Source organism: Terriglobales bacterium (genome assembly GCA_035691485.1).
GTDB lineage: Bacteria > Acidobacteriota > Terriglobia > Terriglobales > Acidobacteriaceae > JAIQGF01.
The window spans coordinates 1-48,217 of record DASSIZ010000097.1 but is presented as its reverse complement, the minus strand read 5'-3'; the positions used below and the strand labels follow the sequence as shown (position 1 = coordinate 48,217).

The window sequence follows — 48,217 nt, the reverse complement described above, 5'->3', positions numbered from 1 at the left end:
GCCAACGCTATCAGGTAATCGGCCTGGGGCGAGGTGAGAGCTTTTCCTCGCTGCGCGTTCACGTGGTTGATGAACGCCTGCAGCTGGCCCGCCTTCGCTTCCTGGGTGGGCGCCGAGCTGATGCCCGTGGCTTGCGATAGGAATGCGTTCGCCTGAGGACCGGTCCCAAGATATTCGCTGATGCCCTCGGCCAGCGCCTGTGCCGGCGTCTCCGGGTAATAGAGCATGACGTACAAATTGTTGCCGACGACGTCGGTGCCCTGGAAGCCGTTGCCGAACGAGAAGCTCCATGCGAAGCCATCGGCCGGCGGAGTGTCCTGGCAGAGGTTGAGGCTGTTGTCGGCCAGGGTGCATCCCCAGTACAGGTATGGCTGAAGGTTGTTGAACCCGTGAATGTTGATGTTGGGCGCTGTGACGATCGGCGTTCCGGCAGCCAGCTTCAGGCGGTCGTAGTACAGCGTTCCCAGAGGACTGCCGTCACAGTTGAAGCCGAAGTCATCTTCTACAGGAGTGGTGTGCTGCACGCTGCAGTTGGGATCATCGTTCCCGATCGGCGGCAATACCCAGCCATTTTGACCGGCGTAAGCCTCGAGGGCCATGTTGGAAACCCAGGCCTCGGCGATGGTGTGAGGCATGGATCCGTCTTCATTGATACAAAACGTCTCGCCCTTCAAATCGGCGCATAAAGGCGTGTGGAATTTCTTGCTCTTCGCGAGATTGGCGTCGGCGGGCCAAGTGATGTCGGCGATTTTGTCATAGACCAGCAGGGCATCATCGCTGACTTCCAGCCCCGGGATCCCGCTCGCGTGAAAGGTTGTGCCCGCCGCTTTGCCCCACATCATGGGCAGCGCATACATCTGGTGTTTATCGACGTTCGCACCCTCGAATCCATTATTGAAGGAGAAGGTGTGGTACCCGGAGGTTGGGCCGGGAGCATCGGAATCGGACCAGTAGATATATGGCTGGAAGTTGTGAAATGGCCCGTATGGGACTTCGGGCATGGGAACCGCCGTGTCGGGGAAAGTCATATGGAACTTATCCGGGCTGTTGTACAAGGCTCCCATGGCGCTGCCGGTGCAACCGTATCCGAAGTTGCTCTGTTGCGGCTTCGGCCCGGTGGAGTCGCAGGACGAGTCCTTAAAAGGAAAGGCCGGAAGCTGCCACGTGTTGTGATTCAGATATCCGATCTGTCCGTTCTGCGGGCTGTTAAGAAAACCGACGAAATTTTTTGCGGTAGAAAAATCCATGGAGCCGGAGAGATTCACATTCTTGATCTGAAAAGCTGGGTCGTGCGCGAGATTCGCGTTTGCGGCCCAGTTCACCTGGAAGCCAGGGTCATAGACGGTGAAGCCGTCGGGATTCGGGATCAGTTGGGCGAACGCGGGCGCCGCGAGTGCTAACAGAACGAGCCAGGCAGATAGCGCTGAACTCGCTTTCATGAGTGTCCTCCGTTGTTCTTCGTTCATCTCAGGCCGCGTGGAAGCGTCCGGAATCGAGTGCGGACAAAAGTGCGCGGCAGCGCTGAAGCACCAGCGATGCTTTGTAAGATTCTTCGCAAAAGCCTGGCCCTACACGGACGAAAGAGCGCGATCCCACCCTGAGAAGCGCCCGAGGTTCACCTGAACAGGTATTTCCGCAATCCAGCATCCAAATTCTTCATCGGGAAGTCAAGAGTTTACGGGCATAGTAACGAATGTCAGATGCAAAAGTTTGCAGCGTGAACGATAGGAAGTTATCCGACGAGCGGGATCACTTGGTGATGCGACGCCGCAACTTCGCTCAAGTTTTATCGCCTTGCTTGGGCGGGCGCGAGTGCTTGACCGCGATATAGGTAACCGTGTCCCAGGCATTGTGGATGCCGACGAAGAGCAGCAGGAGCGCGCTCGCGGCGACGATGAACAAGGCCGGCGAAGGGCGCCAGGCGAGAAGCGCGGCGGCTGCGAGCAGCGCCAGATACGCCACCAGCGGAAGCACGACATACCAGAGCCAGTCTTCTCCGTCGGGGACATACCCGGTCTGGCGCCGCGCGTGGCGGATGATCATGACCGCGTAAGCAGCTCCGCCGATCCCGCAGACGCCGAGTGCGAGCCCCGCGCTGGAGAGAAAGTGCCAGGGGGCAGTCCCGATGGCGGAGATCAGCAGGGCGGCGCAGAAATGAACCACCGTCGGGGTGCCGAAGGCGCGGATTTCCAACATGCTGTTCGCGGCCCGCGCCTGGGCGACGAGCGCGATGACCACAAATTGCAGACCGGTCAACGCCCCGGCAGAAGAACCGACAATGACATAGAAATTTTGCCATTCCGAGAGCGCCGTGGGAGCAGCTGGTTGCAGCATCAGCATGACCTCGTTGCAGCCGCACGAAATGATATGCGAAAGGCGCCTCCAGGGACATCTTGCGAACGAGGCGCTTCAGCCTGTCCGTTTCGGCTCCCAGCGACACTGGCACTGCCGTAACCGGACGAGCCACTAAGCGCATACGCAGCGAAGCCACGCAAACAAAAGCCGCTCACGGAGGAGCGGCCTTGGCATGCAGATTGAAGCGATATTAGCCGACGCGGCGGATATCGTCGTCGTGACGCTCAATTCGTTCCACTCGCTCGACCCGGTCAGAGCCGCGGGTGGCAAGCGCGATCAGGATCACGACCGCCACGATGCCAATGATGATCCAGCCCCAGGGCAGCCCGCCACCACGGTTGTCGGCGCGCATGGGCTGCTGCGGAGACTGCGGGTTCGGGTTATTAACGCCGGTCTGGCTGGAGTTCTGGCCAGAAGGAGAATTGGCAGGCGAAGTCTGGGCCGAACCTGAAGCCGAGCCGGAAACCGAGCCGGAAACCGAGGTGTCGCCGCTCTTCGGGGTTGCCGGTTGCGACGGCGACTGGGAAGCATTCGGCGACTGGGTTGCCGAAGGCGAAGTCTGGGCCGGCGATGGTGAAGATGACGAGGCTTGTGCCACCGCAAGCGCCGAGGCCAATAAGCACACGGCAACGACGAATACGAACTTGCGCATAGAGATACCTCCCGAGGACCTAGGTGGGATTTCGGTTCCGCGAACGAGGTTGCCATCAAAGCGGTGCTGGCCGGGGATGCGGGGCGGGGATGCTGCTGTCCGTCAACAACGTCCCTGAACCGCTTATACTCAGGTGAGAACGGCGGGAGAAAAGCCGGAATATGCCGCAATTTTTCACAAATTTCTTGCGCAGCCTGCGGGGCGCCCGCGGCAGCGACATGCGCCTGCTCTGCCAGCAACTCCTGTCGCAGCGCGGCGAGGCTTCGCAAATCGTGTTGTCGCAACGCATTCTCGATCAGTACAAGGAAATGGACCCGGAGAAGCAGCTGGCGTTCTTTCAGATGCTGGCCTTTGACTTCTGCCCTGACCGCGACACAATCCAGCGCGCCATCGAGGAATACCGGCGCAGTCCGGGCGCGGCCAGCATGGCGACCTTGGCCAAGGCGGCCGAGCCGCCTCGGCAGGAGTTGTTTCGACGTCTCAATACGGCGCCGGCTGGAACCGAGTCGCTGGTGGCGATGCGGAGCGACCTGCTGCGCGACCTCCGTGCGCACCCGCAGCTCAGCGTCGTGGACGCCGACATGAAGCACCTGTTCCGCTCCTGGTTTAACCGCGGCTTCCTGCGCCTGGAGCGCATCGGGTGGCACACCTCGGCGCTGACGCTGGAAAAGCTGATCGATTACGAGTCGGTGCACGAGATCAACGGCTGGCCCGATTTGCGCCGGCGGCTGGAGGCGGACCGGCGTTGCTTCGCCTTCTTCCAACCGGCATTGGCGGGCGAGCCGGTGATCTTCGTCGAGGTGGCGCTCACCAAGGGGCTGGCGCGACACCTGGAGCCGCTGCTCGACATCACCGCGCCGGTGCTGCCGCCGGAGCAGGCGGATACGGCAATTTTCTATTCCATCAACAACTGCATGGACGGCCTGCGCGGCATTCCGTTTGGCAATTTCCTGATCAAGCAAGTGGTGGACGAGCTGGGAGGGGAGCTGCCCAAGATCGATAACTACAGCACCTTGTCCCCGGTGCTTCACCTGGCGCGGGCGCTGCATTCGCGCGATGAAAAACACGGCTTCACTCACCAGCGGCTGGCGCGATTGCTGGAAGATTTTGCCCCTGAGTTGAAGCGGGAGTCGGGACACACCGACGTGGTCGAGGCTGTATTTCATCTGCTCAACAGCCCGGCCGACCATCAGAAAGTGCTGGCATCACCGCTGCGGCGCCTGGCCCTCGCCTACATCACTCAAGCGCGGAGTGGAGACCGGCCGCTGGACCCGGTCGCGCAGTTTCATTTCTCCAACGGCGCGCGGCTGGAGGCGATTGATCCCTTTGCCAACATGCGTCCCTACGGCTTGCGTGACTCCTTTGGCGTGATGGTGAACTACCGTTACCTCCCGCAGGAACTGGAAGAGAATCACGAGCGCTTTGTCGTGAGCGGAGAGATGAGCGTGTCATCGTCGCTTTCGCATGAATATCGCGTGGTCAGCGACTTGTGGCGCGGCGCGAGTGGCAAAGCGAGCAAGCGCAGTCAAGCTGCGAACTGACGGCGTCTGAGCTAGACCGTCAGGATGACGCACTTCAAGTACGCGGTTTCCGGCACGGCGAGCAGCACGGGATGATCCCTGGACTGGCCGCGTTTGGCGATTACTTTAGGCGACTGGCGCGCGTCAAAGGCGGCGGCGCGCAGCATTTCAAGGAAGTCGTCCTCGCCCACATGGAACGAGCATGAGCATGTCACCAGCACTCCCCCCGGGCGCAGCATCTTCAGCGCCCTGAGGTTCAGTTCCTTGTAGCCGCGCATGGCAGTCTCCAATGCCTTGCGTGACTTGGCGAATGCCGGCGGGTCGAGGACGATGGTGTCGTACTGGCGGCCCGCCATCGAATAATCCTTCAGCAGGTCGAAGGCATTCGCTTCCATCCACTCGATTTCGGGTCCATCTCGCGGGTTGAGTTTCTCGTTCTGCTCGGCTATCTCCAGCGCCGGGCGCGAGCTGTCCACGGCGGTGACCTGGGAGCAAACGCGCGCCAGATGCAGGGCGAAGCCGCCGTGGTAGCAGAAGACGTCGAGGGCCTCCCCGCGCGCATAGCTCGCCGCCGCCGCGTAGTTCTCACGCTGATCGAGGAAGGCGCCCGTTTTCTGGCCTTCCAACGCGGAGAAGTGGAAGCGCACTCCGTTCATGGTGAAGATGGTGCGCGTTTTATCTCCGAAGCGCAGGCCCTGGTCGAGCGGTGGCAACTGCTCCAGTTCGCGAATGCGCGGCTCCACTCGCTCCACCACCGCCGCCGGTTTGAATTCTTCCAGCAGGGTCCGCAGAATTATGTCGCGCAGTTCGGCGTGGTCCATGGCTTGCGTGAGAACCTGCGTGCTGAGCACGTCGTTGTAGCAATCGACGATCAACCCAGGGAGGCCGTCGCCTTCGCTGAAGACGACGCGAAAAGCATCGCTGTTCTCGACGATCCGCCTCCGGTAGCCGACGGCTGTCTTGAGCCGCTGTTGGACCAGTTCAGTCAGCTGCGCCGGGTCCAGGCGCTCCGGCGCCAGCATGCGCAAGGCAATCTGGGAGGACGTGCTGTACAGGGCGGAACCGAGGAGGTTGCTCGAGTCGTCGTGGACCTCGACCAGCGAGCCGGATGGGGCTTGATCACTCGCCGTCAGGTCGGAACGGTAGACCCAGACGTGACCGTGGCGGATGCGCGCCGCCGCTCGCCTACTCACGTGCAGGACAGGTAAGGACAAGGCTGTCTCAGAAACCGATGCCTGTTACGCGCCGGTTGGACCCGCTTCCGCCGGAACCGCGTTTTCATCCCGGGCTGGCTTCGCGGGCTGGACGTCGCGGGCCGGGTCGTACCAGATGATGCGATGGCAGGAATCGCAAATGATGATCTGCTCGTTGGTACGGACATCGTTATAAACCTGCGGCCGCAGCATGACCTGGCAGGCCGAGCACTTGTGGTCGACGGCCTCGGCCATGGCGCTGCCGCGCAGCTTCAGCACGCGATCGTAGTGGCGAAGGACGTCGGGCGTGACCACGGCGCGCAACTTGTCACGCTTCCCCTTCCACTCCGCAAGCTCTTTTTCGTCAATCTCGGTTCGCGAGCGGGCGTCGGCTTTTTCTTTCTCGATTTCAGCGGTTTCGGCCTTCAGTTCGGCCTCGGCGGCCTTGAGATCTTTCTCCAGTGACTCCGCCGCCATCATCCCTTCCAGGATCTTGTCTTCGGCCTCGCGAATATGCTGCTGCGCGAATTCGACCTCGGCGGTGAGGGCCTTGTACTCATGGTTCGTCTTGACCCCGAGCATCTGGTCGCGATACTTGGAGACCTTCTGCTGCAGGTCCTGGATCTGGGATTCGAACTTGCGTTTGTTGGCGTCGCCCGTCTTGATGGCGGCCAGCGCTTTCTCTTTGCGGGCTTTGGAATCGGCGAGTTTGGCCTCGATAACCGCCACCCGGCGCGGCAATGCGGCAATTTCTTGCGAGAGGCGTGAGATTTCGCGGTCGGCCTCCTGCAACTCCTTCAGATTCTGTATGTCTGGATTCATCGTGCTACTTCCGATCTACCGAAAATTGTAGCATGCCTCAGTGGGGCTGACCCGGAAGGCAGGGTCCGCCGAAATTTTTGAAGGACTAAGAATTACGGGTGACAGGCGGCGGGGACGGCTCGGGTAATCTTTGAGATACCTTTCCATCTTTTAGGTCATTTGCCCGATTGAGGCGGGTACTTGCCGTGAATAGCATTGCGTTAATGATCGTCGAACTGACGCGCTTGATGCTGGGGCTGCTGATTGCCTTTTTTCATCGGCCCATCGCCGATTTTGTGCTCATGCAGGAACGTGCGCTGGTGATCGCCTTCCGCCAGCGTGGCTTTCCCCTGCCCGCCGCCCCCACCACGGAAACAGCCCGCACCATCTATTTTATGATCGGAATCCTCCTCGCCCTGTTTGAAATCTGCCGCATCTGGATCTTGCTGCACCCGACCCTGACCATCACCTCCCTCAGTTTCCACTAACGCCCCGTCGTGTCCGGCTGCCGGCCGGGGGCTTGATATACACTTTTCCGTTTCAACTTTGATGAGGTGAGGGATGATGGTGCGCCTTCTCGCTGTCCTACTGCTTTGCCTTCCACTTTGCGCTCAACAACAGCCCCCAGCGGCGCCGGCGCAGCTCACCATAGAATCCATTTTCGCCCCGGGTGGCGTGACCGGACGGGAACCGGAGAACATTGCATGGAGTCCGGACGGTGCCAAGGTGTCCTTTGTTGAGCACGACGCAACCGGAGAGCACGCCCAGCTCTGGTATATCGACGTTGCTACCGGCAAAAAGGCAGCCCTGGTGGGGGAAAGCAAGCTGCAGTCCTTGTTTCCGCCCGACAGCAAAGTGACCACGGAGCAGCGCGAGCGCGCCCGGCGCTACTCGGTTGCCGAGTACCAGTGGGCGCCTGATTCCAAGCACTTGCTCTTCGACAGCCGCGGCCAGCTTTGGTACTACTCGCTCGATACCGCGACTGCGGTGCAGCTGACAGCCGCCGCAGAAGGCAGCACCAATCCCAAATTTTCGCCCGACGGAAAGCGGCTGGCTTATATCCGCAAGCACGACATCTGGGAGCGTCCTGTGGGCGAAGGCGGCGAGCGAGCGGTTACCCGGGATGGTGACGACAACCTTCTCAACGGCGAAGTGGATTGGGTCTACGAGGAAGAACTCGGGGTGCGCAGCAACTATTTCTGGTCTCCGGACAGCCGGCGCATCGTGTTTCTCCAAATGAACGAAAAACCGGTGCCCACCTATCCCCTGGTGGACTGGATGCCAACGCATCCCAAGGTCAACGAGCTGAAGTATCCCAAGGCGGGAGATCCCAATCCGCAGGTTCGCGTTGGAGTTGTAGGCACCGATGGTGGAAAGGTGCGCTGGATTAGCCTGAGCGACGCATCGGCTGACGATTTTTACATACCGCGCTTTGGCTGGATCGGGAACAGCACGGTGTACGCGCTGGTGGTGAACCGCCTGCACACCAGGATGGACCTCTACTTCGCCGACGCGGGCACCGGCCGTTCGCGGGTGGTGCTCACCGAGTCTGACCCCAGCGGCTACCTGGATGATGAGCGCTTCCATATCACGTGGCTGAAATCCGGCGACCGCTTCCTATGGCCAAGCTGGCGCGATGGCCACATGCAGCTTTACCTGTACGGCTTCGACAAGAACAATCCGCTGGGAGCAGAGGCCAAGCTGGAACGGCAACTGACCAAGGGAGATTTCGATGTCAGCGGGGTGGACGCGGTCGACGAGTCCAACGGCACGGTGTACTTCGAGGCCAACGCCGGCGATCCGCGCCAGGACCACGTGTTCGCGACCAAGCTGGACGGAACGTCGATGCAGAAGATCACCCAGGATCAAGGGGTTCACCGGGCCAGGTTTGCCGAAAACGGGCAGTACTTCGTGGACAATTTTTCGGCGCTGATGTCACCTCCACGGTTGTCGTTATGCAAAATTGGGGGGACTTGCCACGCGTTCTGGGAGTCCCGCGCCATAGCCACTTACAACCTGATCGCGCCGCGCGCGGTCGAACTCAAAGCCGCTGACGGACAAACCACCTTGTACGGCTACCTGCTGCTTCCGCCCGGCGCAGAACAGGCCGGGACGGCCAGTATTCCGGTGATCCTGAACCCGTACGGCGGGCCCGGCGGGCAGGTGGTGCGCGACACGTGGGGCGGCGCCACTTTCCTGTTCCATAACATCATGGCGCGGCGGGGATTCGCCATCCTGCAGGTGGACAATCGCGGCATGGCGGGGCGCGGACGAGCTTTCGCCACGCCCATCCTCCGTCACTTCGGCAAAGTTGAACTGGAAGACCAACTGGCGGCGCTCGACCAGGTTCTGAAGCAGTTTCCGGCGCTGGATCCCAATCGCGTCGGATGGTGGGGATGGAGCTACGGCGGTTACATGACACTGTACGCCATGACGCACAGCGATCGTATTCGCGCCGGCGTGTCGGTTGCCCCGGTCACGGACTGGCGCGATTACGATTCAACCTACACCGAGCGCTACATGGGCCTGCCGAAAGAAAATGCCGCGGGTTATGCCGACAGTTCGCCGGTGAATGCAGCGAATGCGCTGCGGGGGCGACTTCTGGAGGTCCATGGCACCAGCGATGACAATGTGCACGTGCAGAACACGATGCAGATGATTCGTGCGCTGGTGAACGCCGGCAAGCAGTTCGACCTGCAACTCTATCCCGGAAAGACGCACGGCATCAGCGGCGCTCAGGATCGCACGCAACTCTACCATCGCATTCAATGGCAGTTCGAGCAGTACCTGATGAATCCACGCCAACCTTGATTTGGGCCTGGGGCCGAATGAGCTTCATGCAAGGAAAGCAATGGCCTACACGATCGGAAATTTTGAGCTGTCCTTGTTTACCGACGGCACCTACCTGCTGGATGGCGGCGCGATGTTCGGCGTGATTCCCAAGGTGATGTGGGAGAAGAAGGCCCGCGCCGACGAGTTGAACCGCATCGTGCTCGCTTGCAATTCGCTTCTCATCCGTGACGGCAAGCACACCGTGCTGGTGGAAACCGGCATTGGGCCGAAGCTTCCCGAGAAGCGCCGCAATATTTTTCAGAACCAGCCCCAGCTCCCCGACAACCTGCGCGCCGGCGGCGTGGATCCCGCCGAGATCGACATCGTCATCAACACGCACCTGCATTTCGATCACTGCGGCTGGAATACGTACGTCGAAAACGGACAGGTCAAGCCCACCTTTCCCAACGCGCGCTACTACACGCAGGCGGGCGAGGTGGAGCACGGGCACCAGCAGCACGAGCGCGACCGCGTCAGCTACATCGGCGAGAATTATGATCCCCTCATCGCCGGCGGGCAAATGCAGCTGCTGCGCGGCGACGGCGAGATCACTCCAGGTATTTCCGTGCGCGTCTATTCCGGGCACACTCGCCACATGATGGCGGTGCTGGTGCGCAGCGGCGGCAAGACCGCCTGCTACATTTCCGACCTTGTTCCCATGCTCTCGCACCTGGACCTGACCTGGGTGATGGGCTACGACCTGTTTCCGCTGGAAACCATCGACAATCGCAAGAAGTTTTACGAGGAAGCGATACGCGAGAACTGGCTGGTGGTGTTCACGCACGAGCCGCAAACGCCGGCGGCGTTTCTGGATCGCGATGAAAAAGGCAAGATCACCGCTTCACCGGTTTAGGAATTTAGAGCCTGTAACAAAACTCTTGCCAGAGATGATCGAGCAGGTTGCGCATGCGCGACGTAATCTTCTGCTCGACACCTTCCAGGATGGCAGGCATCTGCCGGCGCAGGTTTGCCTGCCCCTGCGCGAAAACAATGCCACGCTCCAACGTTTGTAATCTGCCCGCCGGCTCATATAGACTCCGCTGCGATTGCCGGAGGTGGGGTATGGCAACTCGACGAACCTTTCTTGAAAAAACAACCCAACTGGCTGCTGGCGCACTCGCCGCCGGGGCGGTTACCGCTTCCACCAGCGAGGCCCAGACTCCGCAACCTCAAGCACCCAAGAAGAAGCTGCACATTTTGATGAGGAGCTCTTGGGGAACTGATGAGCCCACCCGCGCATCGTTCGTGTTTTCCCACGGGGCCGCACTGGCCGAGGCCGGCCATGACGTGCAGATATTTCTCACTCACGAGGCTACTTATCTCATGCGCAAGGCGACGGTTGATATGGTCAAGCCCATTGGGTGGCCACCGTTGAGTGAGACCATGGCCAAGGTTGTAGCCAAACGTATCCCGGTATTCTCTTGAGGGGCGTGCTCCCGGGCCCGTGGGGTCACGGAGGCAGACTTGAGTAATTGGAATGCGCAGTGGGGTACGGTTCCGATCTACGTATCGCTGGTGGAGTGGGCCGACCACGTCATCAGCGAATGAGGCTCTACAAAATAGGCTCGACGAGCCGCCCTGTGGGGCGGCTTTCTAATCTATTGCTGCCAATTGTCGATAACAGAGCCTTATCAACGAGCGGTAACAGGCAATATCGTAAGTTTGCGTCGTTTATTCGCCGTAATGAAGGTTTTGTTACAGGCTCTTAGTGATTTTTCGATTGCTGAATGGGCTGCTCAGCTGGTTTCACGATAGAGCTCGTTCACCCTCTGGTTGGCTTCATCGCTGTGCACGAGAACGCAGCGAATACCCTGCTCCAGCCACATATCGCACACCGGCGGCCGGTCCTCGATCACCAACTTGATACGCGCCTTGGGCCAACGCGCAAGCACCTCTTTTTTCATTTCGTAGTCAGGGCGGTGGTCACCATCGCGGCGCATGAAGAGGTCGGTGAACGGAATTTGATGTTTCTTCAGCCAGGCGATCGTGCCCGCGCGGTACTGCTCAGGTCTCCCGGTAACGATGACGATTTCGTGAATAGCGGCGAGGGATTGCACCCAGGCGACGGTCGAGGCGATAGGTGTGTCGCGGTCCATGCCGGCGAAGAATGCTTGCCAGTTTTTCCTGCCTCCGCCCTGGATGTAGTGGAGGCGGTGGCGAACGTCGGCAAGCGTGCCGTCGATATCGACGAGCACGACAGGCTTGGCTGACTTACGGTGCATTCAATTGGGTACGGCGACAGGCTCGCTCAATGCGGCGTGGAAAAAGTGGTCGACGCGGTCCAGGATTTCGCGTTCCGCGCGCGCCTCGTACACCGCCTTGCGCAGGGCACTCCCATTGCGAACACCATGCGTGAACCAGGAAGCGAACTGCTTCATCTTGCCGACCGCGCCCGGCAACTCTTCCTCGACCAGCATCTGGAAGTAGGTGCGAATCATGTTGTAGCGATCGCGATCGGTGGGTTCGTCGTAGGCGCCGGTGGCGGCATGTTGCGCAATCTGGCGGAAAATCCATGGATTCGCCGCCGCCGCGCGCCCGACCATCACCGCATCGCACCCCGTCTGGGCGATCATGGCACAGGCGTCCTGCGGGGTGCGAACATCGCCGTTGCCGATCACTGGGATGCCCACAGCATTCTTGATCTCGGCAATCCACCCCCATTGCGCGTTTCCGCCGTATCCCTGCTCGCGGGTGCGGGCGTGCAGCGCCACCGCCTGCAGGCCGCAATCCTCGGCCAGGCGCGCCAGGTCCACGCAGACGATCTCGTTGTCGTTCCACCCGGCGCGGAACTTCACCGTGAAGGGAATGGTCACGGCGCTGCGCACGGCGCGAAAAATTTCCGCGATGCGCGGCAGGTCGCGCAGCAGCCCGGAGCCGCCGTTGCACTTCACCACCTTCTTCGCCGGGCAGCCGAGGTTCAAGTCCACCAGGTCGAAGCCGAGGCCCTCGATCATGCGGGCGGCGTCGGCGAGCACCGCGGGATCGCTGCCGAACAATTGCGCCGAGATGGGATGCTCGTCGTCGTAGAAGTGGAGGTAGCGGCCGCGCATGCGCTTGTCGCGCAACATGCCGTCGGCGGAGGTGAATTCGGTCATGATCAGGCCGCATCCGCCGAGGTTGCGGATGAAGCGGCGGAACACGGTGTCGGTCACACCTGCCATGGGGGCCAGCACGGTTGCCGGCGCGAGCGTCACCCCGCCGATGCGGAAGGATGCCGGCACCGGTGCCTGCGGACGGGCGGTGTCGGTCGAGACCGGGTTTTCCCAGCGCTTCTGCACGCCTCTATTGTAATCAGAGAGGCGTAACTCGGTATCTGAGTACCTGGGTATTTTTGGCCCCGGTTCCAGGATACTGAGGAACTTAGGTCCCGAGGTACTAGCCTTCAAGAAGAAACCCTCGCCGCAGCGAGGGCTCCTTCTGTCCAATGGGGGCTATTTCTTCTCGGCTGCCGCCGGCGCGTTCTTGGCGTATTTGCGGCGGAAGCGCTCGACGCGGCCCGCCGTGTCCATCAGCTTCTGCTTGCCGGTGAAGAACGGGTGGCACGCGGAGCAGATTTCCACATGGATGTCGCCCTTGTGCGTCGAACGGGTGCTAAAAGTGTTCCCGCAGGCGCAGTGGACGCGTACTTCCTCGTACGAAGGATGAATGGCTGCCTTCATGGAGTTCCAGATTCCTTTCGTTAAACGCTTAGTTTAGCGGATTCCAGCGGAATTCGGCAACTTTGGGCTCTGACATAGAGATGCAGCAAAGCGCGGGTTAGGTTCAAACGCGGGTCCCCAGTGCCATCCCTGCGGGACTTCGGTGTTGCCATTTGAGCCAGCGGGAAAAACAAAACGGCAGGCGAGGTGCCTGCCGTAGATTCGCTCTCTCACATTCGGCCCTTATGTCGACTTGCGATTGACTGCCTTTTTCAAATCAATGCCGGGCGTGAACTTGGCAACTTTACGCGCGGCGATTTTGATCAGCGACCCGGTCTGGGGATTGCGCCCGTTCCGCGCTTTGCGATTCGACACCGCGAAGGTGCCGAAACCCACAAGCGTAACACGCTCCCCTTTCTTCAGCGCGGCCGTAACGCTGTCCACGAGCGTATCGATTGCCGTGGCAGCCTGCGTCTTGCTGCATTTCGTGGAACTGGAGATCCGGTCAACGAGATGGCCTTTGTTCATGGTGCTCTCCTGGGCAGGTCTTGCTAACAACCCCTCGCCACCGGGGGTTTGGACCTAGCGCGCGCCTATTCTCCCCTTCTTGACCTGAAAGTCAAGAACTGGCGCGGCTTTTGCAAGAATTTTTGTGGGAGCGGCCGACCCCCGCCGGCGAATGAGTCTAGTCCGAAGCCGCCAGTTGCGGCCCCGGTTGCGCCACCTGGCCGGCCGAGAGGTCTTGCAGCAGTTGCTTCAGGCGCGTCAAAACCTCCTCGGCCGCGGTGTTTTTCACCAGGAACCTGAGCACCCCGGCGGGCGTGAACTGTGCCCCTTTTTGTGTTGCCACAAAATGGGCCAGGCGTTCGGGATTGATGGCGGCGTGCTCGGTGAAGCGGATGCTGACCAGGTCGCGCTTGCGCTCGATCCCGGCCACGCCGACCCGCTGCGCCAGGATTTTCAGCGCGGCGTACTCCAGCAGGTTGCGGACGGCCGCGGGCGGGGGACCATAGCGGTCTTCCAACTCGCCGCGTACGTCGCCAAGCTGCGATTCGGTCTCCACCCCGGCCACGCGCTTGTACATGCGCAAGCGCTGGTTTTCCTGCGGAATGTATTCGGAGGAAATACGGATATTCAGTCCCAGGTTGAGCTGCGTCTCCGCCTCATCGGGCGCCGCCTCACCCTTGATCTCGCGGACCGTGCGTTCCAGCATGGAGGTGTAAAGCTCGAAACCAACCGCGTCAATGTGGCCGCTCTGTTCGCCGCCCAGCAGGTTGCCGGCGCCGCGCAATTCCAGGTCGAGGGCGGCGATCTTAAATCCGGCGCCCAGATCAGAAAATTCCTTCAGCGCCGCCAGCCGCCGGCGCGCGATGGGCGTCAGCTCGGTATCGGGCGGGATCAATAAATAGGCGTACGCGCGCCGGTTGGACCGTCCCACGCGGCCGCGCAGCTGGTAAAGCTCGCTGAGACCGTGGCGGTCGGCGCGATTAACGATGATGGTGTTGCAAAGCGGAATGTCGAGGCCGTTCTCGATGATGGTGGTCGCCACCAGCACGTCGGCTTCGTGGCGCATGAACGCGAGCATCACCTTCTCCAGTTCGCCTTCGGTCATCTGTCCATGGCCGACGATCACCCGGGCGCGCGGCACCAACTCCTGCACTCGCGCCGCGATTTCGTAGATCGTATCGACACGGTTGTGCACCAGGTAGGCCTGCCCACCGCGCTCGAGTTCGCGCTCGATGGATGACTTCACGATCTTCTCGTCCCAGCCGGCGACCACGGTTTCGATGGCGATGCGGTCCTTGGGCGGGGTTTCGATTACGCTCATGTCGCGCAACCCGACCAACGACATGTGAAGCGTGCGCGGGATCGGCGTCGCCGACATGGTCAGCACGTCCACTTCTTTCTTGAGCTGCTTGAGCCGTTCCTTGTGGCGAACGCCGAAGCGCTGCTCCTCGTCCACTACCACCAGCCCGAGGTCGGCGAACTTGATGTCTTTCGAGAGCAGACGGTGAGTTCCGATCAGCACATCCACCTTGCCCTGCTCCACCTTTTCGATGATCTCTTTCTGCTGGCGCGCGGTGCGAAAGCGGCTGATCATCTCTACCGTGATCGGAAAGGCGGCAAATCGGCGCTTGAAGGTTTCAAAATGCTGGAAGGCAAGTACCGTCGTCGGCGCCAGCACTGCCACCTGCTTGTTGTCGCTCACCGCCTTGAAAGCCGCGCGCATGGCGACTTCCGTCTTGCCGTACCCGACATCGCCGCACAACAGGCGGTCCATGGGCTGGGTTTGCTCCATGTCTTTCTTGACGTCGAGGATGGCGTTGGCCTGGTCATCGGTTTCGTTGAACTCGAAAGCGTCCTCGAACTCGTGCTGCCACTGCGTGTCCGCGGGAAAGGCGTGACCCTCGGCGGTCTTGCGCAGCGCGTACAACTTGAGCAGCTCGTCGGCCATGTCTTTCATGGCCTTCTTGACCCGCGCCTTTGTCTTGGCCCACTGCTGCGTGCCGAGGCGGTTGAGCACAGGCTTGGCGCCGCCTTCCGCGGAACGGTATTTCTGCACCAGGTCCAGACGCGTCAGCGGCACATAGAGGCGCGCCGCCTCCGCGTACTCCAGGATCATGAATTCGGCTTTCTCGCCGTCCGCCTGGGGAATTTCCTTCAGGCCATGGTATTGCGCGATGCCATGCTCCACATGGACCACGTAGTCGCCGACCGTGAGGTCACGGAAGTCGGAAATGAAGGCGCCGGTCTTCGATTTCGACCTTTGCGGCCGGATGACGACGGTTTCCGGCTCCTCAAACAGGTCGCGAGTGCCGAACACGATGAGGTTGGCGTCGGGAAGCGCCACGCCGTCGGGAATGGCCGCTTTTACTACTGTTGTAGTTGACTCCAGGCCGCCCAAATACGCCGCGTCATCGAGATAACTTTCTCCTGGCCGCGGCGTGCGCGAACCCAGGCGGAAGGTGACACCGTACTCGCTGAACAAGTCAGCGATGCGCTCCACCTCGCCGCTAGAAGCGGCGGCGAACAAGACACGCTTGCCTGCGGCGGACAGCTTCTTGACCTCGTCCACCATCGCGGGGACCGAACCATGAAAGCGGGTGGTTGGCTGGGACAAAAGGTCGACGGTCGGCGGTCGGTGGTCGATGGCCGGTTCGATCTCAATGTCGGTCTGCTGACCATCGTGTTCGATGTCCCCGGATCCAAGTCCAAGGTGCTGGAAATCCACCCGGGGCAAGGTATTCAGCTTGGAGGCAAGCTCCTCGGCCGTGAGGTATAGCTCTTCCGGCCGGACCAGGTTACCGATCCCGCTGCGCTGGTGCATCTCACGCACGCGCTCCCACCAATGGTCTAACTCAGCGAACGTATCCTGCGGTTCATCCACGATGACGGCGACGCGGGAAAAGAGATCAAAGACGGTGTGCTGTGCGCCGGCCACGCCGGCGTAGAACTCCCAACCTGGAAAGACGCCGACACCGCCGGCCCGCACCGCCGCCTCGACGGCCTCGTTTTCTCCACTGACACGTTTGCCCGACAAGCGGGCATGGACCGCCGCCAGCGTGTCCTCGCGCACTGGCACGTCGGTCAACGGCAGCAGGACCACTTCCTCTACCGATGTAGTAGATCGCTGCGTCCCGGGATCGAACTTGCGGATGGACTCCACCTCGTCGCCAAACAGCTCGATCCTGAGCGGCCGGTCGGCCTCGGGCGGATAAACATCGAGGATACCGCCGCGCAGGGCATACTCGCCGGGCATCTCGACGACGTCGGAACCGACGTAGCCAAGGGTGTTGAGATGCTGCAGCAGCGGCTCGGCATCCAGGGTCTCGCCGCGCCGGATGGTGCGGGCCATCTCGCTGTAAAACTCCGGCGCGCGCACCCGCATGGCTGCCGACGCCACCGGCACAATGACCACCGAAGCCGCGCCGCTTGCCATCTTTGCCAACGTGGCGGCCCGCTCTTCCTGGATCTCCGGGTGGGGAGACAAGCCTTCAAACGGCAAAACATCCGGCCCGGGAAGCACCAGGACCGAATCCGAAGCAGTCCCACGTTCCGTCGCAATGGCGCCGGTGAGTTCTCCGAAGGCAGCGATCACAGGCTGGAGGTCCTCCGCAGTACGGTTGCCGGGAACGAGCACGACCAGCAGCTTTCCCGCGACGCGATGCAGCAGCGCAATGAGCAGGGCCTTGGCTGTGGGGGTTAATCCGGAGACACAAATCCCCTCCGCGCCGGTCTTGGACCCCATCACGCCAGAACCGCTCGTGGTGGGGACTCCCGTTTTCAGCAGGGAGGCGGCACGCGCAAAAGCGGGCAAATGTTCCACGTCCGCGAAGAGATCGCGGACGAATGGAAGGACCATGCTGCTTTCATTCTACCAGTTGGCCGGGGCGGCGGGCCGCTACTGGGAGCGGGAGCGCTTCTCCGAGTATTCCGCCGCCGCTTCCGCGACCTTGGCGATACGCCGCGAGCGCGACTCGGGATCGCGATAGTAGAAGATCGCCAGCAAATGCCCGCGCCGCTGCGTCGGCGACATCTGCTGCCAGCCTTGCAGAGCGTGAGGCACGCGCGCGAACTCGCGTTGCAGAAGAGGCGGCAATTTTTGCTCGGCTTCCATGGTGGCCAGGAGGCGCTCGGCAAGCTGCTCGGCCCTGCGCGAACGCGCTGCGGCGCTTTTCACGTCCGTGATCCAGTCGGCGATGTACTTGCGAGTGGAGTAGTTCAGCGCGTCGTACCAATGCCGCAGCGAGCGGTCGCCGAAGATTGCGCGTTGCAATTCGACGGGCGTGCTCACCTCGCGCTTCTCCAAATCGAGTTCCAGCCGGAATTGCGCCATGCTGCCCGGAGCCGCTCCACCTTCGCGCTGCATGCGCTTGTTTACCAGCACGTAGTGTCCACCATTGCGCGAAGGAAACAGGGTCGTGCGGAAAGCAAAGCCGTTGATCTCGCCTCGAACCTTGGGTCGCCTGGTGCCCCAGGTTTTCGCAACGTCAAAAGGGACGCGCGCAATTACCCAGCCAAGCCGGCCGGGCATGCGCTCAAGCACGGACTTGAAGGACTTTGCCTTGCCTCGCATAGGAGTTGGTAGTCAGGAGTCGTGAGTTAGCGCCGCATGGACGGCTAACTCCTGACTCCCGACTACCCGCAATTGTTTTATATTCCCGCCATGCCCGCAATTCCACAAGTCCGCCGCAGCCTCGGCCTGCTGCCGCTGATTGCGGCCACCTTCTTCATGGTGTCGGGCGGTCCTTACGGACTCGAGGACCTGGTGCAGAAGGCCGGTTATACGCGGGCCCTGATTGTGCTGGCGATCCTGCCGTTCCTTTGGAGCCTGCCCACGGCGTTCATGGTCGGGGAGCTGTCGGGCGCGCTGCCCGAGGAGGGCGGCTACTACGTCTGGGTGAGGAGAGCGCTCGGGCCTTTCTGGGGATTCCAGGAAGCGTGGCTGTCGCTGCTGGCTTCGATTTTTGATATGGCCATCTACCCGACCATCTTCGTTCTCTACCTGGCACAGTTCGCGCCGAGGCTCGGTAGCGGGCGCAACGGCGTGCTGGTAGGAGCAGCGGTGGTGGCCGTCGCCGCGATCTGGAACATCGCCGGCATTCGCGCCGTCGGCAAGAGTTCCGTGTACCTGATGCTGGCGCTGCTGTCGCCATTCGCGATTATGACGTTCTACGCGATGTGGCGAACACCTGGCGCAGCGGTCATTCCTCACGGTGGATCCGTGGACCTGGCCGGCGCGATCTCGGTTGCGATGTGGAACTACATGGGCTGGGACAATGCTTCCACCATCGCCGGCGAGGTCGAAGACCCGCAGCGGACGTATCCGCGCGCCATGATCGGCGCCGCCGTGCTGGTAGCGGTCGTCTATCTCATCCCGGTGGGAGCAGCCATGCTCGCCGGCATCGATGCTGGCGCGTGGACGACAGGTTCCTGGGTGCAGGCTGCGAACGCGCTCGGAGGGCGATGGCTGGGGCTGGTCGTGGTTGCGGGAGGCATGATCTGCGGTCTCGGCATGACCAACGCCCTGGTGCTCTCTTACACGCGCGTGCCGTTCGCCATGGCGGAGGACGGCTACTTGCCCTCGGCGTTCCTGCGAGTTCATCCCAAGAGCGGCGCGCCTTGGATTTCGATCGTCGCCTGCGCTATGGCGTGGACGGTTTGCCTTCCCCTCGGTTTTGAGCGCCTGGTGCTGATCGACATCATCCTCTACGGGGTGTCGCTGATGCTTGAGTTCATCGCGCTGGTGGTGCTGCGCTGGCGCGAACCGGACCTGCCGCGCAGGTTCCGTGCGCCGGGAGGACTGATCGGGGCGGTGGCGCTGGGCATCGGACCGGCAGCGCTGCTGGTGCTGATGTACGTCCGCGGCGAAAGCGAGCGCACCGGGCCGATCACCGCGCTCGGACTGGGCGCCATCCTGGCGCTGCTCGGTGTCGTGGTGTACTTTTTCGCGGCGCGGCGGAGGCGCGCGATGGTTGCGTCCCGCTAAGCAGCCAAGCGTGTTGTGACCTGACTCACACCCTGTTGTGCGCCCTCTTGGTATAGTGTGCGGTTGCTCTCCACGCGCTGCTGCGCGTGGACCATGCGAGGTTCCATGGCCCGCCGATTCGAGCAGTCCCGAGAACTCCGCCGCCGCGCCGAAGCCGTGATTCCCGGGGGCGTCAATTCGCCGGTGCGCGCCTTTCGCGCCGTCGGCGGCGATCCGCCGTTCATCACCCGCGGCGAGGGCGCCCATACCTGGGACGCAGACGGCAACGAGTACATCGACTACGTCGGCTCCTGGGGCCCGCTGATTCTCGGCCATGCAGCGCCGGTCGTGGTCGAGGCGATCATCGAAGCCGCGCGCAAGGGAACCAGCTTTGGCGCGTCCACGCCATCGGAGGTGGATCTGGCAGAAGCCGTCCTGGAGGCCTATCCCTCCATGGAAAAGCTGCGCTTCGTCAGCTCCGGCACCGAAGCGACCATGTCCGCCATCCGCCTGGCGCGCGCCTTCACGCAGCGCAAGTACATCGTGAAGTTTGAGGGCTGCTACCACGGTCATAGCGACGCGCTGCTGGTGAAAGCGGGCTCGGGCGTCGCGACGCTCGGCATTCCGGGCTCCGCAGGCGTGCCCGAAGAGTTCGTCCAGTTCACGCTGGCGCTTCCCTACAACGACCCCAACGCGGTCGAAGACGCATTCAAGAAATATAAAGGCGAGATCGCCTGCGTCATCGTGGAGCCGGTGGTCGGCAACATGGGGTGCGTGGCGCCGCGGAAGGGCTACCTGGACGCGCTGCGCTACCTGACCTCGCGCGACAACGCGCTGCTCATTTTCGACGAGGTCATGACTGGCTTCCGGGTTGCCTTCGGAGGCGCGCAGGAGTTGTACGGAACGCGTCCCGACATCACCACGCTGGGCAAGATCATCGGTGGCGGCTTGCCCGTCGGCGCCTACGGCGGGCCTTCTGAAATCATGGACATGATCGCGCCCCTCGGTCCGGTATACCAGGCAGGGACGCTCTCGGGAAATCCACTGGCGATGGCAGCGGGCCTGGCGACCATCTGCCATCTTCGCGACAACCGCGAAGTCTACGGCCGCATGGAGCGCATGGCGGCGACGCTGGTCCAGATGGTGAGCGAAGCAGCGACCGAGGCCGGTGTGGCGGTCACCGCCAACCGCGTCGGCTCAATGTTTACCTGGTTCTTCACGACTGAGATCGTCACCGATTGGCGTGCCGCTGCCACCTGTAACACGCAGGCGTTCGGCAGGTTCCACCACGGCATGCTGGACGCGGGAGTTTACCTGCCGCCCTCGCAGTTCGAAGCGGCCTTCCTGGGCGCGGCCCATACCGACGAAGACATCAGCCAGACCGTGGCCGCCGGCCGCGAAGCCCTGGCGGCGGTGCAAGTATGAGCTGTTCGCCGGGGGACTTGTTCCAAGCTACAGCTTCAGCGATTTCAGCCACTGGCGCAGGTCGCCGCCGAGGTCGTCACGCTTGAGCGCGAATTCCACCGTCGCCTTCAGGAAGCCAAGCTTGTCGCCGGTGTCGTGGCGCTTACCGTCAAAGTTGTAGGCGTAGATTTTTTCCCGAGTCAGCAACTGCCGCATGGCGTCGGTGAGCTGCAACTCGCCGCCGGCGCCGAGGGGCGTGGTCTCCAGCATCTCGAAAATGGTTGGCGTCAGAATGTAGCGCCCAATGACAGCCAGGTTGGACGGCGCTTCTTCCGGGCGCGGCTTCTCCACCAGGTTGCGCACCTCGAACAGCTTGCCCTGCCAGCGCCCATCGACGGGTTTGGCGTCAATCACGCCGTAGGCGGAGATCGCGTTTCCTTCGACTATCTGCGTGGCGATCACCGAGGACTGGGTCTCCTCGAAAACCTCCGCCATTTGCTTCAGGCAGGGCACCGGCGCGTCAATGACGTCGTCGGCAAGCAGCACCGCGAAGGCCTCGTTGCCCACCAGCTCGCGGGCCATCAACACCGCGTGACCCAGCCCCATCGCCTCTTTCTGGCGGACGTAGGCAACGTGAATCATGTCGGAGATATGGCGCACCACCGCGAGCAGGTCGGTCTTGCCGCGTTCTTCCAGCATCTTTTCCAGTTCGTAGCTGACGTCGAAGTGATCCTCAATCGCGCTTTTGCCGCGGCCGGTAATGATGATGATCTGGTCGCAGCCTGATGCCATCGCTTCTTCGACGCCGTACTGGATGATGGGCTTGTCCACCAGCGGCAGCATTTCCTTGGGTTGCGCCTTGGTGGCGGGGAGGAAGCGTGTTCCCAGGCCGGCGGCCGGGAACACCGCCTTGCGGACTGTCATCTTCATCAGAACGCTCGCTCCGCGCGCGGCAAACGAAATACCTTATCACAACAAAGCGCGCCCATCGGTGATCACACCGCCGCCGGCTGTTGGACTGGAGCCGGGAAACGAAGATTCAGTTTCTCGACGATGCGCCGGAAATGCTCCGACCATTCCGCATCATCCTGCCGCCCCGCATATTCGGTTTCCAGCAGCGAGTAAAAAGTGTTTTGCACTCGCCACAGGTTGATGTCGAAGGGCCAGGCGATGGAAATGATCGCATGCATGCGCGCCAGCAGCGGCAGGTTGCCGGGGGCGGCCAGCAGTTCGTCGGACATCTGGTTCAGCCTTCGCCGCAAGGCGTACTCCAGCCCGGTGGTATCGAGATTGATCTTCTCGCGCTTGGCGGTCTCGAGCAGGCCCCGCACCTCGTCCAAGTCGAGTTCTGGCGCTTCCAGGGCGCGCCGCAAGGAATTATTGAGAACGAATTCCGCCGTCAATACCAGGACCTTCGGCGGGGTTGTGTTGAGGCCGGCAAGGAAACGCATGAGCTGCGCATGATGTTCGTAAATCTGCCGGTAGCTGGCCTCGGCCTCGCCCAGTGTCGTTTCCAGGATGCGGGTGACAATGCGCCGCTGCTCGTCGCGAAACAGAGACTTCAGCGAATACGCCGTACCCTCGAAATGGCGGTCGAGCACGCGCACCGCTTCCGGCAGGTCGGCGCGCCCGAAGGCGTCGCTCACCGACTGCGCCATGGCGTGGTACTCGTCCTCGCTGCGGAACCGGCGGACCCCGGCGCTGAGGTTGTGGTCGCCAAAGTGGAGCACGCCGAAGCTGATCGGCATCTGCTCGCGCGTGATGCGCGACATGATCCGCGCCCGGCCCACCGCGACGGCTGCGCGTCCTGATTGTTGCGTGTGCGAGTCCAGCAGGTCAACGTCGTAACAATAGATGGTGTTCTGCTCGCCGAAGCCATCAAACAGAGAAGTGATCGCGGAGTGCGCCCCGACGCCCAGCAGGTCAACCATCGCCGGTTTTACGAACTTTTCGTAGACCTCCACCCCGGTGCCGAAGTTGGGAATGTTGCTGCGCGACTCGCGCAGGCGCTTTTCGAATTCCTGCTCGTGGTGATCGCCGAACAACGTCTGCGCCAGTTGCACGGCGCGTCCCGCGTACTGGATCACTTGCACCGTCTCGATCCCGGTCAGTTCGTCGAAAAACCAGCCACAGCTGGTGTACATGAGCATGGCGTGACGCTGCATTTCGAGCAACTCGAGCGCCCGCACCTGCTCCTCGCGCTCCAGTTTGCGCCCGGCGTGCCCGGCAAGGAAGCGGTCCACGTTTTCGGGTGAACGGTCAAGTACGATGGAGACAAATTCATCGCGCGCCTTCCAGGGATCCTGCAACAGCTCGCGCCCGGATTGCTCGAATTGCGGCGCCAGGTCGTCGCGCAGCCAATCCAGCGCCGACCGCAACGGCGCGCGCCACTGCTGGTTCCAGCCGGCGTGCCCGCCGGAGTTGCAGCCGCAATCGGTGGACCAGCGGCCAACGCCGTGCGCGCAACTCCACGCCGTGTTCTCCAGGATTTCCGCTTCGTGGGTGGGCGGATGCTTTTCCAGGTATTCACCGTAATTGGTGATTTTTGCCAGCTGCTTCGACTCAATATGCTCCAGCGCGTACGACAGCGCCATGTCGCCGTGAGCGTGATGATGCCCGTAGGTCTCGCCGTCAGTGGCAATGTGCACCAGTTGCGGCCACTTGCGGTGCTCGGAAAATCCGCTGAGCAGCCTCGACGCAAACGTCTCCCCATTCGACAGCAGGCGCTCGAATGCCACCGCCCGCGAAATCGGGCCGTCGTAGAAGAACAGGTTGATGCTTCGCCCCGAGGAAAGCTGGCAAACGTAGGCGCGCGTCGGATCGATGTTTCCGCCCTCCATGGTTTGCCACTGCGGTCCCTTGCCGTCCGCCTTGGCTTCCTGTGCGCCGGTGCGCAGTTTGCGAATTTGCCTGGCCTGGTGCTGGGCCAGGATGGTGAACTTGATTCCCAAATCGGCGAGCAATTCCAGCGACTCAAGGTCCACTGCCGTCTCCGGCAACCACATGCCCTCGGGATCGCGCTGGAAGCGGTGCTGGAAATCACGAATGCCCCATAATATTTGGGTATATTTGTCGCGGCGGTTCGCCAGCGGCAGGATCATGTGGTTGTAGGCCTGGGCGATGGCGGAACCGTGCCCGGAAAATGTTTCCCGGCTGACGCGGTCCGCTTCCAGGATCAACTCGTAGGTGCGGTGCGCATTCTGCTCCATCCAGGAGAGCAGCGTGGGGCCGAAGTTGAAGCTGATCCGCGAATAGTTGTTGGTGATCTTGACGATCCGGCCTTCGTCGTCGAGGATGCGTGACGCCGCATTCGGCGCATAGCACTCGGCCGTGATCCGCTCATTCCAGTCATGGTATGGGTAGGCGGAATCCTGCACTTCGACGGCTTCCAGCCATGGGTTCTCCCGCGGCGGCTGGTAAAAATGGGCATGTATGCAGATATAGCGGTCCATGAGCATCTACTTGGATGTTGAATTTCCTGGCCGCGGCTATCGCGGTGTGAAGCAGACAGCAATTATTTTCGGCAGCGCGGTTTTCCGGCTCGACTGTTCGCCTTTTCTGCTGACGGATCGGCCGTGGGATTTCGGGGTCTTTGAGCGCCGGCAGTAAGCACGGCAAGCGCGTACCCGCATCAGAGTTGATGGGGGCGTGCATGGGGCTGAGGGCGCGGGTCACTCGACATGTAAGAACCAAGCGGCCGGAACTGGTTCGAAAACCCAAGAAACAGGACTTGCTTGACGACGAATTCAGGCGTCACCGCGCGCTGCGCATCCTTGCCGCCGTCTGTATCGTCGCGGTGGTGGTCTGGCTTGCGGTTGCTCTGTTTGCGCCCGGGTTGAAATACCAGCTTGCGCAGACGCCCGCTGCCGCCCTCGACTCGCCGGAATTCCTTCGGGTATTGGAGGCGCTGGCGGACTCCCGCATTTCCCGCGACAACCGCATCGAAGCGCTGCCCAACGGCGAGAACTTCTACGAAGCTGAAATCGCCGCCATGAGCCAGGCCCGCCACAATATCAACATCGACGCCTACATTTTTCACCGCGGCGACCTGGCCAAGCGTGTCCTCCATGTGCTCACCGAGCGCGCCCAACATGGGGTCCGCGTGTCGATGACCATCGACGCCATCGGCAGCTCGATCACTCCCAAGAGTTACTTCGATGATCTTCGCAAGGCCGGCGGGCGTGTGCAGTGGTATCACAAGGTCCGGTGGAACACCTGGATGCGCAGCAACAACCGCACCCACCGCGAAATACTGACCATTGACGGTCAGATCGGGTTTGTAGGCGGCGCCGGCTACGACGACCAGTGGGTTTACTCGAAAAGCGCCGACAAGCCACGCTGGCGCGACACGATGTTCCGCGTCCAGGGCGACGCCGTCCGCGGATTGCAAAGCGCCGTAGTGCAGAACTGGCTGGAAGCGTCCGGCGAGATTTTGGATGGCCCGGAATACTTTCCCCCGCCGGTGAATGCCGGCAGCACCCCCGCGCTGGTCGTGGCCAGCACCCCGACCACCAGCGGCGCTACGCGCGCGCGCATCCTGTACCAGTATTTGCTTGCCGGGGCGCGCAAATCGATCGACATCACGACGCCCTACTTCGTGCCCGATTCCAGCGCTCGTGACGAATTGCTTCGCGCCATGCGCGAGCGCCACGTCAAGGTGCGCATCCTGGTTCCCGGCCCCAAGAACGACCATCCCTCGATCCGGCATACCAGCCGCAGCACCTATGGTGATTTGCTCCTGGCCGGCGCCGAAATTTACGAATACGAGCCCTCCATGCTGCACGCGAAACTGATGGTGGTAGACGGCGCCTGGGTGGTTGTTGGTTCCACCAATTTCGATCCTCGCTCTTTCGGCATTGATGAAGAGGACAATCTTGCCGCCCTCGACCCGCAACTCGCGCAGGATTTGACGGCGCAGTTCGACAACGACCTCAAGTCCAGCCGACACATTACCTACGAGAAGTGGAAGAGCCGGTCGCCTTACGAGCGCGCCCTGGAGTGGGTGGGCGCATTGTGGCAACGACAGCAATAGACGCTTCGCGCGGGTGCTGCATCTGAGTCAATGAAATACCCACTCCAGCCAAGAAGCGGGCTTGAGTGGAGCACCCAGGGTGCGAGCCGAGGGACCTGCTATTGCGTATGCCTGCCAGCTTTCGCGTCGCCACCTACAACATCCATAAGTGCCGCGGGTTGGACCGCCGCGTGCTGCCGGACCGCATCGCCGGCGTGTTGCGCGAGCTCGACGCCGATGTCATTGCCCTGCAGGAAGTGCTCAGCATTGAGGGTGGCGCGCCCGAGGATGACCAGGCCAGCTTCATCGCCTCCAAGCTCTCAGGGTATTCCTGCCACTTCGGGGAGAACCGCCGATTGCGCGGCGGTGCCTACGGCAATGTCATTCTGAGCCGCCTGCCGGCGACCTCGGTCCGCAACTACGACATAACCTGGCGTGGCCGCGAAGCCAGGGGCTGCCTGCGGGCCGACGTGATCGTTCCCGGCGGCGAGGCGCTGCACATCTTCAACGTCCACCTGGGCACCGCGTTCATCGAGCGCCGCCACCAGGCGCGCCGCCTGCTTTCACTCGACGTTCTGCGGTCGGACGACATTACCGGCCCGCGCATCGTGGTCGGAGACTTCAACGAGTGGACCGCCGGGCTGGCTTCGCGCCTGATGTCGCGCGAGTTTGAAACCGTGGACCTCAGCCGGCACATCCGGCGCAGCCGGACCTACCCCGGCATCCTGCCGCTGCTTCACCTGGACCATTTTTATTTTGACGGTCACCTGCTGCTGGAAGCGTTCTCCCTCCATCGCACGCGTAGGTCGCTGATTGCCTCCGACCACCTGCCCATGGTCGCTCAGTTCCGGCTTCCCGCCGCCGAATCGGCGGCCTGACCGCGGCGCTTCTGAAAATCACGCGAAAAACTTTTTTCCTCTGTCCTCCACAACTAATCCACTTCACCCGCACCGCCGATGATGCGGGTTACAATGAATTGCTCTTGCGCTCGTCTCCGCCTTGCCGCAATGTATCTGCGGAACCCCATGGCCACCACCAAGCTGTGCCCGGTGTGCGAGGACACCGGTTGGAAAACCATCGTCGACGGCCGCGACCGCCGTGTTACCCGTTGCGACTGCCGCCGCCAGGAACGTAACCTCAAGCTGCTCGAGCAGGTCCGCATCCCCCGCCGCTACGAACATTGCGAGCTCTCCAACTTCGAAATCATGAATGGCCACGCCCCGGCGTTGTCTTCGGCATTGATGGCTTCAAAGCGGTTCGTCGCTGAATACCCGGTCGAGCGCGCCGGCCTGCTCATCATCGGACCCATCGGGGTTGGAAAAACGCACCTCGCCGTCGGGATCATCAAGGAAATCATTGCCAAGGGCATTCCCTCCCTGTTCTACGATTACCGCGAGCTGCTCAAGGCAATTCAGAACTCCTACAACGCCTCCGTGGCGGTCACGGAAATGCAGGTGCTGCGGCCGGTCTTCGACACCGAACTGCTCGTGCTCGACGAACTGGGCGCCGTCAAACCCACGGAATGGGTCTGGGATACGGTCAGCCACATCCTCAACACGCGCTACAACGACGAGCGCACGACCATCATTACGACCAACTTCAAGGACCTGCCGCCGTCCAAGGGTGATGTCGAGGAGGGCGAGCGCGCCCGCGCCTTTCGCGCCTCGCGCGAGGAAACGCTGGGCGACCGCATTGGGGAGCGCATGCGCTCCCGCCTGCATGAAATGTGCAAGGTGGTGAAGATGGAAGGAGAAGACTTCCGCACCAAGTACCGGAGCGCGAGTTTCCGCTAACCACTGCAGAATTTAGAATGAGGAATTAAGAATGCTGAAGTTGTGACATTCTTAATTCTGCATTCTCAATTCGGCATTCCTGCGATGTGCGTTCATCAGCGGCTAAAATGACCTGGTGCTTCCCGTCCACCAGGACTTCCGCCCGGAGCGCGACGCCGAAATCTTCTCTTCGGCGCCGGCCGCGCCCGCGGTTTTCCTGCTCCGCGGAAGCGACCCGCAAGCCGAGCCCTACGTCAGCAAGACGGCCAATCTTCGCCGCCGCCTGATTCGCCTGCTCGGTCCCGCCGAGGAGCGCACGCGCAAGCTGAACCTGCGCGAGCGCGTCGGCACCATCGAATACGCGCCGACCGGCTCCGATTTCGAATCCGGCTTTGTTCTCTACAAGACCCTGCGCGAAGTGTTTCCTGCGACCTACCAGGACCGCCTGCGTCTGCGCGCCGCGCCCCTGGCCCGCTTTCGTCTGGAAAACCGTTATCCGCGCGTCTCCATTACCACGCACCTGAGCAGCGCCAAGAGCGCCTATTACGGCCCGTTTCCATCGCGCGCCGCAGCCGAGAAGTTCGCCAACGACGCGCTCGACTTTTACAAGATTCGCCGCTGCATCGAAGAACTGAATCCTGACCCAAAATTTCCCGGCTGCGTCTATTCGGAAATGAAGATGTGCCTCGCGCCTTGCTTCAAGGGCTGTACCGACGAGCAATACGCCGCCGAAGTCGCCCGCGTCGAGACCTTCTTCGACTCCCGCGGCCAGTCGCTGGTGCGCGAGATTTCCGCAGCCCGCGACAAGGCCTCCGCCGAGCTTGAATTTGAAACCGCCTCGATCCTGCACGCGCAACTGGAGAAACTCAAGCCCGTGCTCTCCCAGTTGCCGGAAATCGTGCACCGCCTCGACCGCCTCCACGCGCTGATGATCCAGCCTTCCTCGCAGCCAAATTCGGTGACCTTCTTCCGCATTCAGGCGGGCTGCCTCTCCGATCCCATCACATTTCAGCTCCCCGGAATCGTCGGTTCCGCTCCGCAACCCGATCCGTCTCGCGCTGTCGCAACCGGCAATCGACCATTAACAATCGGCAATGACGCTGTAGGTTCCGGCGCCCCGCCGGGGCAGCCCTTGACCTCAGCCCAGAGCTCTGCCTCCGCGGGCGGCCTCGTCCGCGGCAAGAAAACGCCTCACTCCATGGAATCGCGCGTCCTGGACTCGCTGGCCGCCGCCTCGGCCCCATCCTGCACCCGCCAGGAAACCGTCGAGCACCTGGCCATCCTGAAGCGCTGGTACTACCGTTCGTCGAAAATCGGGGAAATCTTCTTTGCCGAAGAAAATGGGGAACTGCCGATGCGCCGCATCGTTCGCGGCATCTCGCGCGTTTTCCGCGGCGAAAAGCCCGCCGCCGACTTGAGCGAAACCGCGCGCGACTACTGGATCAACCGCGGCAAGGAAGCGGAACTCGGAAAAGAATAGCCACCGGTGACTACAGATTCACGCGAATCCAAACAAAACCTTGATTGGCGGCGAGAATCAGTCTGCGTTCATCCGTGTGAGTCCGTGGCCAATTGCTTTTCCGGGTGTTTGCGGAACACGACCCTCACTCCGTCTCGCCAGCGCTCGGCCACGGCTACGAGCTGCCACTCGATGGCCGGCGACAGGTATCGCAGCAGCGTGTCGGTTGCGGGATGGATGTGCAGGGCGGGGGCGACCAGCATGAGCAGCGGCGGCTGCGGCGACAACTCCCGGCCCGGAAAATACCCGAATTGCGCGAACTCTCCGCGCTGCTGGTGCCAGCGCACGCGCGCCCAGTAATCCAGCCCTTGCAGCGGCAGGTGAATATCTTCGTCCGCCTTCAACTCAATCACCGCCAACCGGCGCTCCCGCGTCGCTGCCAGCACATCAATCATGGCGCGGTCGGAAGCGGAGAACGCCGGCACCTGCGAGTACACACACGCTGCATCCAGACGGGCATCAACCGCCGTGACCTCTCGAATGACCAGCGACTCCAGCCAGCGCTCCGGGCACGCCCTCCGCAACGGGTGCAGCCCGTCTCCATGCGACTGCCGCGCCATCCTCACCACTTCCACGAAGGCCGCAAACTGCTCTGCATTTTCCTCCGTGACAGTGGTTTCGCACGCCCCGGCGCCGAACACCAGCTCCTCCGCCGCGCGGAACGAGCTTTCGCTGATGGCCATGCGGGACCGGGCGAACTCCAGACCGTGCAGCCGGAATGCGATCTCCCCCGGTGTGACGATCGCGACCTCGGCTTCCGGCGCCAGCGCGCGGACTCGCTCGATCGAACTCTTGAAGCGCTCGCGCGCGGCGTTCTCGTCAGCGCAGCGCACCAGCCGCGTATCGATGTTGCCGGCGTCGGAGCAATCCACCTCGTGCACCTCCGCGCCGCGCTCATCCACCTCGAATAGTCGCCATTTGCAGGCTGACCGGGCAAGATGTGCCATCCGCGCACGCACGACTGTTGAGGCCCTTGCCGGCACGAACAATGCCAGGCTTTCGACGAATCCCTTGGCGCAGTGCTCGCGCAAGTATTCCAGCCAAAGCAGCCCGAAGGTCAGCGAGCCATCAATCGAGGACTGCAGTTCTTCCGAGTTCACCCCCAGCACCGCTGTCCATGCGTTGCCCTTGCGCAAGACACCGCGTGTGTAAACCGGGCCGAAGGAGCGCTCCAGGTCACTGGAGGAGATCAGGCGGTCGAGCGTGTGCCCCGGAAACTCGCGCGCCAGGACCTTCTCCAGCATCGACCGGTAGCGCGCCCGCGCCGTATTTTTCGCCGTGACGCTGCGCCGGTCGCGACTGCGGCAGATTTCCAGCTTGGTCGGGCGGGTCTGCCCGAAGCGCACGACGCTCAACTGCAATAAGTCCTTGGTGCGCTCCACCTCGAGCACGCGGCGTACGACATTGCGCTCCTGCGACCACAGGTGGAGCAGACACTTTCCGTGCTGTTCGGAGACCGAATAGCGCGCGTTGCGCAGGTCAAACAACACGGCGGCATCTTCCAGCACGACCGCATCGGTCGATGCGCCGAGAAACTCCCCCAACTCGCGCGTGAGCAGCTCCAGAATCATGCCAAACTACCCATTTTTTCACCCGCTCCGCGCGCGAGCACCTGGAAACGCCGAGGCTAGGTCGGACGCAGGCGCAAAACGGGAACTGCGGCGCCAGCACATGCGCCAAAACCGGCCCAAAATGGGTAAACCTCCCTTGCCTTGGTTTTGCTTCGCCGTCCGGGCGAAGCTGTTAGACTCAGTCTTTGTGGGGGCGCGCGGCATCCAATGACTGTCATGCACAAGGGCAATTATTTTTTTGAGCGCTATGGTCTTGCGGAAAATGACCTGCAGCGATATCTAGCCGGCGCGCTGTCGGCCGGCGGCGACTACGCCGACCTTTATTTCGAGTACCACACCACGACCTCCATCACCCTGGATGAGTCCATGGTGAAGTCAGCCACGCAGGGCATTTCCGCCGGCTGCGGGGTGCGCGTTCTCAGCGGCGAGCGCACCGGCTACGCTTACACCGACGATCTCTCGCCGGAGAAAATTCTGCGTGCCGCGCGCACCGCCGCGCTCATCGCCAGAGGTCCTGCCAAAGAGCCGGAAGTCAGCCTGAAGGAGAAACCGGGACGCGATCTGTATCCCGTGCAGCTTCCCTCCGTGAGCGCCGACATCCGGGAGAAGCTCGACCTGGTCAAGCGTGCCGATGTCGCCGCTCGCGCCTACGATCCCCGCATCAAGGAAGTCCGGGCCAGCTACGCCGACGAGCTGCGCCGCATTCTCGTGGTCGGCTCCGACGGCAGCTTCGCCGAGGACTCGCAGCCGCTGGCGCGCATGAGCATTCTCTGCCTGGCCCGCAACAACGGCCAGTCGGCGAAAGGGACCTCCGGCGGCGGCGGGCGCGTCGCGCTGGATTTCTTCCGCACCGAAAAGACTCCCGAACACTTTGCCGAAGAGGCGTCGCGCCAGGCGATCATCCAACTGGACGCCCGCGACGCTCCGGCGGGGGAAATGGAAGTTGTGCTGGGACCGGGATGGCCGGGAATCCTGCTGCACGAAGCCATCGGTCACGGCCTGGAGGCCGATTTCAATCGCAAAGGCACGTCCGCGTTCACCGGCCGTATCGGCACGCGCGTTGCCAGCGATAAGTGCACGGTCATCGATAATGGCACGGTTCCCGGTCGCCGCGGCTCGCTCAACGTCGACGACGAGGGCAACACCACGCAGGAAACGGTGCTGATCGAGAAGGGCATTCTCAAGGGCTACCTGAGCGACAAGCTTTCCTCGCGGCTGATGGGCATCGCTAATACCGGTAACGGCCGCCGCGAAAGCTACGAGCACATTCCCATGCCGCGCATGACCAACACCTACATGCTCAGCGGCACCGATTCGCCGGAAGATATTCTGCGCTCGGTAAAGCGCGGGGTGTTTGCCGCGAACTTCGGCGGCGGGCAGGTGGACATCACCAACGGCAAGTTCGTTTTCTCCGCCTCCGAGGCATACCTGATCGAGGACGGCCACGTCACCGCGCCTTTGAAGAATTGCACCCTTATCGGCAACGGCCCTGACGTGCTGACGCGCGTTTCCATGGTCGGCAACGATCTCAAGCTCGACGAAGGCGTCGGCACCTGCGGCAAGGAAGGCCAGTCGGTGCCGGTCGGCGTCGGCATTCCCACCCTCAAGGTGGACCGCATCACCGTGGGCGGCACAGGGTCGAATTAAGAATTAAGAATGCAGAATGAAGAATGGCGGAATCAAACCGGCGCTTTTGCTTTGCATTTTTCATTCTGACTTCTTGATTCTTCATTTCTCCTTGTCTCGGCGCCTCCGTGGTGAATAAGCCTTATGGATGTTAAAGAAATCGCAGTCGACGTAGTGAACCGCGCCATGCGTGGTGGAGCCACTGCCGCGGAAGCGGTGGTGCGCGAAGGCAACGAATTCTCCACTGTCGTCCGCCTCGGCCAGGTCGAAACGCTGAAGGAGTCCGGTTCCAGGGCGATCGGCTGCCGTGTTTTCCGCGGGCAGCGGGCCGCTTCCACGTACAGCAGCGATCTTTCGCCGGAAGGCGTCAACCAGATGGTGTCCTCCGCACTCGCGCTCGCCGAGGTTACCTCGGAGGATCCGCACGCGGGCTTGCCCGAAGCTTCGCAACTCGGCGCCATCGGCGGCGATCTTGACCTGTACTTTGACGACGTCTATTCACTTTCCGGGGAACAGCGCATCGAATACGCGCGCCGGGCGGAGAAGGCAGCGCTCGACTGCGACACGCGAATCAACAACTCGGAGGGCGGTTCCTTTGACGCCGCCGACGGCCACAAAGTGCTGGCCAATTCGCACGGCTTCGTCGGTGAGTACCGCAACTCCTACTGCTCCGTTTCCGCCGTCCCGGTCGCCCAGGAAGGCACTTCGATGCAGCGCGACTACTGGTATTCGGTCGCCCGGACGCTGAAGAAACTGGACCAGCCGGAGCTGGTTGGCCGCATCGCCGCGCAGCGCACCTTGCGCCGGCTGGGCGCCCACAAGGTAAAGACCGCGAGGGTCCCGGTCATACTTGATTCGCAGATGGCGCGCACGCTCATGGAGCACGTCTTCGAGGCGGTCAATGGCGACGCCATCTACCGTGGCGCTTCGTTTCTGGCCGGGCGGCTGGGCGAGCGCGTTGCCGGCGACAACGTCACCGTGATTGACGACGGTACGCTTCGCGGCGGCTTCGGCACCAGCCCGTTCGACAGCGAAGGTGTTCCAACCCGGCGCACCGTTATCATTGAGAACGGCGTGCTCAAGAGCTACCTGTTGAACACCTATACCGCCAAGAAACTCGGGCTGCAAACAACCGGCAACGCTTCGCGCGGGCTGGCCGGAAATCCCTCCATCGGTGTTGGGAACTTCTTCCTGCAGCCGGGGACCAAGAAACCGGAGGAGATCATCGCCGGGGTTGCGGAGGGCTTGTACGTGACCGAGTTCCTCGGCTTCGGCGTGAACCTGGTTACCGGTGACTTCTCGCGGGGAGCTTCGGGGTTGTGGATCTCGGGTGGCGAACTTGCTTATCCGGTCGAGGAGATCACGGTCGCCGGCAACCTGAAGGACATGCTGCTCAACATCGCCGAGGTCGGCAGCGACCTGGAATTTCGCGGCGCCATCGCCGCCCCCACACTGCGAATGGAAGGGCTGACCGTGGCCGGAGAGTAAGCTGGACCTCCGCTGCTGCTCTCCCCAGGTCACAGCAGAAGCCGAAATCCCCCGCCGCTGCTTTTCCCTGCGGTTATTCTTTGATTTTCAGGTTGATATACGCGGTTTTGCGGGAATCGAAGGAGCTGAGCGTTTTGGCGTCGCTCTTCCTGCCGTTGTGTTCGGCATAGACTTCGTAATCGACGTTCGGTGAAAGCGCGTTAAAGCGGTAGGTGCCGTCCTGGCCGGCAATAAAAGTCTTGACGGAGAGCGTCTTGCTGTTTTTCAGGTAGACAATGGCGCCTGCCAACGGCTTGTCCTGTTGATTCATGACCTCGCCGGTAAGCGAGCGCACCTGGGGCTCTTTGTCCGACGCAGCCGCGGCCATGACCGGCGACGGCAAGGCACAACTTCCACCCAGCAGTGTAGCCAGGACAGCGGCAAGCCATAGCTTCTTCACAGGTCACTCCTGGTTTTGGGTTCGGCTACCCGGTTAGATGCAAACCGGCAGCCGGTCTGCTCATCATATTCCAACCCGTTTTGCAGCATTCAGTTGCGGTGGTTTCCAGCCGTGGCCCGGCGCGTGCGATAATGAACATAAGAGCCTAATTTCCCGCGATGGCGGACCTGCGAAGGCGGCAATTCGTGCAATTGTTCCGACGCTTCTTGATTGCGACTTTGTTTCTCTGTCTCGGCTGTGCGGCGCAGGCGAATTCTCCGGAAGTCAACCAGCGCATCGAGCGGCAGGTCCGCATTTACCTGTCCGATAAGATTTCTCCCTCTGTCAACATAACCGTCGGCGCGCGCACCCCCAGCCCGGACTTCGCCGGATACGATAAGGTTGCGGTAACGCTCTCGCAGGGAGAGCGCAAGCAGGACCTGGACTTCCTGGTTTCCAAGGACGGCAGCAGCCTGGTGCGTGTCATCAAGTGGGATCTCACCAAGGACCCATATGCCGAGGTCATGAAGAAGATCGATCTTAACGGACGTCCTATTCGCGGCAACAAGGACGCCAAGGTAACGATTGTCAACTTCGATGACCTGGAATGCCCGTTCTGCTCCAGGATGCACAACCAACTGACCCGGGAGGTGCTCAAGATGTATGGCGACCGGGTGCGGATCATCTACAAGGATTTTCCGCTGGCCGAAATCCACCCGTGGGCCATTCACGCGGCCGTGGACGCTAACTGCCTGGCCGCGCAGAACTCCGACGCGTACTGGGAATTCACCGACTATGCGCACGCCAACCAGAAGCAGATTTCCGGGGAGATGAAGCCGCCGTTCACGCAGCAATTCGCCACTTTGGACCAGGCGGCGACCGCCATCGCACAGCGTCGCAACTTGAGCTTGGGACCGCTACAGGCTTGCTTGAAGGAACAGAAAGAAGCCACGGTGACGGCGTCGATGCAGGAAGGCACTGGCCTGGGTATTTCTGCCACGCCGACGATTTTCGTGAATGGCGAAAAGATCGACGGCGCCGCGCCATTGCCGGACCTGCAGGTGGTGATCAATCGCGCGCTGCGCGCTGCGGGTGAGCCGCTGCCCATGGCTGCCATGGACACCAAGCAGGCTGAGGCCACCGCTGCCGAGGCGAAAACGTCGGCTTCCAAGACTAGTCCGGCGGATAAGGCGTCCGGACCGCCGAAGTAGCGTTTTTGCGTTTTTGTGTCAAAAGCCGCTCCGCTTTGGCGGCTGACCGTCGACAGATCTTTTGGAGGAAAACTTGATTCGCACTTCTACCGGGCGCTGGACCGTAGGCCCCGCAATCCTGATGGTCGCACTTGTGGTTGGTCTCGCCGGGTGCAATCGCGGCCAGACTGCGGCTGACGTCATGGCTAAAGTCAACGGCCGGAAAATCCTGCGTTCGGAAGTGGACAAGTACTACGCCCACCAGACCGCGAACTCGCCGCAGCAACCCTCCGACGAGCAGTCCACCAGCTTGAAGCTCGGCATCCTGAAAGAGCTGATTGACAACGAAATCCTGATGCAGCGCGCGGAAAAGCTCGGCCTGCTGGCCACCAATGAAGAAGTGGACCAGAAACTGAATGAGATCAAGGCGCCCTACACGCAGGAGGAATTCGACAAGCGGCTCAACGAGCGCAAGATCACGCTCGATGATTTCAAGCGTGACCTGCGCCGCTCCATCACCATCGACAAGGTGCTGAACCGGGAGATTGCCTCCAAAATCAGCATTTCCGATGCCGACATCACCAGCTACTACAACGCCCACAAGGCGGAGTTCAACCTGATCGAGCCGCAGTATCACCTGGCGCACATCTTTGTCACCACGCAGCCCAACTCGCAGGTGCGCAACCTGAAGAACGACAAGGCGCAGAACGAGGGCGAAGCGCGCAAGAAAGTCCAGATGATCATGAACCGTCTGGACAGCGGCGAAGATTTTGCCTCGGTGGCGATGAATTATTCCGAGGACCCGGAAAGCGCGGGTAATGGCGGCGATCTGGGCTTCACGCCGCAGTCGGCGCTGGCCAAGACCGATCCGGCCACGCGCGACGCCGTCAGCAAGCTCAAGCCCGGGCAGTACAGCAACGTGATCGTTATCGCCAACCCGGAGACCCACCAGGTGTTCGGCTTCCGCATCGTGAAGCTGATCACCAAGGAGCCGGCCGGCCAGCGCGAACTCGGCGACGAACGGGTGAAGCAGGCCATCCGCGACCAGTTACGAGACCGCCGCGAGCAGTTGCTCAAGGCCGCCTACTACGACGTCGTGCGCGACCAGGCGAAAGTCGAAAACTATTACGCTGAGCAGATTCTGAAGAGCACGGGACAGAAATAGCAGCGGGTGCGGCGCCGCGCGCGCGTGCGATCTGAGACAATCCTGGCCGGCGCCCGATCGATCAGGCAGACGAAAGTGCATCCAGGTTCAGCCTTTGCGCCAGCGTTCGCCGCTCGGCGTGGGAGATGAACGCGGCGTTTACCGCGTTCTTTTGACATGCCAGGAACTCCGCCTGGTTCCATCCCAGCTCCCGTGACAATACCTCAAATTCGGCACTGACCGATGTGTTCGAGGAGGTGTGCGCGTCGGTGCTGACGGTGACGGGCACGCCCTGTGCCAGCAGGCGCGTGATGGGGTGCGCCCGCAACGAGGGGACGCAGCGTGTCTGCACGTTCGAGGTCGGACACATATCGAGCGCGATTTGCCGCTCCGCCATCTCCTGCGCCAGCGGCGCTGATTCAGCAACCCGCGCGCCGTGCCCGATGCGTTCGGCGCCGAGCAGATCGAGGGCTTGGCGGACGCTGCCAGGTCCGGCGGCCTCACCGGCATGAGCGGTGCGGTGCAGGCCGGCGTCGCGCGCCAGGGTGAATGCTTTCTGGTGCGCGCGAGCGTCGAAGCGCTGCTCGTCGCCGGCCAGGTCGAGAGCGCAGACCTTGTCCATGTTGTCGACCGCCAACCGTGCGAGGTCCAGGCTCTGGGCTTCGGTTTCGTGCCGAAGGCAACAGACGATCAGCCCGAAATCTACGCCGTGGCGGCGTTTTCCCGAGCTCAGCCCGGCGTGCACGGCATCCAGTACCTGCTGCAGCGTCAACCCGTTGCGGCGATGCAGCTGCGGCGCGAAGCGCGCCTCCCCGTAGACAACACCGTCAGCGGCCCATGTCTCCACCAGTTCTTCGGCGATGCGAGCCAGGTCTTCTTCCTGCTGCATGACGCTCAGGGCGAAATCAATGCGGCGGATGTAATCGGCGAGATCCTCGCAGACCGGCGGCGCAATCAGGGCATCCTCGATACGCGGCGGCAAAGGCACGTTTCTAAGCACGGCGATCTGGCGCGCCGTTTCCAGCCGGACGCATCCGTCAAGATGGCAGTGCAGTTCGATTTTCGGCAGGCCGGAAAATTCCTCCACATCCATGCACTGATTGTCGCAGAGTTTCCGGGAGTACTCTAGCCGGGGGTGCCGGGGCCCGGAACTTTTACAGGAGATCCAACGTGGCAAGTCTTAATGCCGATGTTCCGCTCTAGAAAGACGGGGTCGAGCGCCGACTGCTGGCAGCTTTGATGGTGATGACGGTGGTCACCGGATTCGGCCGCGTCAGGCTTTGGCGGTGGCTTTCTCCAACTCTTTTTTTGCCAGCTCGGGCTCGAAACAGCGGCGGCAGCGGGCCTCGTACATGCCGGCCGCCCCGACCACAATCAGGTCTTCGCTGGCGACCAGGCGTTGCGTGTGCTTGGCGGGGTTGCCGCACTGCATGCAGATGGCGAGCGTCTTGGTAATCTCGTCGGCGACGGCGAGCAACTCGGGCAGAGGATGGAACGGGCGGCCCAGGTAATCGGTATCCAGGCCGGCGATGACAATCCGCTTCCCCATGTCGGCGAGGCGGACCACCGCGTCAACAATGCCGGGGCCCAGGAACTGCGCCTCGTCAATGCCGATGACCTCGGTTCGCAGATCAAGGCGGGATTCCAGATCGGCGGCGTCGCGGACCGGCACGGAACGGATTCTCAAGTCACTATGGGAAACAATGTGATTGTCGGAATAACGCTCGTCGATGGCGGGCTTGAATATCTGCACCCGCTGGCGCGCGATCTCCGCGCGGCGCAGGCGGCGGATCAGCTCCTCGCTCTTGCCGCTGAACATCGGCCCGCAAACGACTTCGATCCAGCCTAGACTGCCCTTGGCAAAGTTCACGGTACTCTCATCAGGAATTTGAAATTGGAAATTTCAGAATTTGAAAGTTGTCAGGAAATGCCCTCAATTTCAAATTCTCAAGTTTCAAATTTCTAATTCTTCCCTCAGTCGCTGACCGGCAGGCGGTGTGCGGCGATGGCCTGGACCTCGCGCGTGACGTTCACGGCGAACCGTTGTGCATAGGTCCGGGTCAGGAACATCTGCAACTCGGCAAAACTGTCGAAGATTCGCGTCGCGCAGCCCAGGATCCAGCCGCTCACCACGCGCGACGGCATTCCGAGCACCAGGTAGACCGGAATTCCGTTGCGATGTGCGAATGTCAGCTCGCCTTGGGTGCCGGCGCCTCGCGCCGCCGCCGCGTCCCAGTAGCAGATCACGTAGTCGGTGCGCTTTTCGATCCAGTCCAGGTCCCAGGCGATGATTTTGCGCACCGTATCCTGGAAGCGCGGCAAGTCCGAGGTTTTCCAGGCGCGGAATTCGCGCATCTCTTCCTCACCCAGGTTCTTCTTTTCGTCGGAGGCCGGATCGTAGACCTCGTGGCCGAGGGCGCGCAAAAAAGGCGTGACCTGAGCGCGCCAGGCCTTCCCGAAGTCGGCCGAGTACTCGATGGAGCCTGACAAGTAAGCGCGCATGAAGGTAAGTTCATTGTCGGACGCGCGGCGTGCCAGGTCAATCTGAATGAATGTGGATAAGCGTTGGAAAAAAAGGCAGCCGGTTCATCCCTCGCTGGTTGACAGCTTTGGCGACATCCACCTAGCATCACCCAGATTGTCCGCGCCACAGCGATGAAGAAATCCGCAAAAGTTACCTTGGGATTCGTAGCCGCCGCAGCCATGGTGCTGCTCGGCTGCCAGCGCACGGAAAAGCAACGCTGCCTCGACAAGTACGGCATGGTCACGGACGATTATTACTGCGACCCCTCCCGGCCGGGAACCTATCGCAACTTCTATCACTGGCATTACGGCGGCAGTGGTGGCTTCGGCTACGGAACCTATGTTCACGGTGGCGGCACAACGCCCACCCCCGGCGTGGGACACAGCACGGCAAGCGGCGTATCGCGCGGCGGGTTTGGCGGCAGCGGCGCGGCGCACTCCTCAGGATCATGAGAGACAGTGCTGGTGGAAACGGAGTAGCGTGAAGCGTCAGAGCATCAAGCCGCGAGATGGATGGGAGAAAAAGGTCGAGGACGTCGGCCTCGTGTTTCATTCCCCCGACGGGCCCTACTGGAACGAGGCCGCGTACTACTCGTTCACCTCCTCCGAGGTGGACATGCTGGAAAAGACCACCAACGATCTGCATGCCATGTGCCTCGACGCGGTGCAGTTTGTCATCGACCACGATCGCTTCGAGGACCTGAAGATTCCGGAGCTGGCGGTGCCGGTGATCAAACGGGCCTGGGAGGCGGAGCCGCCGGCAATTTACGGGCGTTTCGACCTGGCCTACGACGGCAAGAATCCCCCGAAGCTCCTGGAGTACAACGCCGACACGCCCACGTCGCTGCTGGAGGCGGCGGTGGTGCAGTGGTACTGGCTGCAGGATGTGTTTCCGAAAGCCGACCAGTTCAACTCCATCCATGAGCGCCTGATCGCAAAATGGAAGGACTTGAAGAACTACCTGAAAATGCCGCTCTACCTCACCAACATGGACACCACCGAGGACACCATGACGGTGGCTTACATGCGCGATACGGCGGAGCAGGCGGGGCTTGCCTGCAAGTCCATCCTGATTGAGGAAATCGGCTGGGACCAGGACCAGAATTATTTCGTGGACCTCGACCTGAATCCCATCCATTCCGTATTCAAGCTGTACCCGTGGGAGTGGCTGCTAGCCGATGATTTCGGCGAGCACACGCTCATGACCTACGGCGAGACGCAGTGGCTGGAACCGATCTGGAAGATGGTGCTATCCAACAAGGGAATCCTGGCCATCCTGTGGGAAATGCATCCCAATCATCCCAATCTCCTGGAAACCTATTTCGACACGCCGCGATGGATGTCTACCTACGCCAAAAAGCCGCTTCTGGCGCGGGAAGGCGCCAACATCACGCTGACTACCGCGTCCGGAACCGTGGGCCCCACGGAAGGAACGTATGGGGCCGAGGGCTATGTCTTCCAGGCCCTCGCCGAACCGCCCAACATGGATGGGAATTACCCGGTGATCGGAAGCTGGATGATTGACCAGGAGGCGGGCGGCATGGGGGTTCGCGAGTCCGACGGTCCCATCACCACCAACCTGAGCCGCTTCGTCCCCCACCTGTTTGAGTAATCAGGAATTGGCTGCGACACTCTTCTCCGCCTCGGCAACGGTGGGAAAGGTCGGAAAAAGCTTCTCCACGTGGGTCACGCGCATGCACACCTGGACCCGTTCGGCGACGCCCACCAGGAGCAGGTTCTGTCCCGCGTTCTGATGCGATACGTAGCCGTTGACCAGGCATCCGATGCCGGTTGAATCGATATAGGGAACTTCCGACAGGTCTACGATGAGGCTGTTCTGACGGTCGGCGCGGACCAGGTCCTGAAAATCGAACGAGTTCGGCAGCGTGAGCGGGCCTTCAAGTTTCAGCACGCGGACGCCGGGGCGGCTGCCGGGCAAGGCCTCAATGCGCAGGGGAAGGTCGGGCATACCGAGATTGTAGCGACATTGCTGCCCAGCAAGTACCAAGAACTTGTCGAAACTCGAAGGGCAGGTCGCGTTTGCACACGACTACGGGCGCCCGAGCAATCCTGGAGCGGAATGCCCGCGCCCGTGCATCCTTGCCGTCGTTAGTGCATGTCTCCCGGGGATGTCTTTGGCCGTCCGACGGAGATAAAGCTGTACTGCCGGAGGCGTTCCAGGTCTGCATCTTCCGCCATCCGCAGAACGTGATTGAGTAGTTCGTCCGCTTCTTCTTTGCGCAAATGATGGGTGGCAGCCCAGAATCTCGGTGGATGGAACCAGATCCGTTGCTCAGTGCTGGTGGTCACAGGATCTCTCCCCGGGGAACTATAGCGCCTAAATTATCTTGGAAATCCAGCTCGCATGGAACCACCCTGGGGCAATATTAATCTGACTGTAACATTCCCCATTTGCACAATCATTGGTGCGAATCCTCTCGAATGTTACGGACCCTGGCTCCGGCTGTGTAGAGTCCGACCTTGATTCGACAACCTATTCGACGATCGCCAGCACTTCGCCGGACGTAACTGAGGCGCCTTCGGCGACCAGCACCTGCTTTACCGTACCGTTCTTCGGCGACTTCAGCTCGTTCTGCATCTTCATGGCTTCCACGACCAGCACGCCCTGCCCGGCCTCAACCTCGCTGCCGGCGGCAAGAATGATGCGCACCACCTTGCCGGGCATGGGTGCCAGCAGCTTCTGCGGGCCTTCGCCGGCAGCGCCGGAGGCCTTGCGGCTGCGCAGCGAGCGCGGGTCGCGGACTTCCACCGCGAACCGCGAGTTCTTGACCCAGTAATGGGTGTCGGCGGCGGTGCGCTCGCGCTTTACCTCGTACTGCGTGCCGCCGATGATGATAGAGACGACGTCGTGCTTGGTCAGAACGGCATCCGCCTGGATCGCCTCGCCATCGAGCCGGCAGGACCAGTGATTGCCCTCGCGCTCAAGTTCGAGCTTGTGAGGCTTGCCGTCGATGAGAATTTCGTAAGTCACGATTCGTTTCTACAGTTCATTGGTTTCGCAATGATTCCATGCGCGCGGCTTGCTTCCATGCCGAGGATTTCGCCGGGCCTGCGCCGTTCGTGGTGGCGCCGTTGGCCGCTCTTGGAGCTGCGCTCTCCAGGGCGGCAAAAATTCCAGCAGCCAGGGCGGCAACGCGCTCCCGCTCCGCCGTCCGATCCACCCCGTCATCGGTAACCCCCGGCGGCGGGGCCGGCTTCTGCAGCAGCCGTTCCAGGTAACCAGTGTCCAGTTTGCCGGCGCGGAAGTCGGCGTCCTGAAGAATGCGCTGAAACAGGGTGATGTTGGTCTTGATGCCGGCGACCACGTACTCGTAGAGGGCGCGCTGCAGCCGGTGGATTGCCTGTTCGCGGTCGCTGCCATAGCCGATGAGTTTGGCGAGCAGCGGATCGTAGTCGATGGGTACGGTCCAGCCCTCGTAGATGCCGGTGTCGCGGCGAATCCCGGGCCCGGCGGGGATCTCCAGCAGCGAAATACGCCCCGGGCTGGGGAAATAATTGTTGTCGGGATCCTCGGCGTAGATGCGGCACTCGATGGCGTGTCCGCGCAGCGTGATGTCCTGCTGCTGAAAAGGCAGCGTCTCGCCGGCGGCGATGCGGATTTGCAGGTTCACCAGGTCCAGACCGGTCACCAGTTCCGTCACCGGATGCTCCACCTGCAGGCGCGTGTTCATCTCCAGAAAATAGAAATCGTGCTGCTGGTCCACCAGGAACTCCACCGTTCCCGCATTGCTGTACCGGGCAGCCTGCGCCACCCGGACCGCGACATCGCCCATCTGCTTGCGCATCTCAGGGTTCACGATCGGCGACGGGCACTCTTCGAGCACCTTCTGATGCCGCCGCTGCACCGAGCACTCGCGTTCACCCAGGTAAACCGTCTGTCCGCTTTCGTCGGCCAGAATCTGCATCTCGATGTGGCGCGGATTCTCGATGTATTTTTCGACGTACACTTCGTCATCGCCGAAGGAGCGCTTGGCCTCGCTGGTGGCGCCATCAAATGCCGAGCGCAGTTCGGCGGCCGAGCGCACCAGGCGCATACCCTTGCCGCCGCCGCCCGCCGCAGCCTTCAGCATCACGGGATAGCCGATCTTTTCGGCCATCTTGTGGGTCTCGGCAAAATCGAGCCCGCGCGACGACCCGGGAACGAACGGGACGCCGGCTTTTTCCATGGCCTGGCGGGCGCGCGTCTTCGACCCCATGGCCTCCATCGCGGCGGCGGTCGGTCCGATGAACTTGATCCCGGCATCCACGCAGGCCTGCGCGAAGCGGGCATTCTCCGAAAGAAATCCGTAACCGGGGTGGATGGCCTCGGCGCCGCTGCGGCGCGCGACATCAAGAATTTTCTCCATGTTCAGGTAGGACTCGCTCGCCGTCGCCGGCCCGATGTGGTAGGCCTCGTCCGCCTTGCGCACGTGCAGCGAGGCGCGGTCCACGTCGGAGAAGACGGCCACCGAGCGGATGCCCATCTCCCGGCAGGCGCGGATCACGCGCACCGCGATTTCGCCGCGATTGGCGATGAGGATCTTCTTGAACATAGACCCGGAGATTCTAATTCACGGGACGCCCGCATGGCGCGTGATACGCGTCACAAGGCGGTGTGGCGCGCAGCGACGCGACCAAGACAAAGACCCACATCTGCCCAACCGCGGCAAATATGGGCCGCCCTCCGACGGAATAAATTCCGCCGCTACACGTGCGCCCTAAACCGTTGCCACCACGACGCGCTGGAAGTTGTTGACCAGGTCGTGCAGCTCGCACCCGGTGAACCCGGCACGGCTGACCATCTGCCGCAGTTCGGCAAACGTGTAGGCATCGCCGGATGCCGTGCTGGCCAGCATGGTAAGAGAAAACATCGCTGTCGGCGGGGGTGTGACACGGTCCTCATTGGGCACGAATTCCACGATTACCGCGCGGCCGCGCGGCGCCAGCGCGTTTTTCACCTTGCGCAACAGGGTTTCGTTGCTCTCGGGATCGAAGTGGTGCATGAACCCGGTGATGAGCACCAGGTCGTACCCGCTGCCGAAGTCCACTTCAAAAGCGCTGCCGGGCAAGGCACGCCAGCGTTTTGCGACTCCTGCCGCTTCCGCGTGTTCGCGCGCCACCCCGAGCACGCCCGGCCAATCCACCGCCACCACCTCGGCCTGCGGGTTGTGCCGCGCCACCGTGATGCCGTACATGCCATGCCCGGCGGCAATGTCGAGCACCTTCAGCTGCGGCGTGCCTTCCACGCGCAGCAATTGCGCGATCTGCTCGGCGGGATTGGCCTGCAGTTTGCCCATGTACCGCGCAAATTCCAGCCAGATGGGATTTTCCAGCGACATGGTGCCGCCGTCCTTGGCGACCGTGCCACCCTTGCACACACACTCGGTGAGACTCTCGAACTTCTCCTTCAACCGGTCATCGGTCAGGAAGCCGATGGCGCCGCCGACGTAGGCGGGCGAGCGGCGATCGAGGAACACGGCGGTGTCCTGCGTCAGCGCGTAGTGGCCGTCGTGTTTATGAATGAACCCCAGCACCGCGAGGTAATCGGCGAGAATACGCGCTCCGCGCACCGACGCCTGGCAGCGCAGGGCAATCGCTTCCGGAGTGGTAGCGCCCTCACCGATGGCGGTAAACAGTTCCAGTTCGATGGCGGCTTTCACGGCGGCGGTGCGCTGGTAAGCATTGATCGTTTCGAAGAACAGCATGGGCGAGGGTTGTAGCTGCGCTGCCGGTTGCGGCAACGATTGGCTCTGAGCAGACATGCGGGGAAAACCTCCGGAGCGGCGCCACTCCCACGTTGCGGCGCCAATTGACATTGTACAGGGCGCAAGGCCCAAGGCCCAAACTCAGGGCGTAAAGCCCTCGGTGGTTCACAAAACTACAAAGGCGCAAGGAGAGAACCCCTTGCGCCTTGAGCTTCAGTCCTGGTGCCTGGTTAGTCTTTCTTATCGACCGTCTTCTCGACCGTGATGCCTCCGGGACCTTGCTGCTTCTCCGCCTTGGCGGCTTTCGTGGCCATGGTTTTCTTGACCCACTCATCCGCCTTCTTAAGGTCTTCTTCGCGGGCCTTGGCATCGCCACACTCGATGTCGGCCTGCTCGCGCCACATCAGGTTGTAGTACGCCATGGCATCGTCGTAGTCAGGCCGAAGCGAGATGGCCTTCTCCAGCATGGTCATGCCGTCTTTTACCGCGTCCTGGTTCTTCGTCTTCAGATCGGCGCAGACCTTTTTGTCGGCGATCGGCTGGTCGGGCTTCAATCCGAGCTTCGCCTTCTCCTCCATCCGCGGCTGGTACGTCTTGGTCCAGTCGATGACGGCGACGGAGTAGTATGCCTCCGGATCGTTGGGGTCCACCGCGATCACCTTGCGGTAATACTCGCTGGACTGGTCGAACTTCTTCATCTGAAGGTAGAGGTAGGCGATGCCCTTGATGGCGTTCAGATCGTTGGGCTTCATCTTGAGTACGTCCTGGTACTCATTGATGGCCTGTTCCGCCATGCGATTGTTGTCGGGTGTGTCCGCCCCGGGAATGTATTGCTGCGCATAAGCGGTGGCAAGATAAAGCCGGGCATTAATCAGGGACGGATCCAGCGCTACCGCGTTCTTAAACTTTTCGATTGCGTCTTCGTATTTTGCGTTTTTGTAAGCCTGCACGCCCTTGTTGAGCTGGTCGCGGGCTTTCAGCTTGTTGCAGCCGGCAAGCCCGAACAGCGCCAGGACGACGGCGGCAAACGCCAGAAGTCGTGCGCCTCTAGTCATAAACGTTGTCTCCATACGCGAGCGCGCCACTGCTCATGGCGCGGTCGGCGCAGTATCTGAAAATTTGAAATTTTAAAATTTGCATTTCAAATTTAGTTTAGCCGCCGGCCTCGATCTTGGCGGTGATCAGGCCCACCTTGTCCACCCCTGCCGAGTGCGCAATATCGATGACTTGCGCCACGTCGGCAAATGGCAGGTCGGTATCGGCCTTCACGAACATCACCTTTTCGGCGCGCGTCTTGTAGATCTCCTCCAGGCGTCCCTGGAGCTTGTCCCAGGTCACATCTTCCTGGTTGATCTTGAGCGCGGGCTGGCCCGAGGCTTTCAACACCTGTACCACCACGGTGCGGTCCTGTGACGGCGGTTGTTTCGACTGGTCCTTGGGCGGCTGCGGAACCAACGCGTCCAGTCCCTTGGGCGTGAGCGGCGTGATGACCATGAAAATGATCAGCAGCACCAGCAGCACGTCGATCAGCGGCGTAACGTTCATGTCGGATGTAGGACCGCTGCCCGGTCCACCGATTGTCATTGCCATAATGAAAATCCTCTCAAACGGCGGAATGAACTCCGCCCTACACAAAACTCATTGCCCGGTCGGAGCCGCTGGCGCTGCGCCCGGCGGTGGAGCCGGCGTGTTCGCCTTGCGCTGCTCGGTCAAAAGCCCCAGCTGATCGACGCCCGCGGCGCGAACGTTGTCGACCACTTCGACTACGTTGCCGTACTTGGTGCGGGCATCGGCGCGTACAAAGACCCGCTTGTCGACGCGGGCGGCGAGCTTGTCCTTGATCTTGTTGGTGAGCTGGTCGGGCGAGATCTGGTCGCTGCCGAAGAAGACTTTGCCGTCGCGCGTCACCGCCACCAGCAGGGCGTCTTCCTTGTCGGCGTCCGGCATCTGCACCGGGTTGTTGGTCTTGGCCAGGTCAACGCTGACGCCCTTCTGCAACATGGGCGTGATCACCATGAAGATGATCAGCAGCACCAGCATCACGTCCACCATGGGGGTGACATTGATGCTGGAGTTGACCGGCAATGCTCTTTTTCCGATTGGCATAATCCTGTGTCTCCTGCGCCTTTCCTGAACGGCCGTTGCCCCTCCTCATGCGAAGAGGGGCAAGCAACCATGCTCGTTGCCGGCGGAATGAATTCCGCCGCTACACACGCACTACCGGCGGACGGCGTTGCGCCGCTTCAGGAAGTAATCCACCAGCTCGCTGGAGGAGTTATCCATTTCCACGTCGAACGCTTCGACGCGGCCGGACAGGTAGTTGTACATCATCACGGCCGGGATGGCGACGAACAGACCGACGGCGGTGGTGACCAGCGCTTCGGCAATGCCGCCTGCGACGGCGCCCAAACCGGTGGCCTTGTTCTCACTGATACCACGGAAGGCGTTGAGAATGCCGACCACGGTGCCGAACAAGCCGACGAAGGGAGCAGTGGCGCCGATGGTGGCCAACCCGCCCAGGCCGCGCTTCAGCTCGGCGTGAACGATGGCCTCGGCGCGCTCCAGAGCGCGACGGCTGGCTTCGATCTGTTCGCCCGGGATTTCTGACGACTCCCCGTGCGCTTTGAATTCCTGCAGCCCGGCCGTCACAACCTTGGCAAGGTGGCTTTTCTTGTTGCGCTCCGCGACCCGGATGGCTTCGTCAATCTTACCTTCGCGCAGCGCCCCGGCGACCGCGGGAGCAAAGGCGCGCGACTGCTTGCGGGCCGCGCTGAATGCCATCCAGCGGTCGATCATCACGCCGATGGACCAGCCCGACATGATGAACAGGATAACGACCACGAGTTTGGCCAGGATTCCCATCTGCTTCCATAGCGAGATCGGATCCCAGGTAATGCCGCCGCCTTCCGCCTGGAAAAACGCAAGGGCGACAGTCGGCATATGTGCGTAGAAGAGAGTTGCCAGTGCTAAGAGCATGAGTTGCTTGTTCCTCCTCAGAACTTCTGATCAGGCGTGATTAACAGTGAACTGGCGCGGGCCAAACTCTTGCGTACTGCGATCCCGCTGCGCCGTCGCCTGCCGGCGCACGGGGATGGCCTCAATTGCCCGCGATCGGGGCCTGGTTGACTTCGCGGTCGTCATGACCGCGCTTCAACCAGCCCCAGAAATCGAATGCCTCTGCGGATCGAGAAAAACGGTTAACCGGCCAGTGTGAAGTTCACGGTCACTACCGTCTCAACTTCCACCGGTTCACCGTTCAGGAAGTAGGGCTTATAGCGCCACTGCTTCACCGCGTCGATGGCGGCCGGAGTCAGCATCGGGTGGCCGCTCACCACATGCAGTCCCTGGATGGTGCCATCCTTGGAGATGACAGCTTGCAGCACCAC

The 48,217-nt window shown here is 61.7% G+C and carries 46 protein-coding genes; 17 read left to right on the top strand and 29 right to left on the bottom strand.

The window, feature by feature from the left end:
• The 3 genes from VFI82_12880 to VFI82_12870 all read right to left on the bottom strand — a co-directional run.
• Positions 1 to 1,439, bottom strand: a 1,439-nt coding sequence (locus VFI82_12880; GenBank protein HET7185576.1) for a hypothetical protein, incomplete at its 3' end; no start/stop codon positions are given.
• A 340-nt stretch (positions 1,440 to 1,779) separates the two neighbouring features.
• Complete coding sequence (locus VFI82_12875) at positions 1,780 to 2,334, bottom strand: hypothetical protein (GenBank protein HET7185575.1); 555 nt, start codon at positions 2,332 to 2,334, stop codon at positions 1,780 to 1,782.
• 211 nt (positions 2,335 to 2,545) lie between these two features.
• Positions 2,546 to 3,007 carry a hypothetical protein gene (locus VFI82_12870; GenBank protein ID HET7185574.1) on the bottom strand — a complete coding sequence of 154 codons (462 nt, stop codon included), beginning with the start codon at positions 3,005 to 3,007 and terminating at the stop codon, positions 2,546 to 2,548.
• Between the two features lie 161 nt (positions 3,008 to 3,168).
• Between VFI82_12870 and VFI82_12865 the strand changes: the two genes are divergently transcribed.
• The gene (locus VFI82_12865; GenBank protein HET7185573.1) at positions 3,169 to 4,548 is read left to right on the top strand and encodes a malonyl-CoA decarboxylase family protein; all 1,380 of its coding nucleotides are present in this window, start codon (positions 3,169 to 3,171) and stop codon (positions 4,546 to 4,548) included.
• 11 nt (positions 4,549 to 4,559) lie between these two features.
• Here VFI82_12865 and VFI82_12860 read toward each other — a convergent pair whose 3' ends face one another.
• Together VFI82_12860 and VFI82_12855 are read right to left on the bottom strand one after the other, a co-directional pair.
• Positions 4,560 to 5,741: a class I SAM-dependent rRNA methyltransferase gene (locus tag VFI82_12860; GenBank protein ID HET7185572.1), complete on the bottom strand. Its 1,182-nt coding sequence runs from the start codon at positions 5,739 to 5,741 to the stop codon at positions 4,560 to 4,562.
• A 24-nt stretch (positions 5,742 to 5,765) separates the two neighbouring features.
• Positions 5,766 to 6,542, bottom strand: coding sequence for a C4-type zinc ribbon domain-containing protein (locus VFI82_12855; protein HET7185571.1), 777 nt, complete (start codon positions 6,540 to 6,542; stop codon positions 5,766 to 5,768).
• A 203-nt stretch (positions 6,543 to 6,745) separates the two neighbouring features.
• Between VFI82_12855 and VFI82_12850 the strand changes: the two genes are divergently transcribed.
• The 3 genes from VFI82_12850 to VFI82_12840 all read left to right on the top strand — a co-directional run bounded on the left by VFI82_12850 (position 6,746) and on the right by VFI82_12840 (position 10,206).
• Complete coding sequence (locus tag VFI82_12850; protein HET7185570.1) at positions 6,746 to 7,009, top strand: hypothetical protein; 264 nt, start codon at positions 6,746 to 6,748, stop codon at positions 7,007 to 7,009.
• Between the two features lie 238 nt (positions 7,010 to 7,247).
• The gene (locus VFI82_12845; protein ID HET7185569.1) at positions 7,248 to 9,332 is read left to right on the top strand and encodes a S9 family peptidase; all 2,085 of its coding nucleotides are present in this window, start codon (positions 7,248 to 7,250) and stop codon (positions 9,330 to 9,332) included.
• A gap of 40 nt (positions 9,333 to 9,372) precedes the next feature.
• Positions 9,373 to 10,206 (top strand): MBL fold metallo-hydrolase, encoded by an 834-nt coding sequence (locus tag VFI82_12840; protein ID HET7185568.1) that lies wholly within the window; start codon positions 9,373 to 9,375, stop codon positions 10,204 to 10,206.
• A gap of 4 nt (positions 10,207 to 10,210) precedes the next feature.
• On the opposite strand, the gene VFI82_12835 is transcribed toward VFI82_12840, so the two are convergent.
• On the bottom strand, positions 10,211 to 10,357 hold the full coding sequence (locus VFI82_12835) for a hypothetical protein (GenBank protein HET7185567.1): 147 nt from the start codon (positions 10,355 to 10,357) through the stop codon (positions 10,211 to 10,213).
• 58 nt (positions 10,358 to 10,415) lie between these two features.
• Between VFI82_12835 and VFI82_12830 the strand changes: the two genes are divergently transcribed.
• A complete protein-coding gene (locus tag VFI82_12830) occupies positions 10,416 to 10,778 on the top strand; it encodes a DsrE family protein (GenBank protein HET7185566.1) in 363 nt (120 codons plus the stop codon).
• Between the two features lie 311 nt (positions 10,779 to 11,089).
• Here the strand turns inward: VFI82_12830 and VFI82_12825 are convergent, their stop codons facing one another.
• From VFI82_12825 to VFI82_12800, 6 genes are all read right to left on the bottom strand, one after another.
• Positions 11,090 to 11,575: a hypothetical protein gene (locus tag VFI82_12825; GenBank protein ID HET7185565.1), complete on the bottom strand. Its 486-nt coding sequence runs from the start codon at positions 11,573 to 11,575 to the stop codon at positions 11,090 to 11,092.
• On the bottom strand, positions 11,576 to 12,631 hold the full coding sequence (gene dusB / locus VFI82_12820; protein HET7185564.1) for a tRNA dihydrouridine synthase DusB: 1,056 nt from the start codon (positions 12,629 to 12,631) through the stop codon (positions 11,576 to 11,578).
• Positions 12,632 to 12,784: 153 nt separating this feature from the next.
• Positions 12,785 to 13,012: a 50S ribosomal protein L31 gene (rpmE, locus tag VFI82_12815; GenBank protein ID HET7185563.1), complete on the bottom strand. Its 228-nt coding sequence runs from the start codon at positions 13,010 to 13,012 to the stop codon at positions 12,785 to 12,787.
• Between the two features lie 222 nt (positions 13,013 to 13,234).
• Entirely contained in the window at positions 13,235 to 13,549 is a 315-nt protein-coding gene (locus VFI82_12810) for an HU family DNA-binding protein (protein HET7185562.1), read from the bottom strand.
• 127 nt (positions 13,550 to 13,676) lie between these two features.
• Positions 13,677 to 17,354, bottom strand: coding sequence for a transcription-repair coupling factor (mfd, locus tag VFI82_12805; protein ID HET7185561.1), 3,678 nt, complete (start codon positions 17,352 to 17,354; stop codon positions 13,677 to 13,679).
• Positions 17,355 to 17,393: 39 nt separating this feature from the next.
• Entirely contained in the window at positions 17,394 to 18,068 is a 675-nt protein-coding gene (locus VFI82_12800; GenBank protein HET7185560.1) for a YdeI/OmpD-associated family protein, read from the bottom strand.
• Between the two features lie 90 nt (positions 18,069 to 18,158).
• Between VFI82_12800 and VFI82_12795 the strand changes: the two genes are divergently transcribed.
• Entirely contained in the window at positions 18,159 to 19,481 is a 1,323-nt protein-coding gene (locus VFI82_12795; protein HET7185559.1) for an APC family permease, read from the top strand.
• 105 nt (positions 19,482 to 19,586) lie between these two features.
• The gene (gene hemL, locus VFI82_12790; protein ID HET7185558.1) at positions 19,587 to 20,885 is read left to right on the top strand and encodes a glutamate-1-semialdehyde 2,1-aminomutase; all 1,299 of its coding nucleotides are present in this window, start codon (positions 19,587 to 19,589) and stop codon (positions 20,883 to 20,885) included.
• Positions 20,886 to 20,912: 27 nt separating this feature from the next.
• Here hemL and galU read toward each other — a convergent pair whose 3' ends face one another.
• A complete protein-coding gene (gene galU / locus VFI82_12785; protein ID HET7185557.1) occupies positions 20,913 to 21,794 on the bottom strand; it encodes a UTP--glucose-1-phosphate uridylyltransferase GalU in 882 nt (293 codons plus the stop codon).
• A gap of 65 nt (positions 21,795 to 21,859) precedes the next feature.
• Positions 21,860 to 24,316: a DUF3536 domain-containing protein gene (locus VFI82_12780; protein ID HET7185556.1), complete on the bottom strand. Its 2,457-nt coding sequence runs from the start codon at positions 24,314 to 24,316 to the stop codon at positions 21,860 to 21,862.
• A 278-nt stretch (positions 24,317 to 24,594) separates the two neighbouring features.
• Between VFI82_12780 and VFI82_12775 the strand changes: the two genes are divergently transcribed.
• The 4 genes from VFI82_12775 (at position 24,595) to VFI82_12760 (ending at position 29,127) form a co-directional block, all read left to right on the top strand.
• A complete protein-coding gene (locus VFI82_12775) occupies positions 24,595 to 25,896 on the top strand; it encodes a phospholipase D-like domain-containing protein (protein ID HET7185555.1) in 1,302 nt (433 codons plus the stop codon).
• Between the two features lie 107 nt (positions 25,897 to 26,003).
• Entirely contained in the window at positions 26,004 to 26,753 is a 750-nt protein-coding gene (locus VFI82_12770; protein ID HET7185554.1) for an endonuclease/exonuclease/phosphatase family protein, read from the top strand.
• 147 nt (positions 26,754 to 26,900) lie between these two features.
• A complete protein-coding gene (locus VFI82_12765) occupies positions 26,901 to 27,668 on the top strand; it encodes an ATP-binding protein (GenBank protein ID HET7185553.1) in 768 nt (255 codons plus the stop codon).
• Positions 27,669 to 27,783: 115 nt separating this feature from the next.
• Entirely contained in the window at positions 27,784 to 29,127 is a 1,344-nt protein-coding gene (locus tag VFI82_12760; protein HET7185552.1) for a hypothetical protein, read from the top strand.
• Between the two features lie 68 nt (positions 29,128 to 29,195).
• Here VFI82_12760 and VFI82_12755 read toward each other — a convergent pair whose 3' ends face one another.
• On the bottom strand, positions 29,196 to 30,737 hold the full coding sequence (locus tag VFI82_12755; GenBank protein HET7185551.1) for a hypothetical protein: 1,542 nt from the start codon (positions 30,735 to 30,737) through the stop codon (positions 29,196 to 29,198).
• A 207-nt stretch (positions 30,738 to 30,944) separates the two neighbouring features.
• On the opposite strand from VFI82_12755, the gene tldD reads away from it, so the two are divergent.
• Together tldD and VFI82_12745 are read left to right on the top strand one after the other, a co-directional pair.
• On the top strand, positions 30,945 to 32,384 hold the full coding sequence (tldD, locus tag VFI82_12750) for a metalloprotease TldD (GenBank protein ID HET7185550.1): 1,440 nt from the start codon (positions 30,945 to 30,947) through the stop codon (positions 32,382 to 32,384).
• 123 nt (positions 32,385 to 32,507) lie between these two features.
• The gene (locus VFI82_12745; protein ID HET7185549.1) at positions 32,508 to 33,851 is read left to right on the top strand and encodes a metallopeptidase TldD-related protein; all 1,344 of its coding nucleotides are present in this window, start codon (positions 32,508 to 32,510) and stop codon (positions 33,849 to 33,851) included.
• Positions 33,852 to 33,924: 73 nt separating this feature from the next.
• On the opposite strand, the gene VFI82_12740 is transcribed toward VFI82_12745, so the two are convergent.
• The gene (locus VFI82_12740) at positions 33,925 to 34,290 is read right to left on the bottom strand and encodes a carboxypeptidase-like regulatory domain-containing protein (GenBank protein ID HET7185548.1); all 366 of its coding nucleotides are present in this window, start codon (positions 34,288 to 34,290) and stop codon (positions 33,925 to 33,927) included.
• 185 nt (positions 34,291 to 34,475) lie between these two features.
• Here VFI82_12740 and VFI82_12735 point away from each other — a divergent pair, with 185 nt between their 5' ends.
• Both VFI82_12735 and VFI82_12730 read left to right on the top strand, forming a co-directional pair.
• A complete protein-coding gene (locus VFI82_12735; protein ID HET7185547.1) occupies positions 34,476 to 35,480 on the top strand; it encodes a thioredoxin domain-containing protein in 1,005 nt (334 codons plus the stop codon).
• A 73-nt stretch (positions 35,481 to 35,553) separates the two neighbouring features.
• Positions 35,554 to 36,624 carry a SurA N-terminal domain-containing protein gene (locus VFI82_12730; protein HET7185546.1) on the top strand — a complete coding sequence of 357 codons (1,071 nt, stop codon included), beginning with the start codon at positions 35,554 to 35,556 and terminating at the stop codon, positions 36,622 to 36,624.
• A gap of 61 nt (positions 36,625 to 36,685) precedes the next feature.
• On the opposite strand, the gene add is transcribed toward VFI82_12730, so the two are convergent.
• The 3 genes from add to VFI82_12715 all read right to left on the bottom strand — a co-directional run bounded on the left by add (position 36,686) and on the right by VFI82_12715 (position 39,105).
• Positions 36,686 to 37,696, bottom strand: coding sequence for an adenosine deaminase (add, locus tag VFI82_12725; protein HET7185545.1), 1,011 nt, complete (start codon positions 37,694 to 37,696; stop codon positions 36,686 to 36,688).
• Positions 37,697 to 37,876: 180 nt separating this feature from the next.
• Positions 37,877 to 38,473: a thymidine kinase gene (locus tag VFI82_12720; protein HET7185544.1), complete on the bottom strand. Its 597-nt coding sequence runs from the start codon at positions 38,471 to 38,473 to the stop codon at positions 37,877 to 37,879.
• Between the two features lie 104 nt (positions 38,474 to 38,577).
• The gene (locus VFI82_12715) at positions 38,578 to 39,105 is read right to left on the bottom strand and encodes a hypothetical protein (GenBank protein ID HET7185543.1); all 528 of its coding nucleotides are present in this window, start codon (positions 39,103 to 39,105) and stop codon (positions 38,578 to 38,580) included.
• Positions 39,106 to 39,258: 153 nt separating this feature from the next.
• Between VFI82_12715 and VFI82_12710 the strand changes: the two genes are divergently transcribed.
• Positions 39,259 to 39,579, top strand: a complete 321-nt coding sequence (locus tag VFI82_12710) for a hypothetical protein (GenBank protein ID HET7185542.1) — start codon at positions 39,259 to 39,261, stop codon at positions 39,577 to 39,579.
• Between the two features lie 28 nt (positions 39,580 to 39,607).
• Entirely contained in the window at positions 39,608 to 40,738 is a 1,131-nt protein-coding gene (locus tag VFI82_12705; protein HET7185541.1) for a glutathionylspermidine synthase family protein, read from the top strand.
• On the opposite strand, the gene VFI82_12700 is transcribed toward VFI82_12705, so the two are convergent.
• The 10 genes from VFI82_12700 to VFI82_12655 all read right to left on the bottom strand — a co-directional run.
• A complete protein-coding gene (locus VFI82_12700) occupies positions 40,739 to 41,095 on the bottom strand; it encodes an STAS domain-containing protein (GenBank protein HET7185540.1) in 357 nt (118 codons plus the stop codon).
• A 140-nt stretch (positions 41,096 to 41,235) separates the two neighbouring features.
• Positions 41,236 to 41,436 (bottom strand): hypothetical protein, encoded by a 201-nt coding sequence (locus tag VFI82_12695; GenBank protein ID HET7185539.1) that lies wholly within the window; start codon positions 41,434 to 41,436, stop codon positions 41,236 to 41,238.
• A gap of 184 nt (positions 41,437 to 41,620) precedes the next feature.
• Positions 41,621 to 42,118: a biotin/lipoyl-containing protein gene (locus VFI82_12690; protein ID HET7185538.1), complete on the bottom strand. Its 498-nt coding sequence runs from the start codon at positions 42,116 to 42,118 to the stop codon at positions 41,621 to 41,623.
• 16 nt (positions 42,119 to 42,134) lie between these two features.
• Positions 42,135 to 43,679 carry an acetyl-CoA carboxylase biotin carboxylase subunit gene (accC, locus tag VFI82_12685; protein ID HET7185537.1) on the bottom strand — a complete coding sequence of 515 codons (1,545 nt, stop codon included), beginning with the start codon at positions 43,677 to 43,679 and terminating at the stop codon, positions 42,135 to 42,137.
• Between the two features lie 165 nt (positions 43,680 to 43,844).
• Positions 43,845 to 44,888: a class I SAM-dependent methyltransferase gene (locus tag VFI82_12680; GenBank protein ID HET7185536.1), complete on the bottom strand. Its 1,044-nt coding sequence runs from the start codon at positions 44,886 to 44,888 to the stop codon at positions 43,845 to 43,847.
• Positions 44,889 to 45,061: 173 nt separating this feature from the next.
• The gene (locus VFI82_12675; protein HET7185535.1) at positions 45,062 to 45,886 is read right to left on the bottom strand and encodes a tetratricopeptide repeat protein; all 825 of its coding nucleotides are present in this window, start codon (positions 45,884 to 45,886) and stop codon (positions 45,062 to 45,064) included.
• Between the two features lie 97 nt (positions 45,887 to 45,983).
• A complete protein-coding gene (locus VFI82_12670; GenBank protein ID HET7185534.1) occupies positions 45,984 to 46,421 on the bottom strand; it encodes a biopolymer transporter ExbD in 438 nt (145 codons plus the stop codon).
• 48 nt (positions 46,422 to 46,469) lie between these two features.
• Positions 46,470 to 46,937, bottom strand: a complete 468-nt coding sequence (locus tag VFI82_12665; protein ID HET7185533.1) for an ExbD/TolR family protein — start codon at positions 46,935 to 46,937, stop codon at positions 46,470 to 46,472.
• Between the two features lie 111 nt (positions 46,938 to 47,048).
• Complete coding sequence (locus VFI82_12660) at positions 47,049 to 47,807, bottom strand: MotA/TolQ/ExbB proton channel family protein (protein HET7185532.1); 759 nt, start codon at positions 47,805 to 47,807, stop codon at positions 47,049 to 47,051.
• Positions 47,808 to 48,028: 221 nt separating this feature from the next.
• The coding region (locus VFI82_12655) for an energy transducer TonB (GenBank protein HET7185531.1) at positions 48,029 to 48,217 on the bottom strand (189 nt) is incomplete at its 5' end.

What these genes read in the sequence shown, in the direction of transcription:
- VFI82_12865 (HET7185573.1), top strand. Translation starts at nt 3,169, where the DNA reads ATGCCGCAATTTTTCACAAATTTCTTGCGCAGCCTGCGGGGCGCCCGC.
- galU (HET7185557.1), bottom strand. Translation starts at nt 21,794, where the DNA reads ATGAAGATGACAGTCCGCAAGGCGGTGTTCCCGGCCGCCGGCCTGGGA.
- VFI82_12765 (HET7185553.1), top strand. Translation starts at nt 26,901, where the DNA reads ATGGCCACCACCAAGCTGTGCCCGGTGTGCGAGGACACCGGTTGGAAA.
- tldD (HET7185550.1), top strand. Translation starts at nt 30,945, where the DNA reads ATGACTGTCATGCACAAGGGCAATTATTTTTTTGAGCGCTATGGTCTT.
- VFI82_12840 (HET7185568.1), top strand. Translation starts at nt 9,373, where the DNA reads ATGGCCTACACGATCGGAAATTTTGAGCTGTCCTTGTTTACCGACGGC.
- VFI82_12855 (HET7185571.1), bottom strand. Translation starts at nt 6,542, where the DNA reads ATGAATCCAGACATACAGAATCTGAAGGAGTTGCAGGAGGCCGACCGC.
- VFI82_12680 (HET7185536.1), bottom strand. Translation starts at nt 44,888, where the DNA reads ATGTCTGCTCAGAGCCAATCGTTGCCGCAACCGGCAGCGCAGCTACAA.
- VFI82_12675 (HET7185535.1), bottom strand. Translation starts at nt 45,886, where the DNA reads ATGACTAGAGGCGCACGACTTCTGGCGTTTGCCGCCGTCGTCCTGGCG.
- VFI82_12755 (HET7185551.1), bottom strand. Translation starts at nt 30,737, where the DNA reads ATGATTCTGGAGCTGCTCACGCGCGAGTTGGGGGAGTTTCTCGGCGCA.
- VFI82_12660 (HET7185532.1), bottom strand. Translation starts at nt 47,807, where the DNA reads ATGCTCTTAGCACTGGCAACTCTCTTCTACGCACATATGCCGACTGTC.
- VFI82_12875 (HET7185575.1), bottom strand. Translation starts at nt 2,334, where the DNA reads ATGCTGCAACCAGCTGCTCCCACGGCGCTCTCGGAATGGCAAAATTTC.
- VFI82_12780 (HET7185556.1), bottom strand. Translation starts at nt 24,316, where the DNA reads ATGGACCGCTATATCTGCATACATGCCCATTTTTACCAGCCGCCGCGG.
- VFI82_12710 (HET7185542.1), top strand. Translation starts at nt 39,259, where the DNA reads ATGAAGAAATCCGCAAAAGTTACCTTGGGATTCGTAGCCGCCGCAGCC.
- VFI82_12700 (HET7185540.1), bottom strand. Translation starts at nt 41,095, where the DNA reads ATGCCCGACCTTCCCCTGCGCATTGAGGCCTTGCCCGGCAGCCGCCCC.
- VFI82_12830 (HET7185566.1), top strand. Translation starts at nt 10,416, where the DNA reads ATGGCAACTCGACGAACCTTTCTTGAAAAAACAACCCAACTGGCTGCT.
- VFI82_12800 (HET7185560.1), bottom strand. Translation starts at nt 18,068, where the DNA reads ATGCGAGGCAAGGCAAAGTCCTTCAAGTCCGTGCTTGAGCGCATGCCC.
- VFI82_12770 (HET7185554.1), top strand. Translation starts at nt 26,004, where the DNA reads ATGCCTGCCAGCTTTCGCGTCGCCACCTACAACATCCATAAGTGCCGC.
- VFI82_12870 (HET7185574.1), bottom strand. Translation starts at nt 3,007, where the DNA reads ATGCGCAAGTTCGTATTCGTCGTTGCCGTGTGCTTATTGGCCTCGGCG.
- VFI82_12670 (HET7185534.1), bottom strand. Translation starts at nt 46,421, where the DNA reads ATGGCAATGACAATCGGTGGACCGGGCAGCGGTCCTACATCCGACATG.
- rpmE (HET7185563.1), bottom strand. Translation starts at nt 13,012, where the DNA reads ATGAAGGCAGCCATTCATCCTTCGTACGAGGAAGTACGCGTCCACTGC.
- mfd (HET7185561.1), bottom strand. Translation starts at nt 17,354, where the DNA reads ATGGTCCTTCCATTCGTCCGCGATCTCTTCGCGGACGTGGAACATTTG.
- add (HET7185545.1), bottom strand. Translation starts at nt 37,696, where the DNA reads ATGGATGTGGAGGAATTTTCCGGCCTGCCGAAAATCGAACTGCACTGC.
- hemL (HET7185558.1), top strand. Translation starts at nt 19,587, where the DNA reads ATGGCCCGCCGATTCGAGCAGTCCCGAGAACTCCGCCGCCGCGCCGAA.
- VFI82_12715 (HET7185543.1), bottom strand. Translation starts at nt 39,105, where the DNA reads ATGCGCGCTTACTTGTCAGGCTCCATCGAGTACTCGGCCGACTTCGGG.
- VFI82_12825 (HET7185565.1), bottom strand. Translation starts at nt 11,575, where the DNA reads ATGCACCGTAAGTCAGCCAAGCCTGTCGTGCTCGTCGATATCGACGGC.
- accC (HET7185537.1), bottom strand. Translation starts at nt 43,679, where the DNA reads ATGTTCAAGAAGATCCTCATCGCCAATCGCGGCGAAATCGCGGTGCGC.
- VFI82_12745 (HET7185549.1), top strand. Translation starts at nt 32,508, where the DNA reads ATGGATGTTAAAGAAATCGCAGTCGACGTAGTGAACCGCGCCATGCGT.
- VFI82_12665 (HET7185533.1), bottom strand. Translation starts at nt 46,937, where the DNA reads ATGCCAATCGGAAAAAGAGCATTGCCGGTCAACTCCAGCATCAATGTC.
- VFI82_12795 (HET7185559.1), top strand. Translation starts at nt 18,159, where the DNA reads ATGCCCGCAATTCCACAAGTCCGCCGCAGCCTCGGCCTGCTGCCGCTG.
- VFI82_12850 (HET7185570.1), top strand. Translation starts at nt 6,746, where the DNA reads ATGATCGTCGAACTGACGCGCTTGATGCTGGGGCTGCTGATTGCCTTT.